Annotated in this window: 44 protein-coding genes, 3 pseudogenes and 1 riboswitch; of the genes and pseudogenes, 25 read left to right on the top strand and 22 right to left on the bottom strand. The window is 70.3% G+C overall.

The features are described from left to right. Nucleotides 1-120: 120 nt before the first annotated feature. Together IE198_RS33775 and hisN are read right to left on the bottom strand one after the other, a co-directional pair. The gene (locus tag IE198_RS33775; RefSeq protein ID WP_189893676.1) at nucleotides 121-516 is read right to left on the bottom strand and encodes a CBS domain-containing protein; all 396 of its coding nucleotides are present in this window, start codon (nucleotides 514-516) and stop codon (nucleotides 121-123) included. A 181-nt stretch (nucleotides 517-697) separates the two neighbouring features. Further along, nucleotides 698-1,498: a histidinol-phosphatase gene (gene hisN / locus IE198_RS33770; RefSeq protein ID WP_189893667.1), complete on the bottom strand. Its 801-nt coding sequence runs from the start codon at nucleotides 1,496-1,498 to the stop codon at nucleotides 698-700. A gap of 153 nt (nucleotides 1,499-1,651) precedes the next feature. Between hisN and IE198_RS33765 the strand changes: the two genes are divergently transcribed. Further along, nucleotides 1,652-2,311, top strand: coding sequence for a TetR/AcrR family transcriptional regulator (locus tag IE198_RS33765; protein ID WP_189893665.1), 660 nt, complete (start codon nucleotides 1,652-1,654; stop codon nucleotides 2,309-2,311). Here IE198_RS33765 and IE198_RS33760 read toward each other — a convergent pair. The 4 genes from IE198_RS33760 to IE198_RS33745 form a co-directional block, all read right to left on the bottom strand. Beyond that, entirely contained in the window at nucleotides 2,277-2,600 is a 324-nt protein-coding gene (locus IE198_RS33760; protein ID WP_189893663.1) for a DMT family transporter, read from the bottom strand. The genes IE198_RS33765 and IE198_RS33760 overlap by 35 nt on opposite strands. A 107-nt stretch (nucleotides 2,601-2,707) precedes the next feature. Then, complete coding sequence (gene rsgA, locus IE198_RS33755) at nucleotides 2,708-3,721, bottom strand: ribosome small subunit-dependent GTPase A (RefSeq protein ID WP_189893661.1); 1,014 nt, start codon at nucleotides 3,719-3,721, stop codon at nucleotides 2,708-2,710. Between the two features lie 4 nt (nucleotides 3,722-3,725). Then, a complete protein-coding gene (gene aroA / locus IE198_RS33750; RefSeq protein ID WP_189893659.1) occupies nucleotides 3,726-5,087 on the bottom strand; it encodes a 3-phosphoshikimate 1-carboxyvinyltransferase in 1,362 nt (453 codons plus the stop codon). Between the two features lie 93 nt (nucleotides 5,088-5,180). Continuing rightward, complete coding sequence (locus IE198_RS33745) at nucleotides 5,181-5,915, bottom strand: M50 family metallopeptidase (RefSeq protein WP_189893657.1); 735 nt, start codon at nucleotides 5,913-5,915, stop codon at nucleotides 5,181-5,183. A gap of 50 nt (nucleotides 5,916-5,965) precedes the next feature. On the opposite strand from IE198_RS33745, the gene IE198_RS33740 reads away from it, so the two are divergent. The 9 genes and pseudogenes from IE198_RS33740 (at nucleotide 5,966) to IE198_RS33700 (ending at nucleotide 14,428) form a co-directional block, all read left to right on the top strand. Next, nucleotides 5,966-6,781 (top strand): SOS response-associated peptidase, encoded by an 816-nt coding sequence (locus IE198_RS33740; RefSeq protein WP_189893655.1) that lies wholly within the window; start codon nucleotides 5,966-5,968, stop codon nucleotides 6,779-6,781. 210 nt (nucleotides 6,782-6,991) lie between these two features. Further along, on the top strand, nucleotides 6,992-7,630 hold the full coding sequence (locus IE198_RS33735) for an alpha/beta hydrolase family protein (protein WP_189893653.1): 639 nt from the start codon (nucleotides 6,992-6,994) through the stop codon (nucleotides 7,628-7,630). Nucleotides 7,631-7,878: 248 nt separating this feature from the next. Then, nucleotides 7,879-8,532 (top strand): sigma-70 family RNA polymerase sigma factor, encoded by a 654-nt coding sequence (locus IE198_RS33730; protein WP_189893711.1) that lies wholly within the window; start codon nucleotides 7,879-7,881, stop codon nucleotides 8,530-8,532. After that, nucleotides 8,529-8,825, top strand: a complete 297-nt coding sequence (rsrA, locus tag IE198_RS33725) for a mycothiol system anti-sigma-R factor (protein ID WP_189893651.1) — start codon at nucleotides 8,529-8,531, stop codon at nucleotides 8,823-8,825. The genes IE198_RS33730 and rsrA overlap by 4 nt, the downstream gene beginning before the upstream one ends. Nucleotides 8,826-9,015: 190 nt before the next feature. Then, nucleotides 9,016-10,401 (top strand): HD-GYP domain-containing protein, encoded by a 1,386-nt coding sequence (locus tag IE198_RS33720; protein ID WP_189893649.1) that lies wholly within the window; start codon nucleotides 9,016-9,018, stop codon nucleotides 10,399-10,401. A 70-nt stretch (nucleotides 10,402-10,471) separates the two neighbouring features. Continuing rightward, nucleotides 10,472-11,674, top strand: a complete 1,203-nt coding sequence (locus IE198_RS33715) for an HD domain-containing protein (protein WP_189893709.1) — start codon at nucleotides 10,472-10,474, stop codon at nucleotides 11,672-11,674. A 144-nt stretch (nucleotides 11,675-11,818) separates the two neighbouring features. After that, the gene (locus IE198_RS33710) at nucleotides 11,819-12,799 is read left to right on the top strand and encodes a tetratricopeptide repeat protein (RefSeq protein ID WP_189893647.1); all 981 of its coding nucleotides are present in this window, start codon (nucleotides 11,819-11,821) and stop codon (nucleotides 12,797-12,799) included. A gap of 84 nt (nucleotides 12,800-12,883) precedes the next feature. Continuing rightward, a complete protein-coding gene (gene def, locus IE198_RS33705) occupies nucleotides 12,884-13,525 on the top strand; it encodes a peptide deformylase (RefSeq protein ID WP_189893645.1) in 642 nt (213 codons plus the stop codon). A 164-nt stretch (nucleotides 13,526-13,689) separates the two neighbouring features. Next, nucleotides 13,690-14,428 (top strand): annotated as a pseudogene (locus tag IE198_RS33700) (D-Ala-D-Ala carboxypeptidase family metallohydrolase). 59 nt (nucleotides 14,429-14,487) lie between these two features. On the opposite strand, the gene IE198_RS33695 reads toward IE198_RS33700, so the two are convergent. The 6 genes from IE198_RS33695 to IE198_RS33670 form a co-directional block, all read right to left on the bottom strand. Then, nucleotides 14,488-15,516, bottom strand: a complete 1,029-nt coding sequence (locus tag IE198_RS33695; RefSeq protein ID WP_189893643.1) for a ribonucleotide-diphosphate reductase subunit beta — start codon at nucleotides 15,514-15,516, stop codon at nucleotides 14,488-14,490. Next, nucleotides 15,516-17,864 carry a ribonucleoside-diphosphate reductase subunit alpha gene (locus IE198_RS33690; protein WP_189893641.1) on the bottom strand — a complete coding sequence of 783 codons (2,349 nt, stop codon included), beginning with the start codon at nucleotides 17,862-17,864 and terminating at the stop codon, nucleotides 15,516-15,518. The genes IE198_RS33695 and IE198_RS33690 overlap by 1 nt, the downstream gene beginning before the upstream one ends. A gap of 134 nt (nucleotides 17,865-17,998) precedes the next feature. Further along, nucleotides 17,999-18,126, bottom strand: a riboswitch (cobalamin riboswitch). Between the two features lie 50 nt (nucleotides 18,127-18,176). Beyond that, nucleotides 18,177-18,680 (bottom strand): GNAT family N-acetyltransferase, encoded by a 504-nt coding sequence (locus IE198_RS33685; protein WP_189893639.1) that lies wholly within the window; start codon nucleotides 18,678-18,680, stop codon nucleotides 18,177-18,179. Between the two features lie 100 nt (nucleotides 18,681-18,780). After that, the gene (gene mctP / locus IE198_RS33680; protein ID WP_189893637.1) at nucleotides 18,781-20,415 is read right to left on the bottom strand and encodes a monocarboxylate uptake permease MctP; all 1,635 of its coding nucleotides are present in this window, start codon (nucleotides 20,413-20,415) and stop codon (nucleotides 18,781-18,783) included. Beyond that, the gene (locus tag IE198_RS33675) at nucleotides 20,412-20,693 is read right to left on the bottom strand and encodes a DUF3311 domain-containing protein (protein WP_189893635.1); all 282 of its coding nucleotides are present in this window, start codon (nucleotides 20,691-20,693) and stop codon (nucleotides 20,412-20,414) included. Before IE198_RS33675 ends, mctP begins: the two co-directional genes overlap by 4 nt. A gap of 176 nt (nucleotides 20,694-20,869) precedes the next feature. After that, nucleotides 20,870-21,634 (bottom strand): GntR family transcriptional regulator, encoded by a 765-nt coding sequence (locus IE198_RS33670; protein ID WP_189893633.1) that lies wholly within the window; start codon nucleotides 21,632-21,634, stop codon nucleotides 20,870-20,872. Between the two features lie 354 nt (nucleotides 21,635-21,988). On the opposite strand from IE198_RS33670, the gene IE198_RS33665 reads away from it, so the two are divergent. The 6 genes and pseudogenes from IE198_RS33665 to IE198_RS33640 all read left to right on the top strand — a co-directional run bounded on the left by IE198_RS33665 (nucleotide 21,989) and on the right by IE198_RS33640 (nucleotide 29,688). Further along, complete coding sequence (locus IE198_RS33665; protein ID WP_189893630.1) at nucleotides 21,989-23,293, top strand: sugar ABC transporter substrate-binding protein; 1,305 nt, start codon at nucleotides 21,989-21,991, stop codon at nucleotides 23,291-23,293. Nucleotides 23,294-23,423: 130 nt separating this feature from the next. Next, nucleotides 23,424-24,434 carry a carbohydrate ABC transporter permease gene (locus tag IE198_RS33660; RefSeq protein WP_189893628.1) on the top strand — a complete coding sequence of 337 codons (1,011 nt, stop codon included), beginning with the start codon at nucleotides 23,424-23,426 and terminating at the stop codon, nucleotides 24,432-24,434. Beyond that, the gene (locus IE198_RS33655) at nucleotides 24,431-25,333 is read left to right on the top strand and encodes a carbohydrate ABC transporter permease (protein WP_189893626.1); all 903 of its coding nucleotides are present in this window, start codon (nucleotides 24,431-24,433) and stop codon (nucleotides 25,331-25,333) included. Before IE198_RS33660 ends, IE198_RS33655 begins: the two co-directional genes overlap by 4 nt. A 9-nt stretch (nucleotides 25,334-25,342) precedes the next feature. Continuing rightward, nucleotides 25,343-26,878 carry a glycoside hydrolase family 3 protein gene (locus IE198_RS33650; protein ID WP_189893624.1) on the top strand — a complete coding sequence of 512 codons (1,536 nt, stop codon included), beginning with the start codon at nucleotides 25,343-25,345 and terminating at the stop codon, nucleotides 26,876-26,878. Nucleotides 26,879-27,081: 203 nt separating this feature from the next. Next, nucleotides 27,082-27,841: pseudogene (locus tag IE198_RS33645) on the top strand (SIS domain-containing protein); the annotation flags it as partial. Nucleotides 27,842-28,212: 371 nt separating this feature from the next. After that, complete coding sequence (locus IE198_RS33640) at nucleotides 28,213-29,688, top strand: PAS domain-containing sensor histidine kinase (protein WP_189893683.1); 1,476 nt, start codon at nucleotides 28,213-28,215, stop codon at nucleotides 29,686-29,688. Between the two features lie 178 nt (nucleotides 29,689-29,866). On the opposite strand, the gene IE198_RS33635 is transcribed toward IE198_RS33640, so the two are convergent. Then, complete coding sequence (locus IE198_RS33635; protein ID WP_003953983.1) at nucleotides 29,867-30,124, bottom strand: WhiB family transcriptional regulator; 258 nt, start codon at nucleotides 30,122-30,124, stop codon at nucleotides 29,867-29,869. A gap of 319 nt (nucleotides 30,125-30,443) precedes the next feature. Continuing rightward, nucleotides 30,444-31,412, bottom strand: a complete 969-nt coding sequence (locus IE198_RS33630) for a diacylglycerol/lipid kinase family protein (RefSeq protein ID WP_189893622.1) — start codon at nucleotides 31,410-31,412, stop codon at nucleotides 30,444-30,446. Between the two features lie 81 nt (nucleotides 31,413-31,493). On the opposite strand from IE198_RS33630, the gene IE198_RS33625 reads away from it, so the two are divergent. Then, nucleotides 31,494-31,910, top strand: coding sequence for a hypothetical protein (locus IE198_RS33625; protein ID WP_189893620.1), 417 nt, complete (start codon nucleotides 31,494-31,496; stop codon nucleotides 31,908-31,910). A gap of 263 nt (nucleotides 31,911-32,173) precedes the next feature. On the opposite strand, the gene IE198_RS33620 is transcribed toward IE198_RS33625, so the two are convergent. The 3 genes from IE198_RS33620 to IE198_RS33610 all read right to left on the bottom strand — a co-directional run bounded on the left by IE198_RS33620 (nucleotide 32,174) and on the right by IE198_RS33610 (nucleotide 34,034). Continuing rightward, nucleotides 32,174-33,229, bottom strand: a complete 1,056-nt coding sequence (locus IE198_RS33620) for an RNA polymerase sigma factor SigF (RefSeq protein WP_373300055.1) — start codon at nucleotides 33,227-33,229, stop codon at nucleotides 32,174-32,176. After that, a complete protein-coding gene (locus IE198_RS33615; RefSeq protein WP_100111349.1) occupies nucleotides 33,118-33,531 on the bottom strand; it encodes an ATP-binding protein in 414 nt (137 codons plus the stop codon). Before IE198_RS33615 ends, IE198_RS33620 begins: the two co-directional genes overlap by 112 nt. Before the next feature lie 242 nt (nucleotides 33,532-33,773). Next, nucleotides 33,774-34,034 (bottom strand): UBP-type zinc finger domain-containing protein, encoded by a 261-nt coding sequence (locus IE198_RS33610; protein ID WP_189893618.1) that lies wholly within the window; start codon nucleotides 34,032-34,034, stop codon nucleotides 33,774-33,776. 39 nt (nucleotides 34,035-34,073) lie between these two features. Here IE198_RS33610 and IE198_RS33605 point away from each other — a divergent pair, with 39 nt between their 5' ends. Then, nucleotides 34,074-35,672: a Na+/H+ antiporter gene (locus tag IE198_RS33605; RefSeq protein WP_189893616.1), complete on the top strand. Its 1,599-nt coding sequence runs from the start codon at nucleotides 34,074-34,076 to the stop codon at nucleotides 35,670-35,672. A 4-nt stretch (nucleotides 35,673-35,676) separates the two neighbouring features. Here IE198_RS33605 and IE198_RS33600 read toward each other — a convergent pair whose 3' ends face one another. Continuing rightward, nucleotides 35,677-36,606 carry a 1-aminocyclopropane-1-carboxylate deaminase/D-cysteine desulfhydrase gene (locus tag IE198_RS33600; RefSeq protein ID WP_189893614.1) on the bottom strand — a complete coding sequence of 310 codons (930 nt, stop codon included), beginning with the start codon at nucleotides 36,604-36,606 and terminating at the stop codon, nucleotides 35,677-35,679. A 148-nt stretch (nucleotides 36,607-36,754) separates the two neighbouring features. Between IE198_RS33600 and IE198_RS33595 the strand changes: the two genes are divergently transcribed. The 5 genes from IE198_RS33595 (at nucleotide 36,755) to IE198_RS33575 (ending at nucleotide 40,832) form a co-directional block, all read left to right on the top strand. Further along, nucleotides 36,755-38,173 carry a family 2B encapsulin nanocompartment shell protein gene (locus IE198_RS33595; protein WP_189893611.1) on the top strand — a complete coding sequence of 473 codons (1,419 nt, stop codon included), beginning with the start codon at nucleotides 36,755-36,757 and terminating at the stop codon, nucleotides 38,171-38,173. Nucleotides 38,174-38,272: 99 nt separating this feature from the next. Continuing rightward, nucleotides 38,273-39,304, top strand: a complete 1,032-nt coding sequence (locus tag IE198_RS33590; protein WP_189893679.1) for a family 2 encapsulin nanocompartment cargo protein polyprenyl transferase — start codon at nucleotides 38,273-38,275, stop codon at nucleotides 39,302-39,304. A gap of 119 nt (nucleotides 39,305-39,423) precedes the next feature. Next, nucleotides 39,424-39,999 carry a dihydrofolate reductase family protein gene (locus tag IE198_RS33585; protein WP_189893609.1) on the top strand — a complete coding sequence of 192 codons (576 nt, stop codon included), beginning with the start codon at nucleotides 39,424-39,426 and terminating at the stop codon, nucleotides 39,997-39,999. Between the two features lie 55 nt (nucleotides 40,000-40,054). Further along, nucleotides 40,055-40,318, top strand: a complete 264-nt coding sequence (locus IE198_RS33580) for a hypothetical protein (protein ID WP_189893713.1) — start codon at nucleotides 40,055-40,057, stop codon at nucleotides 40,316-40,318. A gap of 70 nt (nucleotides 40,319-40,388) precedes the next feature. Beyond that, nucleotides 40,389-40,832, top strand: coding sequence for a DUF6304 family protein (locus IE198_RS33575; protein WP_189893607.1), 444 nt, complete (start codon nucleotides 40,389-40,391; stop codon nucleotides 40,830-40,832). 80 nt (nucleotides 40,833-40,912) lie between these two features. On the opposite strand, the gene IE198_RS33570 is transcribed toward IE198_RS33575, so the two are convergent. The 3 genes from IE198_RS33570 to sodN form a co-directional block, all read right to left on the bottom strand. Then, complete coding sequence (locus IE198_RS33570; RefSeq protein ID WP_189893604.1) at nucleotides 40,913-41,074, bottom strand: hypothetical protein; 162 nt, start codon at nucleotides 41,072-41,074, stop codon at nucleotides 40,913-40,915. A gap of 51 nt (nucleotides 41,075-41,125) precedes the next feature. Further along, on the bottom strand, nucleotides 41,126-42,601 hold the full coding sequence (locus tag IE198_RS33565) for a glycosyltransferase family 39 protein (RefSeq protein WP_229834792.1): 1,476 nt from the start codon (nucleotides 42,599-42,601) through the stop codon (nucleotides 41,126-41,128). A gap of 189 nt (nucleotides 42,602-42,790) precedes the next feature. Further along, a complete protein-coding gene (sodN, locus tag IE198_RS33560; RefSeq protein WP_189893600.1) occupies nucleotides 42,791-43,186 on the bottom strand; it encodes a superoxide dismutase, Ni in 396 nt (131 codons plus the stop codon). 130 nt (nucleotides 43,187-43,316) lie between these two features. On the opposite strand from sodN, the gene sodX reads away from it, so the two are divergent. Continuing rightward, nucleotides 43,317-43,757 carry a nickel-type superoxide dismutase maturation protease gene (gene sodX / locus IE198_RS33555; RefSeq protein ID WP_373300054.1) on the top strand — a complete coding sequence of 147 codons (441 nt, stop codon included), beginning with the start codon at nucleotides 43,317-43,319 and terminating at the stop codon, nucleotides 43,755-43,757. Here the strand turns inward: sodX and IE198_RS33550 are convergent. Then, nucleotides 43,661-44,290, bottom strand: coding sequence for a CGNR zinc finger domain-containing protein (locus IE198_RS33550; RefSeq protein ID WP_189893596.1), 630 nt, complete (start codon nucleotides 44,288-44,290; stop codon nucleotides 43,661-43,663). The two genes, sodX and IE198_RS33550, sit on opposite strands and share 97 nt — an antisense overlap. 46 nt (nucleotides 44,291-44,336) lie before the next feature. Between IE198_RS33550 and IE198_RS33545 the strand changes: the two are divergent. Then, a pseudogene (locus IE198_RS33545) lies at nucleotides 44,337-45,096 on the top strand (class I SAM-dependent methyltransferase). Nucleotides 45,097-45,219: the final 123 nt, after the last annotated feature.

Below are 45,219 nucleotides of genomic sequence, written 5' to 3'. Positions count from 1 at the left end.
CGCCTGCATAAACTACTCGCGGCCTGATCAACACGACCACGTGTTGCGACGATCCCTAGAAACCGCCTCCAGGAGGCCGGCCCCTTCCGTGTGCCCGAAGGGCTCGGGCGGTAGTGCCGCTCAGGCGGCCGTTGCCGCCTGACGCCTGGCCGGGGCCCAGCAGCGGATGATGTCACGTACGGAGACGACGCCGACCGGTCCGCCGTCGTCCATCACGATCAGGTGGCGGAAACCGCCGTGCGCCATTGCAGCGGCCGCCTCCTCCAGGGTCCAGGAAGGCGCGGCGAAGACGACGTCGGTGGTGGTGTGGGTGCCGGCGGTCTCCAGGTCGGGGTCCTGTCCCAGGCCGACCGAGTTCAGGATGTCCCGTTCGGTGAGGATGCCGAGGCTCGCGTCGGAGTCGAGGACCACTGCCGCGCCTACGCGGCGCGCGGCCATCAGCCGGGCCGCCTGGCGGAGTGTGTGTGCGGGTCCGATGGTGAGGACCACCGTGCTCATGGCGTCACGGACGAGCATAAATGGAGCCACCTCCTTGGTGATCGGCCTCTCGAGAACCGATTCACAAGTTCACAAGTGTGGGGACTCTCAGAGTTGCAGTCCTGCGGTGCGTCAGCAAGAGGGCGTGCGCGGACAACTGCATCAGCACGCACACCGTCGCACGCTCCGGCGCCGCCCCGGATGGATCCGCTCGGCCCGGTCAGTACCGCTGGTTGAGATACCCCAGCAGCTCGCGGTGGAGAAGCCCGTTCGAGGCTGCGGCGTTGCCGCTGTGCGGACCGTCCTGCCCGTCGAGGCCGGTGAACGAGCCGCCCGCCTCCTGGACCACGATCGCCGGAGCCGCCATGTCCCACAACGACAGCTCGGGCTCGGCGCAGATGTCCACGGACCCTTCGGCGACCATCATGTACGGCCAGAAGTCGCCGTACCCCCGGGTGCGCCAGACCGCCCGCGTCAGGTCCATGAACCCGTCGAGCCGGCCCTGGGCCTCCCAGCCGGTCAGTGACGAGTAGGCGAACGAGGCGTCCTGGATGCGCTCGACCCTCGAGACGTGCAGCCGGGTCGCCGAGGTGAGGCTGCGGCCCGTGTACGCGCCCGCCCCCTTCGCCGCCCACCAGCGCCGGCCCAGCGCCGGGGCGGAGACCACGCCCACCACCGGCTGGTAGCCGCCCTCGCCCGCCTCCATCAGCGAGATCAGCGTCGCCCACACCGGCACGCCGCGCACGTAGTTCTTGGTGCCGTCGATCGGGTCGACGACCCAGCGGCGCGGGCCCGTGCCCTCGATGCCGTACTCCTCGCCGATGATCGCGTCGCGCGGCCGTGCCCGTTGCAACTGCCCACGGATCAGCTCCTCCGCAGCCTTGTCCGCCTCGCTCACCGGAGTCATGTCGGGCTTCGTCTCGACCTTCAGGTCAAGAGCCTTGAACCTCTCCATGGTGGTGGCGTCGGCGGCGTCCGCGAGGACGTGGGCGAGGCGCAGATCATCGTGGTAGTCGGGCATGGCCGCCACTCTATCGGTGCAGGCCCGCTCCTTCCCGTGCGGCCGCCGCGGGCCCGGTGCGGGCCGGCCGGGCGCGCCTGCCGGGTCTCTTGACAGTGGAACGCGGCCCGTCAACTCTGTGACGGGAGTTGACCGGCCGGGGAGGCGACCGCCATGCCTGCAGCGCGCGAGTCACTGCTGAACGCCGCGCTCGCGGCACTTGGCGACCTGCCCTGGTCCGCAGTGCGGATGGTCGACGTCGCCGCTGCCGCGGGCGTCTCCCGGCAGACCCTCTACAACGAGTTCGGCAGCAAGGACGGCTTGGCCCGGGCCCTGGTGCGCCGCGAGGCCGACGCGTATCTGCGCGGGGTGGAACGGCTGATGGGGCAGAACGAGGGAACGGCCGACCGGCTCGTGTCCGTCGCCGAGTGGACGGTCGGTGAGGCGCGGACGAGGCCCGTGCTGCGTGCCCTGCTCACCGGCTGCTGGGGAGAGCGGATGCCGGTGCCGAGACAGCCCCGGAGCGGGGCCGTCCACTCCAAGGCGCCGGCGCAGCGCCGTGCCGACGCGAGGCTGCCCGTTCCTGCCGACCTCGTCGCCGCCGTGCGGGACCGCTCGCTGGTGGCTCTGCGCGGGCGGCGGCCGAGAGGCGGGCGCCCGGCGGACGGTGCGAGGGCCGACGAGACGGCCGACCTTTCGCAGCGCTGCGAGCTCGCGGTGCGGCTCGCGCTCTCCTGTGTCGTCGCGCCGGCCGGCGGAAGCGTCGCCCAGCTGGTACGGGCGGCGGTGGGCGACGACGTCACTGCGACGAGCCCGAGAGCTGCAGGCCGATGATTCCGACGATCACCAGCGTGATCGAGACGATCTTCAGGGCGGATACCAGGTCGTCGAGGAAGACCATGCCGTAGATGGCGGTGCCGGCGGCGCCGATCCCCGTCCAGACCGCATACGCAGGGCCCACGTCGAGCTTCTTCAGCGAGAGGGTCAGCAGCCCGAAGCTGCCCAGCGCGAACGCGGCGAAGGCGAGCGTCGGCCACAGCCGGGTGAAGCCGTGCGACAACTTGAGGCAGACGGCGAAGCCCGTTTCGAGAAGTCCCGCAACCACCACCAGCAGCCACGCCATTGGTCCTGGGCCTCCCGCGTAGTGACGACGACTGCCTGGTCCGGAACTGGTTCGACTTGGTGCGATTATGCACTTACCAGGCGTCGCGGGCGGCAAACACGGATGACTCAGTCGCCTTCGCGTCGCTCGCGGGTGGCCAACAGCCGCCGCAGCGAGTAGAGCCGTGCAGGATCGGCGTGGCCCTCGGCCACCCAGGTGTCCAGGGCGCAGTCCGGCTCGTCGTGACTGCAGGCCCTCGGACAGCCTTCCGTGCCGGGTTCCAGATCCTGGAAGGCGTGGATGACCCGGGACGGGTCCACGTGGTGCAGCCCGAAGGAGCGCACCCCCGGAGTGTCGATCACCCAGCCGCCCTGCTTGTCCGCGAGCGGCAGGGCGAGGGCCGAGGTCGTGGTGTGCCGACCGCGGCCGGTGACCGCGTTGACATGGCCGGTGATGCGCCGCTTCTCCTCCGGGACCAGGGCGTTCACCAGCGTCGTCTTGCCGACGCCGGAGTGCCCGACGAACGCGGTGGTCCGGCCGACCAGATACTCCCGGACCCGGTCCGCGGCCAGACCGTCGACGAACTCCTCGCGCGTGGTGACCACGTACGGGACGCCGAGTGACCCGTACATCTCCAGCAGTTCGTCCGGCGCCGCCAGATCCGACTTGGTCAGCACCAGAAGCGGCTCGAGACCGCCGTCGTAGGCGGCGACCAGACAGCGGTCGATCAGTCGCGGGCGCGGCTCGGGGTCGGCGAGGGCGGTGACGATGGCGAGCTGGTCGGCGTTGGCGACGACGACCCGCTCGAACGGATCGTCGTCGTCGGCCGTACGGCGCAGCACCGACGACCGGCCCTCGATGCGGACGATCCTCGCCAGGGTGTCCTTGGCCCCGGAGAGATCGCCCACGATGCCGACGCGGTCACCGACGACTGCCGCCTTGCGGCCCAGCTCACGGGCCTTCATCGCCATGATCACCCGGTCCTGGACCAGACACGTCAGCCGGCCGCGGTCGACGGTGAGGACCATCCCCTCTGAGGCGTCCTCGTGCTTGGGGCGGATGTTGGTCCTCGGCCGGTTGCCCTTGCGGTTCGGCCGGGACCGGATGTCGTCCTCGTCGGTGTGCTTGCCGTAGCGGCGCATGGTGTCAGGCCCCGAGCATTTCGGCCCACATCCGCGGGAAGTCGGGCAGCGTCTTGGCCGTCGTGGCCACGTTCTCGATCTGCACGTCCTTCACCGCGAGGCCGATCACCGAGCCCGCCGTCGCCATCCGGTGGTCGTCGTACGTGCGGAAGACGCCGCCGTGCAGCGGGCGGGGGCGGATGTGGAGGCCGTCCTCCGTCTCGGTTACGTCACCGCCGAGCTCGTTGATCTCCTTGGTGAGGGCCGCCAGCCGGTCCGTCTCGTGCAGCCGCAGATGTGCCACACCGCGCAGCGTCGAGGGGGAGTCGGCGAGCGCCGCGACCGCCGCGATGCCCGGGGTCAGCTCACCGACCTCGCCGAGGTCCACGTCGATGCCGTGGATGCGTCCGCTGCCGGTGAAGACCAGCGCCGTACCGTTCGTCGTCGTCGTCAGCTCGCAGGAACCGCCCATCTCGGTGAAGATCTCACGCAGCGCGTCACCGGGTTGGGTGGTGCGCTCGGGCCAGTCGGGGATCGTCACCCGGCCGCCGGTCACCAGTGCCGCGGCCAGGAACGGCTGGGCGTTCGACAGGTCGGGCTCGATGGTGAGGTCGCGGCCCAGCAGCGCACTGTGCGACACCCGCCAGACATCGGGCTCGCCGCCGGTCTCCGGCTCGTCGACCTGTGCGCCGACGGCACGCAGCATGTCCACCGTCATCCGGATGTGCGGCATGGACGGCAGCCGGCCCCCGACGTGCCGGACCTCGACGCCCTGGTTGAAACGCGGGGCGGACAGCAGCAGCGCGGAGACGAACTGGGACGACGAGGAGGCGTCGATCCGCACCGGGCCGCCTTCCAGGGCGCCACCGCCGTGCACGGTCATCGGCAGGGAGCCGCGGCCGTCGTCGTCGATCCGGGCACCGAGGGCGCGCAGCGCGTCGATGACGCCGTTCAGGGGGCGCTCGTACGACCGCGGATCGCCGTCGAAGCGGATCGGGCCGTCGGCGAGCGTGGCGACCGGCGGCAGGAAGCGCATCACCGTGCCGGCGTTTCCGACGTCGACGGTCGCCGGGCCGTGCAGGCCGGAGGGAATGACGCGCCAGGCCTCGCCCGCGCCCGCGGCGGCCTTGTCGGCCGAGCCGCCGGCGGTGCTGGAGGAGACGGTCTCCTCGATGCCCACGCCCATGGCCTGCAGTGCGGCGGACATCAGCAGGGTGTCGCGCGAGCGCAGCGGGCGGCGCAGCCAGCCGGGCTCGGAGGCGAGCGCCGCCAGGACCAGCGCGCGGTTCGTGACGGATTTCGAACCGGGCACGGTGACCGTCGCTTCGACGGCTCCGGTCGCGAGCGGGGCGGGCCAAAGGGCGGGATGCACGGAGCTTTCGGTCATGGCCAACACTTTAGTGGCTCCGCCCGGGACCAGATCTTGATCGAGCCGCGCGACCCGGGCGGGAAACGGAGTCGGGGCCGGCGGCGCCCGGTCTCAGAGACCCAGCAGCCAGCGGCCGCCGCCGATCAGCGAGCAGAGCGACACCGCGTGGAAGAAGAACAGCCAGATCGCCGGGGGCACATGGGTGAGTCTGGCCAGTTGGTCGGCGTCCGAGTCCGGAGCTCCGCCGTAGCGCCGCTTGGACTGCAGCTCGAAGACCGGCCGTACTCCGCCCAGCAGCATGAACCAGACGGCCGTGTACGCGAAGACGGCCTGCACACCGGGTTCCGTCAGCCACGAGACCAGGAGGAAGGCCGCGCCGGTGACCGTCACCGTGAGTACCCCGTACGCGTTGCGCACCATGACCAGCAGCGCCAGCAGCAGCGCCGTCGCCAGCCACAGCAGCAGCGTGATGTGGTGCGCCGCGAGCAGCCAGGCACCGCCCAGACCGAGCAGTGGGGCGGCGGTGTAGCCCGCGGCGGCCGTGAGGATCATCCCGAGGCCGGTCGGCTTGCCGCGGCTGACGGTCAGCCCGCTGGTGTCCGAGTGGAGCCGGATGCTGTGCAGTTGGCGGCCCGTGAGCAGGGCGACGAGACCGTGGCCGCCCTCGTGGGCGATCGTGACGGCGTTACGGGTCAGCTGCCAGAGGAAGTTCGGCATGACGGCGGCGAGCGACACCAGACCGGTGACGGCGACGAGCCACGGCTCGGGAGCGGTCTGGGTGCCGAAGACGCGGTCCCACAGGTCGGTGAGCGATGCGCTCGCTGCGCTGGCGTGTGTGATGACCATTTCGCGGGCGGCTCCCTCGGACGGCGTACGGAAGTGGCAGTGTGGCACTTATGTGCGGACGGTATGCAGCGAGTCGGAGGCCCGAGGACCTCGTGAGGCTCTTCGAGGTCGAGAAGTGGGAGCCGGAGGAGAGCTTGGCGCCCGACTGGAACGTGGCGCCCACCAAGGAGGTCTACGCGGTTCTCGAGCGTCCTGTGAAGGACGCCCGCGACGGCGCTCCGGTTCGCCAGATGCGCAAGCTGAAGTGGGGGCTCGTGCCGTCCTGGGCGAAGACGCCGGAGGGCGGCGCCCGGATGATCAACGCACGGGCGGAGACGGTGCACGAGAAGCCCTCCTTCCGCCGGCCCTTCCTCGCCCGCCGCTGCATCCTTCCCGCCGACGGCTATTACGAGTGGGTGACCGGCCCCGGCGAGCGCGAACTCGAGGTGGAGGGGAAGAAGAAGCGGCCGCGGAAGCAGCCGTACTTCGTGACGCCCGCGGACGGGTCGGTGTTCGCGATGGCCGGCCTGTACGAGTTCTGGCGCGACCGCACGCTGCCGGACGACCATCCGCAGGCGTGGTGGGTCACCTGCTCCGTGATCACGACGGAGGCGGAGACGGGGCCGCTGGGCGTGGCACCGGCACAAGGGCCGCGGACCCTGTCGGACATCCACCCCCGGATGCCGCTGATGCTGACCCCGGACCGGTGGGACACGTGGCTGGACCCGTCCCGCACCGCCCCCGACGACCTGCGGCCGTTGCTGGAGCCGCCGCCGGGAGGGCTCATGCGGGCGTACGCGGTGACGACTGCGGTGAGCAATGTGCGGAACAACGGGGCGGAGCTTCTGGAGGAACTGGCGGGGCCGGAGGAGGCGACGCTGTTCTGACGGGGGTGCGTCCGGCGCCTGCGGCGGGCCGGTTCCCCTCCCCTCGTCCCTTCCCGGAACCGGGGCACCGGCCCGGGCCCCCTTCCGGGGTCCCTGGGAACCCACCACCCGTACCCCCGCCTCGAACGCCGACAAGGCTGCGTATCCGGCTTGCGCGGCGTATCGGGGAGGCTTCGCGCAGCGGGGCGGTGGGCGGAGGAGGATGGGGGGATGGATTCGAAAGAGATCGTTCCGGTCGGAGCCGGCGGCGACGCCCGCGTCACCTGGTTCGACGCCGGGCGTCCGCACCACACGCTCGTCCTCGGCCACGGCGCCGGGGGCGGCATCGAGGCGCGGGATCTGCAGGCGATCGCCCGCGCCCTGCCCGCGCACGGCGTCACGGTCGCCCTCGTCGAGCAGCCCTGGCGCGTCGCGGGCAAGAAGGTCGCCCCCGCACCCCGGACCCTGGACGCCGCCTGGCGTGACCTCTGGCCGGCGCTCACGAAGAGGGGGCTCCCGGTCGTCGCGGGCGGCCGTAGCGCCGGCGCGCGCGTGGCCTGCCGGACCGCTGCCGAGCTCGGCGCGGCCGGCGTGCTCGCGCTGAGCTTCCCGCTGCACCCGCCGGGCCGGCCGGAGAGGTCACGGGCCAACGAGCTCCTCGGATCCGGCGTGCCGACTCTCGTCGTGCAGGGCGGCAGCGACCCGTTCGGCAGGCCGGAGGAGTTCCCCGAGGGGTCGTACGAGCTGGTGCAAGTGGCGCACGGCGACCACGGCTTCGCCGTGCCGAAGCGTGCCGGGATCGCGGAGGAGGAGACCCTCCTCACCATCACGGACGCCGTGACGAAGTGGATGGCCTCGCTGCGGGAATGAGACCGCGGGCCGGGCTGTTGTGGCGGGTGTCAGTACAGAGCATGGAGTAGGGAGTCCGCCGCATGGGTACGACCTTCTGCCCGACAGCCGACCGCACCGACGGGCTGGACTGGACGGTGCTGTCGCAGGGCAAGAGCGGCCCGGTTCCCGCGGCGGGTGACGGGAATCGGCAGGGCCCGGCGCATCATGGTCGACTATTCTCCGATTCGAGCGGGTCGGCATTCGGCCCCGCCACAGCGTTGGAGGAGGTGGGTCCGGTCACTGGGACCGACGACGGTCAGGCGCAGAAGTCCGAGGAGACGGCTGCCGAGCGCAATGCCCGCTTCGAGCGGGACGCCCTCGGCTACCTGGACCAGATGTACTCGGCCGCGCTGCGCATGACGCGCAATCCCGCCGATGCCGAGGATCTTGTGCAGGAGACGTACGCGAAGGCGTACGGGTCCTTCCACCAGTTCCGTGAGGGCACCAACCTCAAGGCGTGGATGTACCGGATCCTCACGAACACCTTCATCAACTCCTACCGCAAGAAGCAGCGCGAGCCCCAGCGCAGCGCGGCGGAGGAGATCGAGGACTGGCAGCTCGCGCGCGCCGAGTCGCACATGTCGACCGGACTGCGCTCCGCGGAGTCGCAGGCCCTCGACCATCTGCCTGACTCGGACGTCAAGGAGGCCCTGCAGGCGATCCCCGAGGAGTTCCGGATCGCGGTCTATCTCGCGGACGTAGAGGGCTTTGCGTACAAGGAGATCGCGGACATCATGGGAACACCCATCGGTACGGTGATGTCCCGCCTGCACCGCGGCCGCCGCCAGCTGCGCGGCATGCTCGAGGACTATGCCCGCGAGCGCGGGCTCGTCCCGGCCGGTGCGGGGGAGTCGAACGACGCGAAAGGCTCGGGCTCATGAGCTGCGGAGAGCCGCACGAGACGGACTGCTCAGAGGTCCTGGACCATCTCTACGAGTTCCTCGATCACGAGATGCCCGACAGTGACTGCACCAAGTTCGAGGTGCACTTCGAGGAGTGCTCCCCGTGCCTGGAGAAGTACGGCCTGGAGCAAGCGGTGAAGAAGCTGGTCAAGCGGTGCTGCGGGCAGGACGACGTGCCCAGCGACCTGCGGGCCAAGGTCATGGGGCGGATCGATCTGATCCGCTCCGGGCAGGCCATTCCCGACAAGGACGTGGCGACCGCCCAGGAGTAGGGTCGCCGGCCGTCCCTGCGGGTGACCACCGGTCCGCGCATCAAAGGTGCGCCGCGACATCGCGGCGCACCTTCCGCGTTCGGTCGGGGTGTCACCCGTACGTGCGAATAGTCGGCGTACTCCTTCCTCGCCCTTCATGACTCGCTAGCGTGGCGCTGCTTCAGGCGGGTTACGAGGAGGGTGCGGGGAAGTGACGGCCATACCGACGGCGGCGCGCGTCTACATCCTCGCCGTGGTCCTGTGCGCCGCCGCAGCAGCCGGCCCTGTCGTCGCCGTCACGCCTCTCGCTGCGATCACCGGCGCCGTGCCCTGGCCGAGCATGCTGCTGCTCGCGGTCCTGTACGCCGGGTGCGAGCTTCCCGCGCGGTACCGCCGTGCCGGTGAGCCGGTCCGGGTCGGGGCGGGAACGTTCCTCCCGGTGCTGCTGGCCGCCGCCTTTCTGCTGCCGCCCACCGCTGCCGCGCTGGTGGCGGTGCCCGGGGCGCTGCTCGGGCGGGTGGACGGTCCGCCGGCCGGGGTCCGGCGGATCTGGCGAGCGGCCCGGCTGGCCCTCGCCACCTGGGCGGCCGCCCACACGTATCTGCTGCTGGACGGTGAACGGACGCCCGTCGCACCGGACTTCCCGTACGCGCTGGTGCCGGCGCTGGCCGGGGCGCTCGCCTTCTTTCTGGTGCTGACCGTCCTCGACGCCGGTGTCCGCGCCACCGCGGAGGGGGTGCTCCCCCTGGCCGGGCCGGGGGCGTCGACACCCACGCCGGGCTCCGCCTCACCGGCTCCCCACTGTGTGCACGGGCTGGCCGGGCTGATGACGGCGGTGCTGTGGGGCAGCCCGTACGGGCCGCTGTCCGCGCTGTTCGTGCTGCTGCCGATGTACCTCTCCTGCTGGGTCTTCGCCCAGTACCACCGCGAGCGGGCAGCGCACCAGGCGACGATCCGGGCACTGGTGCAGGCCGTCGACATCAAGGACCGGTACACACGCGGGCACAGCGAACGCGTCGGCCGGGCCTCGGTGCTGATCGCCCGGGAGCTGAGCATGGCGGAGGAGCGCCTGGAGATCGTCCGGTTCGCCGGGATCCTGCACGACGTGGGCAAGCTCGGGGTGCCGACGAGGGTGCTGCGCAAGGAGGGGCCGCTGACACCCGAGGAGCGGCGGGTGATCGAGCTGCATCCCGAGTACGGCCACGAGATGGTGCGCGGCATCGGGTTCCTGGGGGAGGCCCGGGCCGCGATCCTGCACCACCACGAACGCATGGACGGCAGCGGATACCCGTACGGGCTGGCGGGCACCCAGATCCCCGAGTTCGCCCGGGTCGTGGCGGTGGCGGACGCGTTCGACGCGATGACGTCCACCCGCTCCTACCGGCGTGCCCGGCCGGTGCGGGTCGCCCTCGAGGAGCTGGAGCGGTGCGCGGGCACACAGTTCGATCCGCGGATGGTGCGGGCCCTGGTGCGCGCGCTGGAACGGCACGGCTGGCAGACAGCGGTGACCTCGGACGAGACGGCGGTGCCGCTGGGCCCGCCACGGCCGACCGAGGCACCGGGGAGTGGGGCTTCCCATCAGTTACGGACAGGGTGACCGCTCCGCGCCGGTGGAGTCGCACGGCGCCCGGGCGCGCCGGCCCTCGGGCGTCGTCCGTGCCGTCCACGTGGCCGCAGTCGCCGTGACCGTGGCCGCCCTGACGTGGGTGGTGGCCCACGGTGTGGCACAGCCCGGGAACGCCCTCGCCTTCGGTGTGTTCATCGCGGTCGGGGAGCTCGCCCGGTGGTGGGCAGTGCCGGGGGAGAGGGAGCCCGCGCCGCTGGGGGCCGCGGGCGCGCTGGCGTACGCCCTGCTCGGCGAGTGTGCCGGGGAGCCGACCGGGCACGGCGCGTTCCAGGTCGTGGCCGTGGTCGTCGCCGGCGCCCTCGTCGGAGCCGTGCCGCACGTCGCGCGGGGCCAGGGTCCCGCGCTCGACCATGTGGCGCGGCGGGTGCTGACCGTCGGATTCGCCGCGGTGTGCTTCCAACCGCTCCACGTCTCCGGTGAGTTGGACCTGCGCCTCGGCCAGGGCCCCGGCTACGCCCTCTTCCTGCTGGTGCTGCTGGTGCTGACCGCCCTCTGCGACGCCGTGCTGGCCGCCGCCCTGCTGCGCGCCCGCACCGGCCACCCCTTCCGGCCGCTGCTGCGCGACGAGCTGCGGGCACTGCTGGGCATCGGCTCCGCCGTCTGCGCCACGGGTGCGGTCATGGCCCTCGCCGTGGCCGTCGCCGGGCTGTGGGCGCTGCCGGTGTTCTGCATACCGCTGCTGCTGACCCAGTTGTCGTTCCGGCGGTACGCGGCCGTGCGGGCCACCTACCGCCAGACGATCGCCTCCCTGGCGCGCGCCACCGAGGTCGCCGGCTACACCCGGCCCGGCCACGCCCACCGGGTGGCGGCGCTCAGCATGGCCGTCGGGCGCGAGATGGGACTGTGCGGCCCCGATCTGACCTTGCTGGAGCACGCGGCGCTGATGCACGACATCGGGCAGCTGTCCCTCGTCGACCCGGTACCGGAGGGCGCCACCTCCTCGCTCCCGGCCGCCGAGCAGCGCCGGATCGCGCTGCTCGGCGGGGCGGTGGTCCGGCAGACCGGGGTGCCCGCGGCCGTCGCCGTCGTCGTGGAGCAGCAGGCCGACCCGTACCGGGACCAGCCGCTCGCGGCCAGGATCGTCCGCGTCGCCAACGCATACGACGACCTGGCCGGGGGAAGCGGAGCAGGAGCGGGCGGAGCTCTGACCGCGCTGGAGAGGCTACGGCTGGGCACGGGGTGCGACTACCAGCCCGAGGTGGTCGAAGCCTTGGCCAGAGTCCTCAAAAGAGTGCTTGTCTGAGGCGGTCTGACCCTTGTCCTAGCGGGGTAACCCATGGGTAATGAGCGAGCCTGCGACCGGGCATGGTTGGATGCGAAAGAAGGCAGAAGCAGTAACACAGTCATGCGTCCGGGCAGTGACCCGAGCGACCGGCAGGCGGGAATCGTGAGGATCTTCGGGAAGGTACGGCATCGGCCCTCCGCCTCGTGGCGGCAGGCCACGGACCGCGCGTTCACGCTGATCGGCGACGGCCGGTACGAGGACGCGGGCGCACTGCTGACCAGAGCGGCCGACATGGAGCCGTGGCTCTCGGAGTCGTGGTTCAACCTGGCGCTGCTGCACAAGTTCCGGCACGACTGGGAGCAGGCGCGCGCCGCCGGGCTGCGGGCGGTCGCCCTGCTGGACAAGGAGAGCGGCGCGCCCGACTGGTGGAACGTCGGCATCGCCGCCACCGCCCTCCAGGACTGGCCGCTGGCCCGCCGCGCCTGGCAGGCGTACGGCCTGAAGGTCCCGGGGGCGGCCGTGTCGAACGGCGAGCCGGTCGGCATGGATCTGGGCAGCGCCGCCGTGCGGCTCTCGCCGGAGGGTGAGGCCGAGGTGGTGTGGGGCCGCAGGCTCGACCCGGCGCGGATGGAGGTGCTGTCCATTCCACTGCCGTCGTCCGGGCGCCGCTGGGGCGAGGTCGTGCTGCACGACGGCGTCCCGAACGGCGAGCGCACCACCACGGCGGGTCCGGCCTTCCCGGTCTTCGACGAGATCGAGCTCTGGGCCCCCTCTCCCGTCCCGACCTGGGTGGTCCTGCTGGAGGCGGCGACGGAGGCCGACCGGGACGCCCTGGAGCGGCTGGCGGCGGACGCCGGGTTCGCCGCGGAGGACTGGTCGTCCTCCGTGCGGCTGCTGTGCCGGTCCTGTTCTGAGGGGAGCATGCCCAGCGCGGAGGGCGAGGGCGAGCACCTCGATCCGCACGACCACAGTGAGCCGGGTCACCCCGGACCGCTGGGGCACCGGACGGGCGGGGACCTCTGGTCGCCGGAGCGCGAGTGCGGCATAGCTGCGCCCGCCGGTCTGGTTCGGGGCCTGCTGGACGGTTGGGTGGCGGACAGCCCGGACTCCCGTGAGTGGCGGGATCTCGAGGAAGTCTGCTGACGTCTGCCGCGTAGGCTGTACGGACACTCAAGTGACCAGGCATCGGGCCGGGGATCGGGTACTGAGAAGGGCGCAGAGGCTGACATGGCGTCGCAGCAGTCGCAGCACGAGACGGACGAGCAGGTGAACGACGGTTTCGTCGTGGACACGGCGAACTGCGAGGAGCGCGAGCGGGCATACCGCGAGCGCGGCACCTCGCGTCCGATCACGGTCGTCGGGAACCCGGTGCTCCACAAGGAGTGCAAGGACGTCACGGAGTTCGACGACAAGCTCGCGGCGCTGATCGACGACATGTTCGCGAGCCAGCGGACGGCCGAGGGCGTGGGCCTGGCCGCCAACCAGATCGGTGTGGACCTGAAGGTCTTCGTCTACGACTGCCCGGACGACGACGGTGTGCGTCATGTCGGCGTCGTCTGCAACCCCGTCCTCGAGGAGCTGGCGCCCGAGCAGCGCGTCCTCGACGACTCCAACGAGGGCTGCCTGTCGGTCCCGACGGCGTATGCGTCGCTTGCCCGCCCGGACTACGCGGTGGTGCGCGGCCAGGACGCGCAGGGCAACCCGATCAAGGTGCGCGGCACCGGCTACTTCGCCCGCTGCCTGCAGCACGAGACGGACCACCTGTACGGGTACCTGTACATCGACCGGCTCTCCAAGCGCGAACGCAAGGACGCGCTGAAGCAGATGGCAGAGGGCACTCCGCGCTATCCGGTCGTCGCCAACGACTGACGTCCGCGATCCATGCGCACGGCCCCGCTCGCCGCGAGCGGGGCCGCTGTTGTTCGCCGTGGCGTCATTGGGCCGACAAATGGTGCCCGCCCGGGCGTGGTTGACGCGCGTTGACCGGCCCGCCAGTCTCGTGGTTGCACCGTCCCCATGGGTATGGAGGCCCGATGTTCGGACGCACCGCACGACTACTGCTCTCTCTTGTCATGCTCATGGTTGCCAGGGCTGGTCGGGGTCGTGGCGACCGCCGGAACCGCCCAGGCCGACGACTGCTACACCTGGTCCCGCACGCTGTCCCAGGGCTCCTCGGGATCCGATGTCACCCAGCTCCAGATCCGCGTCGGCGGATATCCCGGCTACGGCGGCGTCCTCGCCGTCGACGGACAGTACGGCCCCGCCACCGCGGCCGCGGTCAAGCGCTTCCAGGCCGCCTACGGTCTGACCGCGGACGGTGTGGCCGGCTCCGCCACGTTCAGCAGGATCTACGCCCTCCAGGACAGCGACTGCACGCCCGCTCACTTCAGCTACGCCGAACTCAACGACTGCAACTCCACATGGTCGGGCGGCGCGGTGAGCGCGGAGACCGCCAGGGCAAACGCCCTGCGCACCATGTGGAAGCTGGAGGCGATGCGCCACGCGCTCGGCGACCAGCCCATCACCGTCACCAGCGGCTTCCGTTCCTACTCCTGCAACAGCGCGGTGGGGGGCGCCTCCAACAGCCGCCATCTGTACGGCGACGCCGCCGACCTCGGCGCCGGACCCCACTCGCTGTGCAAGCTGGCCCAGCAGGCGCGCAACCACGGGTTCAACGGCATCCTCGGCCCCGGCTACCCGGGCCACAACGACCACACCCACGTCGACCACCGCAGCAGCCGTTACTGGTCGGCACCGAGCTGCGGCATCTGAACCGACGCGGCCCGCACCTCCCCGGAGAGGTGCGGGCCGCATCGTGCCGGGGCCACGGCTCAGAAGTCGTCGTCGAAGGCCACCGATCCCTCCACGGCCACCTGGTAGGCGGACGGACGGCGCTCGAAGAAGTTCGTCAGCTCCTGGACGCCCTGGAGTTCCAGATACGAGAAGGGGTTCTGCGAGCCGTACACCGGGGCGAAGCCGAGTCGGGTGAGCCGCTGGTCGGCGACGCACTGGAGGTACTCGCGCATCGACTCGGTGTTCATGCCGGGCAGGCCGGCACCGCACAGGTCCCGGCCGAACTGCAGCTCGGCCTCGACGGCCTCCTCCAGCATGTCGGTGACCTGTCGGCGCAGTTCGTCGTCGAAGAGGTCCGGCTCCTCCTTGCGGACGGTGTCCACGACCTCGAAGGCGAAGTTCATGTGCATCGTCTCGTCCCGGAAGACCCAGTTGGTTCCGGTGGCCAGGCCGTGCAGCAGGCCGCGGGAGCGGAACCAGTAGACGTAGGCGAAGGCCCCGTAGAAGAACAGGCCCTCGATGCAGGCCGCGAAGCAGACCAGATTGAGCAGGAAGCGGCGGCGGTCGGCCTTGGTCTCCAGCCGGTCGATCTTCTCCACCGAATCCATCCAGCGGAAGCAGAACTGCGCCTTCTCGCGGATCGACGGGATGTTCTCGACGGCCGCGAACGCCGCCGCGCGGTCGTCCGGGTCGGGCAGATAGGTGTCCAGCAGCGTCAGATAGAACTGGACGTGCACGGCTTCCTCGAACAGCTGACGCGACAGATACAGCCGCGCCTCGGGGGAGTTGATGTGCTTGTAGAGGGTGAGCACCAGGTTGTTCGCCACGATCGAGTCGCCCGTCGCGAAGAACGCGACCAGCCGGCCGATCAGATGCTGCTCGCCGGGCGAGAGCTTGGCCAGGTCGGCGACGTCGGAGTGGAGGTCGACCTCCTCGACGTGCCAGGTGTTCTTGATGGCGTCCCGGTAGCGCTCGTAGAAGGCCGGGTAGCGCATGGGCCGGAGGGTCAGTTCGAAGCCCGCATCGAGCAGGTTCTTCTCGGATGCGGTGGGGTCGGTGGAGCTCATTACTGGCAGGCCTCGCAGGACTCGGGGTTCTCCAGGGAGCAGGCGACGGCCTCTTCGGTGCTCGCCTGTACGGGGACGGGAACGGTCGCGGACGCGGCGCGCGCGATGCGGGTCGCCGGGCGCGAGCGCAGGTAGTACGTCGTCTTCAGACCCCGCTTCCAGGCGTAGGCGTACATCGAGCTGAGCTTGCCGATGGTGGGCGTCTCGAGGAAGAGGTTCAGTGACTGGCTCTGGTCCAGGAACGGCGTACGGGCCGCCGCCATGTCGATCAGACCGCGCTGCGGGATCTCCCAGGCCGTGCGGTACAGCGCCCGCACCTCGGCCGGGACCCAGCCGAAGCCCTGCACGGAGCCGTTCGCCTCGCGCAGTGCCTCGCGGGTCTGCGCGTCCCACACGCCGAGCCGCTTCAGCTCGTCCACCAGGTAGGAGTTGACCTGGAGGAACTCACCGCTGAGGGTCTCGCGCTTGAAGAGGTTGGAGACCTGCGGCTCGATGCACTCGTACACGCCGGCGATCGAGGCGATCGTCGCGGTCGGTGCGATGGCGAGCAGCAGGGAGTTGCGCATGCCGACGGAGGCGATCCGGGCGCGCAGCGCCTCCCAGCGCTCGGGCCAGGTGAGTGCGACGCCGTAGTGGTCCGGGTGCAGCACACCGCGGGCAGCGCGGGTCTCGGACCAGGCCGGCAGGGGGCCGCTGCGCTCGGCGAGGTCGCAGGAAGCCTCGTAGGCCGCCAGCATGATCCGCTCGGCGATCCGGGTCGACAGGGCCTTCGCCTCCGTCGAGTCGAAGGGGAGCCGAAGTTTGAAGAACACGTCCTGCAGGCCCATCGCGCCCAGGCCCACGGGGCGCCACCTGGCGTTGGACCGGCCGGCCTGCTCGGTCGGGTAGAAGTTGATGTCGACGACCCGGTCGAGGAACGTCACCGCCGTGCGGACGGTCTCGTCCAGACGGTCCCAGTCGACGTCACCGCCGGTGACGAAGGCACCCAGATTGACCGAGCCGAGGTTGCACACGGCGGTCTCGCCGTCGTTGGTGACCTCCAGGATCTCGGTGCACAGATTCGACGAGTGCACGACCCGGCCCGGCTCCGCGGTCTGGTTGGCGGTGCGGTTGGCGGCGTCCTTGAACGTCATCCAGCCGTTGCCGGTCTGCGCGAGGGTGCGCATCATCCGGCCGTACAGCTCGCGAGCCGGGACGGTCTTGCGGGCGAGACCCGCCGCCTCGGCCCGGCGGTAGGCGGCGTCGAACTCCTCGCCCCACAGGTCGACCAGTTCGGGCACGTCGACCGGGGAGAACAGCGACCACTCGCTGTCCGCCTCGACGCGGCGCATGAACTCGTCGGGGATCCAGTGCGCCAGGTTCAGGTTGTGCGTCCGGCGGGCGTCCTCGCCGGTGTTGTCGCGCAGCTCCAGGAACTCCTCGATGTCCGCGTGCCAGGTCTCCAGGTAGATCGCGGCGGCGCCCTTGCGCCGGCCGCCCTGGTTCACCGCGGCGACCGAGGCATCGAGGGTCTTCAGGAACGGGACGATTCCGTTGGAGTGCCCGTTGGTGCCGCGGATCAGTGAACCGCGGGCGCGGATGCGGGAGTACGAGAGGCCGATGCCGCCGGCGTGCTTGGACAGGCGCGCGACCTGGTGGTAGCGGTCGTAGATCGAGTCGAGTTCGTCCAGTGGCGAGTCCAGCAGATAGCAGGACGACATCTGCGGGTGGCGGGTGCCGGAGTTGAACAGGGTGGGGGAGGAGGGCAGGTAGTCGAGCCGGCTCATCAGCGCGTACAGTGCCGCGACCTCGTCGACCGACCGGGTGGTGTCGTCGTGGGCGAGACCGGACGCGACGCGCAGCATGAAGTGCTGGGGCGTCTCGGTCACCTGGCGGGTGATCGGGTGGCGCAGCAGATAGCGGCTGTAGAGGGTGCGCAGACCGAAGTAGCCGAAGCGGTCGTCCGCCCCGAGGTCGATCAGCCCGTCGAGCCGCTGCCTGTGCAGCGCGACGAACGAGGCCGTGCGGTCGGCGATCAGGCCCTCGCGGTGGCCGACGGCGACCGAGGCGGAGAAGGACACCGCGCCCTGCCCCGCGGCCTCTTCCGCGATCGTGCGGGTCAGCAGACGTGCCGCGAGCCTGGAGTAGGCGGGGTCCTCGGAGATGAGTCCCGCGGCGGCGTCGGTGGCGAGGGAGCGCAGTTCGGCCTCGTCGGACCCGGCGTGCCGGCCGCGCAGGGCGGCGGCGGCGACCCGGCCCGGGTCGGTGTCGGCCAGATCGGCCGTGAGGTCAGTCAGGAGCCGCAGCAACGCGGTCCCGGGGCCGTCGTTCTCCGTTGCTGAAACGGGATCGGCTGGCGCGATGGTCATGTGGTGCTCTCCCTCGCTCGGCGCGGGTCCGGCGGGAGGAGGGGAGGGCCGTGCGACGCGTACCTGAGCAGCACGGTGCACGGCGTCCACCGGCCCAACCGCGAGGCCCGGACGTCTGGGCACCCGGATCGGTCGAACCGGATGCACCGTCGGCAGGTCCTCGGACTTGAAACGGGTACGGCGAAGCGCACCGAATCACACCGTTGCGGGACAGTTCCGGATTCGCACCGGATTCCCCTGCGTCGACAGCGAGATGAGCATACATGTGGGGGCGGTTGGGTGCGCCACCCACCACATGTTGTGTCGGGAGGTCTACTGCAGCTCCAGCGCGTACGTCAGCAGCGGGACGGCCGGGATCGGTGACCAGTCCCGGTCCGGGGTGCGTACGAAGCCCAGCCGGCCGTAGATGCGGTGCGCCGCGTACATCATGGTCTGCGTCGACAGCACCAGCCGTACGCACCCCTCGGTGGCCCGCGCCCGTTCCACGCAGGTGCGCACCAGCGCCTCGCCGGCGCCGCGGCCGCGCGCCTCGGCGTCCACGGCGAGCATCCGGAACTCGGCCTCGCCGGGTTCCGCGATGTCGGCGAACGGCCCGCCGTCCGGGACGAACGCCACCCCGCCGAGCAGCGTGCCCTGTTCGTCGACGGCGACGTACACCTCGGCCCGCGCGTCCCGGCTCGCGACGTCGCGGAGCACCTCGAGGTACGGGTCCTCCTCGCCGAAGTCCAGCACCCCGCCGTCGAGATACGCGCGCGCGGTCAGCTCGCCGAGTGCCGTGTGCTCCTCGGGTTCGATTCTCCGGATCGTGACGTCCATGCCCCGCAGTCTGCATCAGCCCACGGCGAAGGGCCGCCGCATTTTCCTCGACGGGAGGTGCCCCGTACGGGAGATGCGACGGCCCTTGCGAGGCGATCGGTCAGTGACCGCCGGGCGCGCCCGCCGTGACGGGCGGGAGTTCGACCTTGACGCCGGGGTCGCCCGCGTCCGCGGTGTAGTCGGACGGGCTGGTCTCGTCGATGCCGTCGGGGGCCTTGGCCGCCCGCAGGACGAAGGTGAGGACGACGGTCACCACGACGTTCAGCACGAACGCGGTGAGACCGATGTAGCCGATCTCGCCGATCCCCGGGATCTCCGCGGACGAGCCGCCGAAGTGCTTCTGGGTCGGGCTGGCGACGCCGTACGCGGCGGCGGTGCCGTAGATCATGCCGACCGCCCAGCCGGCGATGAGCGCCCATCGGTGGAACCAGCGGGTGAACAGGCCTCCTACCAGCGCCGGGAAGGTCTGCAGAATCCAGATGCCGCCGAGCAGCTGGAAGTTGATCGCGACGGTCTTGTCCATGGTGAGGACGAAGACCAGCGCGCCGACCTTCACCAGCAGCGAGACCAGCTTGGAGACCTTGGTCTCCTGCGCCGGCGTCGCGTCGGGCTTGAGGAAGTCCTTGTAGATGTTGCGGGTGAACAGGTTCGCCGCGGCGATCGACATGATGGCCGCCGGGACCAGTGCGCCGATGCCGATGGCGGCGAAGGCGACGCCCGCGAACCAGTCCGGGAACATGTTCTCGAACAGCTGTGGGATGGCCAGCTGACCGTTGCTCACCTTGACGCCGGCCGCGATCGCCATGAAGCCGAGCAGTGCCAGCAGGCCCAGCATCAGCGAGTAGAGCGGCAGGATCGTGGTGTTGCGGCGGATCACCTCACGGCTGCGTGAGGAGAGCGTGGCCGTGATGGAGTGCGGGTACATGAAGAGCGCCAGGGCCGAGCCCAGTGCCAGCGTGGCATAGCCCCACTGGCCCATCTCGCCGGGCACCAGGGCGCCGACGGGCTTGTCCGTGGCCGGGTTGATCTGCGAGAACTTCTCGCCGGCGGCGGCGAAGATCTCGTCGAAGCCACCGAGCTTGATCGGGATGTAGACGATCGCCACCGCGATGACGATGTAGATCAGGGTGTCCTTGACGAAGGCGATCAGCGCCGGCGCGCGCAGTCCGGAGGAGTACGTGTAGGCCGCGAGCACACCGAAGGCGATCAGCAGCGGCAGGTCCTTGATGAACCAGTTGGTGTTCTCGCCGCCGCCGACGCCCATGACGTCGAGCACGGCCTGGATGCCGACCAGCTGGAGCGCGATGTACGGCATCGTGGCGAGGAGGCCGGTGAAGGCGACCGCCAGGGACAGCCCCTTGGAACCGAAACGCCCGCGGACGAAGTCGGCGGTCGTCACGTACCCGTGCTTGTGCGACACCGACCACAGCCGCGGCAGGAAGGTGAAGATCAGCGGGTAGACGAGGATCGTGTACGGGACGGCGAAGAAGCCCGCCGCACCCGCAGCGTAGATGGCCGCCGGAACCGCGACGAACGTGTAAGCGGTGTACAGGTCGCCGCCGAGCAGGAACCATGTGACCCAGGTGCCGAACGATCTGCCGCCGAGGCCCCATTCGTCCAGGCTGTTCTCGTTCTCGGCCTTGCGCCAGCGCGCGGCGAGGAAGCCCATGGCCGTGACGGCCACGAAGAAGAAGATGAAGACGCCGAGTGCGACGCCGTTCACGCCGTCGTTCACTTGGACGCACCCCCCTTGCGGGCGCGCTGGTCACGCTGCCACAACTTGTAGGCGATCACCGTCAGGGCCGTCGAGATCAGCACCCAGGCCATCTGGTACCAGTAGAAGAACGGCATCCCGATGAAGGTCGGGTCGACCTTCGCATAGGAACCGACCCAGAGCATCGCCACAAAAGGCGCGAAGAGGCAGAGGGCGATGATCAGGCGCATCGGTGTGACGACCGGCTGTTCGGCCTCGGGCGCTTGTGGCGCGTCGGGCGCATCGGGCACTGCTGACATGCGGCTCCGTCCCCTCACTGTCACGTGTAATGCGCACGAAATCTAGGCGAGCCGTTCGAGCGGAGTCACCCCCCGTCCGTATATCGGTACGGCAACGACTTCCTGCCGGGCAGTGCAAAACGTGACATGGCGCCGCAACAGGTAGCGGCGCCATGCGCGTTCGGGGCGGTGTGAGGTCAGTCGTTCGGGCGCTGGAGCCTCGCCACGAACTTGTACCGGTCGCCCCGGTAGACCGAGCGGACCCACTCGACCGGCTCGCCCTGGGCGTCCAGCGAGTGGCGCGAGAGCATCAGCATCGGCAGGCCCACGTCCGTGCCGAGCAGTCCGGCCTCACGCGGCGTGGCGAGTGAGGTCTCGATCGTCTCCTCGGCCTCCGCGAGGCGGACGTCGTACACCTCGGCCAAGGCCGTGTAGAGGGAGGTGTACTTGACCAGGCTGCGGCGCAGCGCCGGGAAGCGCTTGGCGGACAGGTGCGTGGTCTCGATGGCCATGGGCTCGCCGCTGGCCAGCCGCAGACGCTCGATGCGCAGCACCCGGCCGCCCGCCGCGATGTCCAGCAGCCCGGCCAGGGTGTCGTCGGCCGTGACGTACCCGATGTCCAGCAGCTGGGACGTGGGCTCGAGGCCCTGTGCGCGCATGTCCTCGGTGTACGAGGTGAGCTGCAGCGCCTGCGAGACCTTGGGCTTGGCGACGAACGTGCCCTTGCCCTGGATGCGTTCGAGTCGGCCCTCCACGACCAGTTCCTGGAGCGCCTGGCGGACCGTGGTGCGCGAAGTGTCGAACTCGGTGGCCAGCGTCCGCTCCGGCGGCACAGGGGTGCCCGGCGGCATTGTCTCCGTCATGTCCAGCAAGTGGCGCTTGAGCCGGTAGTACTTGGGCACGCGTGCGGTACGGGTCTGTGCCCCGCCCTCGGCCTCGGTGCCGCCCCCGTCCGTGGTCATGGCCCGCCTTCCCGACTGCTGTGCTCCTGCCGTCACCGGCTCCTCCGTCTCTGGTCCTGTCGCCGACGGGACACCCCGGGCGTCCTGTCGGCGACAGGACCTGGCGGCTCACATGGTGGCACGGACCGGTCACGGGTCGTCGCCCTCCCTCAGGTGTCGGTCCGATAACGGACACGACAGCCCTTCTTATACACCCTTGACACCCCTAAAGGTCTAGGCCAAGCTCCGGGTACTGGTCTAAACCATTAAAGACCAGGTCCCGGCCCCAGGGCAGAAACCGGCGCGTGTCCGTCAAGTGCAGCGCGACTCCCGGGTGGTGGGGGGGAACTCTTGCATCCCTTTGAGGAGGGTGGCGTGAAGCGCAAGCTCGTAGCAGCGGTTGGTGCGGCGGCCATGATGGCTTCGCTGGCGGCGTGTGGTTCCGACGGGGGTGACAACGCCTCCAAGGACCCCGAGGACCGCAAGGAGACGCTCACCGTCTGGCTGATGGTGGACGCCCAGAGCACCTGGCCCGAGCTGGTCAAGGACGTCAACGCCCAGTTCAACAAGAAGTACCCGGGCGTCAAGGTCGACGTGCAGTACCAGCAGTGGGCGGACAAGGCCAAGAAGCTGGACACGGCCCTCGGCGGCGACAAGTTCCCGGACGTCGTCGAACTCGGCAACACCGAGACGATGCAGTACATCCTCAACGGGGCGCTCGCCGAGATCGACCCGAAGAAGTACGACAACTCCGACACCTGGATCCAGGGCCTGAAGGACACCTGCACCTTCGAGGGCAAGCAGTTCTGCGTGCCTTACTACGCCGGCGCCCGAGTCGCCATCTACAACACGGAGATGCTGGGGAAGGGCGCGGGCACCGACAAGCTGCCCGCGACCGAGGACGAGCTCTTCGCGGCGATGGAGAAGGTCTCCGCCGAGTACGGCAAGAAGGACAAGCGCTTCTCCTCCCTCTACCTGCCGGGCCGTTACTGGTACGCGGCCATGTCGTACGTCGCCGCCTACGACGGCAGGATCGCCGAGTACGACGAGGGCTCGAAGGAATGGAAGGCCTCGCTGTCCTCGCCCGAGGCGCAGAAGGGCATCACGCACTTCATCGACCTGGTCAAGAAGTACAACAAGGCCGACCGGACCAAGGACGAGCAGGACCACGCCAATGTGATGGCCAACGAGAAGGCGGCCCTGATCTACGGCAACGGCTGGGAGTCCGGCTCCGTCGTCGACGGCAAGAACAACGGCAACCCCAAGCTCGAGGGCAAGATCGCGACCGCCGGTATGCCGGGCCCGAACGGCAAGGCGCTCCCGTCCTTCATCGGCGGCTCCGACCTCGGCGTGGTCAGCAAGTCCAAGGTGACGGACCTCGCGCAGGAGTGGATCTCCCTCTTCACCAGCGAGAAGTCCATGGAGGTGCTCGCCTCCAAGAACATCCTTCCGAACAACAACAAGCAGCTGGAGCCGCTGAAGGCGAAGCCGGAGACCGCTCCGATCGCCAACGCGGTGCCGGACGCGTGGTTCACCCCGATCGCCCCGGGCTGGACCTCGATCGAGAAGGAGGAGGTCCTGGAGAACATGCTCCTCGCCATCCTCAAGGGTGACTCCGTCGAGAAGGCCGCCAAGGCGGCCGACGACAAGATCAACGAGCTGATCAACAAGGAGTCCTGAGCCGCGGGGCCTCGGGGGTGCCGTGCTGCCCCCGAGGCCCGTCAGGCGTTCCCGGCGGTGGCGGGGCCCCGCACCACGCGGCCCGCCCCCGCCCTTTTCGGTGCAGAAGAACAAACGGAAGGTCAGCCACGTGACTGCCGCCGACACCCGGGCCGCCGGCCCGCCGGTACCCGTACCACGTGCCCCGGAAGGGACGGGTGCAGCGCCCGTTCCCGCCACGGGGATCCCCGACTCCCGTCCCAAGAAGCGGAAGAAGGGCGAGCTCCTTCCGTATCTGCTGATACTCCCCGCGCTGGTCGCGATCGCCGCCGTCTACGCCTTCCCGCTGGCCAAGACCGTGATCATGTCCTTCCAGGACATGGGACGCAAAGAGCTGTGGACCGGTGAGTCGCCGCCCTGGGTCGGCTTCGAACAGTTCACCAACATCCTCGGCGACGGCGAGTTCTGGTCGGTCACCGGCCGCACGGTCGTCTTCATGGCCGCCTGCGTGACTCTGACCATGGCCGTCGGTCTGCTGCTCGCCCTGCTGATGACCCGGCTGACCACCTGGGTGCGGCTGGTCCTGACGGCCGCTCTGGTCGCCGCCTGGTCGATGCCGTTGATGGTCGCCGCGTCGATCTTCCGCTGGCTCTCCGACTCCGACTACGGCCTCATCAACACACTGATCGCCAAGGTCGCCGGCGAGGACTTCCTGGGCCACAACTGGTTCCTGGACCCCAAGCAGGGCTTCGCCATCATCTCCCTGCTGGTCATCTGGGGTGCCGTCCCGTTCGTCGTGATCACGCTGTACGCGGCCCTCACCCAGGTGCCCAGGGAACTGGAGGAGGCCGCGTCCCTCGACGGGGCCAACGCGCCCGCCGTGTTCCGCTTCGTCACCTGGCCCGTCATACGCCCGGTCTTCACCATGGTCGCCACCCTCTCCGTGATCTGGGACTTCAACGTCTTCGGCCAGATCTGGCTGCTGCGCGGCAACAAGCCTGAGCCGGAGTACGAGACCCTCGGGCTCTACTCCTTCTCCAAGGCCTTCGAGTCGACGTCGTTCAGCCAAGGCACCGCGATCGCCCTGATCACCGTTCTGCTGCTGTCCGGTGTGGCCGTGTACTACCTGCGTCAGCTGATGAAGACAGGAGAGGTCGAATGAGCACCTCCACCGCCCCCTCCCCGGCAGGCGGCCGACAGGATCTGAGGCAGGCTCCGAAGCAGGAGCTGCGGCCGGACCGCAGGAGGACCCGCCGGCACTACGACGTCATCGGCCTGGTCACCGCCGTGGTGATGGCCTTTCCGGTTTACTGGCTGGTCGTCAGTTCCCTGCGCCCCAACCACGAGATCCGCTCGTACGACCAGACGCTGTGGCCCTCGTCGCTCACCTTCGACAACTTCGCCCGCGCGGTGAAGCAGGAGAACTTCGCCACCGCGGTGCAGTCGAGCCTCATCGTCTCGGTCACCGCCGTCGTCGGCGGCATGGTCATCGCGACGCTGGCGGCCCTCGCCATCGGCCGGTTCCGCTTCTTCGGCCGCAAGGCGCTGCTGATGGTGCTGATCCTGGTGCAGATGCTGCCGCCCACCGCGATGCTCATCCCCATCTACGCCCAGCTCAACGCCATCGGCGGCCTCGACGAGTACTGGGGCCTGATCGTCGTCTATCTGGTGTCCACCCTGCCCTTCGCGATCGTCATGATCCGAGGCTTCGTCGTCAACATCCCGGTGGAGCTCGAGGAGTCGGCGATGGTCGACGGCTGCACACGGATGGGGGCCTTCCGCCGGGTGATCTTCCCGCTGCTCGCCCCCGGCCTGGCCGCGGCGTCGATCTTCGCGCTGGTCAACGCGTGGAACGAGTACCTCTTCGCGTACATCCTGATCAACGACAACTCCAAGTACACGCTCAACGTGTGGCTGATGACCTTCACCACCGAGCGCGGTACGGACTACGGCGCGCTGATGGCCGCCTCCACCCTCATCGCCCTGCCCGTCGTCGTCTTCTTCATGTTCATCCAGAAGAAGATGGCCGCGGGCCTCACCTCCGGCGCCGTGAAGGGATAACACCACCTCATGACGACTCTGGTACGCGGCGCGTCGGGCACCCTGACCCGCGACGCGCTCACCGTCCTCCAGCCCGGTTTCGTCGGCACCACCGCCCCCGACTGGCTGCTTCGGCGGATCGGTGAAGGGCTCTCGTCCGTCGGCCTGTTCGGCCGCAACATCACCTCACCCCGGCAGCTGGCCGCTCTGACCGCGCAGTTGCGCGCGGAGCGGGACGACGTCCTCGTCGCCATCGACGAGGAGGGCGGTGACGTCACCCGGCTCGAGGTGACGCGCGGCTCCTCGTTCCCCGGCAACTACGCGCTCGGCCGGGTGGACGACGTTGAGCTGACCCGCGCCGTGGCGAACGAACTGGGGCGCCGGCTCGCCGAGTGCGGGGTCGACCTCAACTGGGCGCCGTCCGCCGACGTCAACTCCAACCCGGACAATCCGGTCATCGGCGTGCGGTCCTTCGGGGCCGACACCGCACTCGCCGCCCGGCACACCGTCGCCTATGTCGAGGGGCTGCAGGCCGCCGGCGTCGCCGCCTGCACCAAGCACTTCCCCGGACACGGCGACACCAATGTGGACTCGCACCACGCGCTGCCCCGCATCGATGTGGACCTGGACACACTGCACGCCCGTGAACTGGTGCCTTTCCGCGCGGCCATCACGGCGGGTTCCAAAGCGGTGATGAGTGCGCATATCCTTCTGCCCGCGCTCGATCCCGACCGTCCCGCGACGCTGAGCCCGCAGATCCTCACCGGTCTGCTGCGCGAAGAGCTGGGCCACCAGGGTCTGATCGTCACGGACGGCATGGAGATGCAGGCCATCTCGTCCGCGTACGGCATCGAGCGCGGCTCGGTCCTCGCGATCGCCGCCGGAGCCGACGCGATCTGCGTGGGTGGCGGCCTGGCCGACGAGGAGACCGTACTGCGGCTGCGCGACGCGCTGGTCGATGCGGTGCGCAGTGGCGACCTGCCCGAGGAGCGGCTGGCCGACGCGGCGGCGCGGGTGCGCGCCCTCGCGGACTGGACGCGCCGGGCGAGGGGGGCTGCAGCAGAGCCGGGCGCGGCTTCACAGGAGGGGACCGCGCCCGGCTCCGGGACGGAGATCGGACTGGTCGCGGCGCGCCGCGCGGTCCGGGTGACCCCGGGTGAACTGCCTTACGAGCCGGTGACTAAGGCCCCGTACGTCGCCGCCTTCACCCCGGTCGCCAACATCGCCGTCGGCGACGAGACACCGTGGGGCGTGGCCGCGGAACTGGCCGCCCTGCTGCCCGGCACGAGGACCGACACCTACGCCGAAGGCGGCGATACGCCCGAGATGGTGGCAAATGTGCTGGAGGCGGCGGCGGACCACAGGATCGTCGCGGTAGTACGCGACGTCCACCGCCATCCGTGGATGGCGAACGTCTTGGAGGCGCTCATCGCGGCCCGTCCCGACACGGTCGTCGTCGAGATGGGCCTGAACCGGGCGGCGCCCAGCGGGGCCCTGCACATCGCGACCCATGGCGCGGCCCGCGTCTGCGGGCGTGCCGCCGCGGAGGTCGTCACCGGCAGGTGAGCCGGACCCGGCCGACGCGGACCGTGCCGTGCCGGGCGTGGCCGCAAGGCCCCGGGCGCCCGGCACCCTGGAGCCCACCTGGGAGGCAGCGGGCATGTCCGCGACGAGTTCGGCCACCCGCGACGAGCACGAGGGGTGCCCGGGCCGGATCATGTCCGGTGAGATGGCGCAGCGGCCGGCGGTCCTGCGGCGCATCGACGGGAACCGTCAGCCAGTCCGGCGGTTCACGCGACCTGGTGGCCTCCACCGAGGCGGCGCGCGAGGCCGGGGCGGTCCGCCTGGCGGCGACCAACGACCCGGACTGGCTGCCGGCCGCGGTCTTCGAGTACCACATCGACGTCATGGCCCGCTCGGAGAAGGCCCTGCCGGTCACCAAGACGTACACCGCCTCCCTGATGGCCCTCCACCTGCTGGTGGAGGGCCTGCGCGGGGGCGAAGAGGCGGCGGCCGGGATGCTGCCGGAGCTCGCCGCGCAGATGCTCGGGCGACAGGACGAGGTGCGCGCCCGGGCCGCGCGCCACCGCTTCGCGGAGCGCGTGGTCATCACCTCGCGCGGCTACGGGTGCCCGACGGCAGGGGAAGCGACGCTCGAGCTCATGGAGACCAGCCGCCTCCCCGTCCTCGCGTACTCCGGCGCCGATCTGCCGCACGGGCCGCCGGCCATGGTGGACAACGTCTCCCCGGTGATCGCGGTGTCCCGGACGGCAAGGGCGGCGAGGCGCTCCAGCCGGTGCTCGACCGGCTGCGGGGCCGCGGCGCGGACCTGTTCGTGGTCGGCCCGGCCGCTCAGCCCGAGGGGGCGTCCGCGGGCTTCGTGCTGCCCACGGACGGTGCGCCCGAGGATCTCCAGCCGATCCTGGAGATCCTTCCGCTCCGGCTGCCGGCGTACGAGGTGACTCTCGCCAGGGGCCAGGACCCGGACGCCCCGAGGGCGCGCCGGCGGAGGTGACGGAGACGTGCTGAGGTGCCCCGGGGCCGTGATCGCGACGGGCGGGTGTGATGAGGGGCCCGCCCGTCGTTCACGGACCGTTGCAGGGGGTGGCTTTCATACTTCACGGATTCATAAGTATGGTGGCGGAACTAAACTCTGCCGAAGCATGGACACAACTGAATGGTCTAGTCCACAATTCGGCTTGTACAAGCCTCCGCCCTCCCCGCACAGGAGGGTGGAACGAGGTCACCGGCGCTCTCTGCCCTGACTGCGCCGAGACCTCCACACGGCCGACGGGGACCGCACACCCTTCGGCCGGGAAACTCCGGGCTGCGGTGCCGGACGGGTTGAGGGTCCCGTCACGGCGCCGCGGCCCGCGGGTACCCTCGCAGACGTGCCCTCCATGAACGACCTCGTCCGCCAGCACACCGCTCTGAGCGAATCCGACCTCGAGTGGCTCCATCTGCTGGTCTCGGAGTGGCAGCTGCTCTCCGACCTCTCCTTCGCCGACCTCGTGCTGTGGGTCCCCACCCGCGACGGCACCCGGTACGTCTCCGTCGCCCAGATGCGGCCCAACACCGGCCCCACCTCGTACCAGGACGACATGGTCGGCCACCTCGTCCCCCGCGGCCGGCGTCCTCTCCTGGACGCCGCGCTCGACGAGGGCCGGATCGTGCGCGAGGGCGACCCCGAGTGGCGCGAGGAGGTGCCGGTACGGGTCGAGTCCATCCCCGTACGCCGTGAGGGCCGCGTCCTCGGCGTCATCGCGCGCAACACCAATCTGCTCACCGTGCGCACCCCGTCGCGGCTCGAGCTGACCTACCTCCAGTCCGCCTCCGACCTGGCGCAGATGATCGCTGCCGGAACGTTCCCCTTCCCCGAGGAACAGGTCGAGATGGACTCCTCACCGCGTGCCGGTGACGGGCTCATCCGGCTCGACGCGGACGGCATCGTCCAGTACGCCAGCCCCAACGGCCTCTCCGCGTACCACCGCCTCGGGCTCGCCTCCGACCTCGTCGGCCAGCATCTCGGCCAGCTCACCGCCGAACTCGCCCCCTCCCGCGGCCCTGTCGACGAGGCCCTGGTCAAGATCGCCAGCGGCTACGCGCCACGCGAGACCGAGGTGGAGGGCAACGGCGGCGTCATCCAGCTGCGGGCGATCCCGCTCAAGCCGAAGGGCGTACGGATCGGATCGCTGGTGCTGCTGCGGGACGTGACCGAACTGCGCCGCCGCGAGCGCGAGTTGATCACCAAGGACGCGACCATCCGGGAGATCCACCACCGGGTGAAGAACAACCTCCAGACGGTTGCCGCGCTGTTGCGCCTCCAGTCGCGCCGGATGGACTCCGCACGCGGCCGTGAGGCCCTCAACGAGGCGGTGCGACGGGTGGGTTCCATCGCGATCGTGCACGAGACGCTGTCCCAGAACCTCGACGAGCGGGTGGAGTTCGACGACATCGCGGACCGGGTGATCGCGATGGTCGCGGAGATCTCACCGGGTAAAGTCGCCTGCCGGCGCACGGGCCGCTTCGGCATCCTGGACGCCGAAGTCGCCACGCCGCTGTCCATGGTGCTCACCGAGGTGCTGCAGAACGCCCTCGAGCACGCCTTCGCGCCGGGCGAGCACGGTTCGGTGGAGGTCGCCGCGGTGCGCGGCGAGGCTCACGCCCAGAGCTCCCGGCTGCTGATCACCGTCCAGGACGACGGCCGCGGTCTGCCGGAGGGCTTCGACCCGCAGCGGACCGGGAATCTGGGGCTGCAGATCGTGCGGACGCTCGTCGAAGGAGAACTGGGCGGGACCTTCGACATGCTTCCGGTCCCCGAGCCGGGGCGCGGCACCCGGGTTGTTCTGGACATCCCCGTGCCCGACAAGCGCTGAGCGCCCCGGTTCCACGCCGGGACAGCGAAGAGCCCCGGACCGTGTGAAACGGTCCGGGGCTCGAAGCTCACGTGCTCGCATGTGCGATGCGCATCGGGGGTACTGCGCGCTGCGGCTCGAAGGCGGTGAGTGCGTACTCGCTGTACGCGCCGCCGGCGGAGGCCGGTAGCAGGGGGCGTCAGGCGCTGGCGTTACGCGCCCGGTTGCGGGCGGCACGGCGCTTCATCGCGCGGCGCTCGTCCTCGCTGAGGCCACCCCAGACGCCGGAGTCCTGGCCGGACTCGAGCGCCCACTGCAGACACTGCTCCATGACGGGGCAGCGACGGCAGACGGCCTTGGCTTCCTCGATCTGCAGCAGCGCAGGACCGGTGTTGCCGATGGGGAAGAACAGCTCGGGGTCTTCCTCGCGGCAAACGGCGTTGTGACGCCAGTCCATGGCTGCTACCTCTCCTTGGTATTACGTTCGGGTTGCTTGTGAATGTGAACGCTTTCACGAGTCCCCCCGTGAGGGAAGGGCCGACCGCCAGTTGCCCGGCGTTGGGTCCTGGATTCGTGTAAGGGGTTCCGGCGGTCTGTGGGGCCGATGTTGCGGGCCGTCCCGATCGCCATGTAGAGATTCGCAAACCTCGGCGGCGGATACAACCCCTTCCGGAAAGTTTTTTTTGATTCCTCGGTGTCGACTAGGTCACAGCCGTACTTCTATGGGGTGGACCGCAGCCCATACGTTCGAGATAAAGGACTTTCGGTCCTTCTGGTCACACAATCACACGCAGTGCACGGCGTACGCCTGTGAACGCCACGCTGGTACGCAGCCCGAGGTGGTCACCGTCCATCTGGAAGGGCAGCGGCACCTTTGAATGCAAGGTGAAGTCGGTCTGGTCGTGGAGTGTGAGCGCGTGCTTTCCGTGGGGGCCGCGCTCCGGGCTCGAAGCGAGCAACTGGGTCGCGTAACGGGCCACGGCAGGGGTCGACAGTTTCGACAGCCCGAGCACGTCGAGGGCGGTGTCGAAGGAGGCCTTGGGGGACGCGTACACCGGGCGATTGCCCAGGTAGGTCCAGGGGGAGGTGTTACAGACTATGGACAGCACCAGACCCGCCACGGGCTCCGCGCCCGGCCGCTCCAGCGTGATCGTGCCTTGGCGGCGATGCGGGTCGTCGAGGAACTGCCGCAACGCCTGCCGGACATAGAGCGAGTGCGTCGACCGCTTGCCCTGTTCGCGGTGCTGTTCGACCCGGCCGACTACGCCGGCGTCGAAGCCCAGCCCTGCGCAGAAGGTGAACCAGCGCGGCGGGACACCCTCGTCGTCGGTGCCGGGAGCGCCGGCCGCGAGGCCGAGGCCCACCGTCTGCTCGGTCCGGTCGCGCAGCGCGTCCAGGATCGCGCCGGTCGCCTCGACGGCGTCGTTCGGCAGGCCGAGGGCGCGGGCGAACACGTTCGTCGAGCCGCCGGGGACGACGGCGAGGCGGGGGAGACGGTCCGGATCGGGGCCGTTGTGGAGGAGTCCGTTGACGACCTCGTTGACGGTGCCGTCACCGCCGAGGGCGACGACGAGGTCGATGTCGTCCGACTCCGCGGCCCGGCGCCCGAGGTCGCGGGCGTGGCCGCGGTACTCGGTGGTGACCGCCTCGAGCTTCATCTCGCTCGCGAGTGCGTGGATCAGTACGTCGCGGGTGCGGGCACTGGTGGTGGTTGCTGCCGGATTGACCACGAGAAGTGCGCGCATGCGATGCAGCGTACCTACTGGGGGGTATCTGGCCCAGCCCGGGTTTCCCGGGCGGACCGGCGTGACGGCTACCCTGCATGGGTGAGCAGCGACGACCGGACCTCCAGCCCCGCCCGCCCCTCCCGTTTGTCCGCGGCGGCCGCGGTGTGCGCCGCCGAGGGTCTGGCCCTGGTCATGGGTGGCGTGTACATGCTCGTGATGGGGCTGCTGGGCCGGCCCGACAGTCCCTCCCAGGCAGAAATGGGCGGTCTGACGCTGATGGCGCTCGGCGTCATCCCGCTGGCGGCGGCGCGCGGGCTGCTGCGGCAGCGCAGCTGGAGCCGCGGGCCGGCGATCATCACTCAGCTGATCGCACTGATCCCGGCGTGGACCCTGCTGCGCGCCTCGGGCGCGCTGATCCCGCTGGGCGTGGTGCTGGCGGCGGTCGCGGTGACGGGCCTGGTGCTGCTGGTGAACCCGACAACGGCCGAGGCCCTCGGCATCCGCCCGCGGGCGTAGCCCTCGAGCGGGCGGCTGCGCGGCCCGTTTCCCCCGCCCCGCCCTCCTCCTACTCCTGGCGGCGTGCGCGGTGCCCTCATTGCGAACCCAGGGGCTCCGGCCCCGCGCCCCCGCGCCTCGAACGCCGGCGGGCTCCAAAAGAGCCGTCCGGGGCGGAGCGCGGTAGCGGTCCGGGAGTGGGGTTTCGGGAAGGGGCGGGGTGACGGACTTCTCCGCACCCCGCGCCGGCCCACCGGCTTCATCCAGGTGGGCCGCCCCGAGGGCTACTCCTCGACCAGCAGGCGTTCGCGGAGTTGTGCCAGTGTCCGCGCCAGGAGCCGGGAGACGTGCATCTGCGAGATGCCGACCTCCTGTGCGATCTGGGACTGGGTCATGTTCCCGAAGAACCGCAGCAGCAGAATCCGCTTCTCGCGCGGTGGCAGATCCTCCAGCAGCGGCTTCAGGGACTCTCGGTACTCGACGCCCTCCAGTGCCTCGTCCTCCGCGCCCAGCGTGTCCGCCACCGCGGGGGACTCGTCGTCCGTGTCGGGGACGTCGAGGGAGAGCGTGGAGTACGCGTTCGCGGACTCCAGGCCTTCCAGGACCTCCTCCTCCGAGATGCCGAGCCGCTCCGCCAGCTCGTGCACGGTCGGTGACCGGCCGTGCTGCTGGGAGAGCTCCGCGGTCGCGGTCGTGAGCGCGAGTCGCAGCTCCTGCAGACGGCGCGGCACCCGCACCGCCCACCCCTTGTCACGGAAGTGGCGTTTGATCTCGCCGACCACCGTCGGTGTGGCGTACGTCGAGAACTCGACGCCGCGGTCCGGATCGAACCGGTCCACCGATTTGATCAGCCCGATCGTGGCGACCTGCGTCAGGTCGTCCAGCGGTTCGCCGCGGTTGCGGAAGCGCCGCGCCAGGTGCTCGACCAGCGGCAGATGCATCCGGACGAGCTGGTTGCGCAGCTCCGCCCGCTCGGGCGACCCGTCGGGCAGCTCGCGCAGTGCGATGAACATCGCCCGTGCGCCGCTGCGGTCATGGGGGTCCGGGTGCCGGTTCTGCCGGTGTTCGCTCATACGGTCCGCCCGCTCTGCCGAGGCCGTACGGCCCTCAGGTTCGTCCACCACCGGGTGCGGCCGCGCCTGCTGCTCAGGGATGCCGGCCGACGTGCTCAGCGGCCTCGGGCTCCGCTCCTCGTCCTCCCGCATCGAACCGTCCCCGTTTCCGCTGCTCACGCCGGCCCGGGTCCCGCGCCGCGCTGTTTGTACAGGCTGATGGCCACAGTACGGTCGTCGGCGACCGACGAGTCGACCTTGCCGGCCAGTGCGGAGAGCACCGTCCAGGCGAACGTGTCGCGCTCCGGCGCCCGGCCGTCGGTGGTGGGTGCGGAGACCGTCACCTCCAGTGAGTCGTCGACGAGCCGGAACACGCAGCTCAGAACGGATCCTGGGACGGCCTGCTGCAGCAGGATCGCGCACGCCTCGTCCACCGCGATCCGCAGGTCCTCGATCTCGTCGAGGGTGAAGTCCAAACGCGCTGCGAGGCCGGCGGTGGCCGTTCGCAGCACGGACAGGTAGGCACCCGCAGCGGGCAGCCGGACTTCCACGAAGTCCTGGGTCCCGGGCTCGCCTGCGATCTGGGACACCCTCACCTCCAAGGTGGCACAAGCTCATTCCGGGCCGCGGCGTTGGCCCGCGGCCGTGCGTTACGTGGTCGGTCACGCAGCCATGTCTGGCCTGGCGACGCTATCGCGATCCATGGTGCCGTGTCGCCAGCGCCCCCATGGTGATGGCTGTCACTCAATGTAAAACGATGAACACGCACAGTGGCTAGGGGTCTGCGCCTGCCAATTGAGCGGATCCGGGGGATGGTTGACGTACCCAGGCGTCAGACGATCGAACCGTCCACGAAACACCATCGCCACACCTGTCCCGGCTCGAAACTGCGCATCACCGAATGCGCGGTCTCTTGGAAGTGGGCGCTCGCGTGTCGCATCGGCGACGAGTCGCAGCAGCCGACGTGCCCGCACGACAGGCACAGCCGCAGCTGGACGGGGTGGCTGCCGGCCGCCGCGCACTCCGCGCAGGTGTCGGTCAGCGGCAGTGGCTCGGGGCGCGGCAGTTCGGCTACGTGCGGACACTCGCTCATGATTGCCAGATTACGACGCAGTCGAGTGAGGTCGGTGTGATGGAAGTATTGTCGCTGGTCGGGCTGATCGCCGTGAGCGCCGCAGTGGCCGGGGCGGCCCGCAGGACGCCGGTGCCGGCGCCGCTGCTGCTGGTGACGGCCGGGCTGATCGCCTCGTACGTCCCGGGCGTCCCCGACTACCACCTCGACCCGCACATCGTGCTGCCGCTGGTCCTGCCACCGCTGCTGCACATCGCCGCCCTGGACAGTTCCTACCTCGACCTGCGGGCCAACCTCCGTCCCATCGCGCTGCTCTCGGTCGGCTATGTCCTGTTCGCGACGGTCGTCGTCGGCTACCTGGCCTATCTGCTGGTGCCGGATCTGCCGTTGCCGGCCGCCCTGGTGCTCGGTGCCGTGATCGCACCGCCCGACGCCGTCGCCGCCACGGCCATCGCGCGCCGGCTGGGACTGCCGTCCCGTATCACCACGATCCTCCAAGGTGAATCCTTGGTGAACGACGCCACCGCGATCACCGCCTTCAAGGTGGCGCTGGCCGCGGCCCTCGGCGTCGGCGCGAGCTGGGGCGGCGGCCTCGGGGAGTTCGCCGTGGCCTCGCTCGGCGGTGTGGGGGTCGGCCTGGCGCTGATGCTTCCCATCCACTGGCTGCGCAGACATCTGAAGGAAGCGCTGCTGCAGAACACGCTGTCGCTGCTCATCCCGTTCATCGCCTACGCCGCCGCGGAGCAGGTCCATGCGTCGGGTGTGCTCGCGGTCGTCGTCGTCGCGCTGTACCTGGGCCACCACTCCTGGCAGGTCGACTTCGCGACCCGGCTGCAGGAGGACGCCGTCTGGAGGATGGTCGCCTTCGTCCTGGAGTCGGCCGTCTTCGCGCTCATCGGCCTGCAGCTGGCGATCGTGGTCGAGGAGCTGGGCGAGTACGGCGTGGGCGAAGCGCTCTGGTACGCGGCCGGGGTCTTCGTCGCCGTGGTCGTGGTGCGGTTCGTCTGGGTGTACCCGGCGACGTTCCTGCCGCGTGTGCTGTCCCGGCGGATCAGGGAACGCGAGCCGGACACCAACTGGAGGGCTCCGCTGATCGTCGGCTGGGCCGGTATGCGCGGGGTGGTATCGCTCGCCATCGCCTTCTCGATCCCGCTGACGACGTCGGGCGGCGACGACTTCCCCGCCCGCAACCTGGTCCTGTTCCTCACCTTCACGACGGTGATCGGGACGCTGGTGGTGCAGGGACTGACCCTGCCGTCGCTGATCCGTGTGCTCAAGGTCCCGGGACGCGACGTCCAGGCGGAGACGCTGGCCGAGGCGCAGGCCCAGAGCAAGGCCTCCGCGGCGGCCGAACAGCGGCTGCGGGAGCTGCTTGAGGACGAACGCAACAGGCTGCCGGAGCCGCTGGCGGACCGGCTGCGGGCGGTACTGGAACGCCGAAGGAACGCGGTCTGGGAACGGCTCGGCGCGGTCAACGCCGTGACGGGGGAGTCGGCGGACGACACGTACCGGCGGCTCGCCACGGAAATGATCTCCACGGAGCGCGCGGTCTTCGTCGAGCTGCGCAACCGGCGGGAGATCGACGACGAGATGATGCGTACGCTGCTGCGCCGGCTCGACCTGGAGGAGGCGGCCGCATACCGCGAGGAGACGGCCTGAGCCGTCAGTCGGCGCCGGCAGGGTGCGATCCGTCCTCGTGACCGGTGACGACCGCGGCGACGGTCGTGCCGGGGGCGAAGGACCCCTCGGCCGTGAGCTCCACAAGTCCGTAGAGCAACTTGGCGACATAGACGCCCTCCACGGGCAGCCCATGGCGAGCCCGGAAGTCGGCGGCGAACCGGTCGAGCTCCGGGGTCGTACGGGCGTACCCGCCGAAGTGGAACCGCCCGTCCAGGGACCAGTCGCCGACGGGGCCCCCGAAGGCCTCGTCCTGGAGGGTGCGCACGGCACCGGCGAGGAATCCGCCCCTCAGGACCGGGAAGCCGACGGCACACTGCCCGTCGTCGAGTCCGGCGGCCAGTCCGGCGAGCGTGCCGCCGGTCCCGCAGGCGACGGCCGCCACGTCGGTGAGGCCGCGCAGCTCGCGGCCGAGTTCGGCGCAGCCCGTGGCGGCGAGCGCGTTGCTGCCGCCTTCGGGAACCACGTAGACGTCGTCCGTCGCCGCCTGTTCGAGTATCCGGGACAGCACCTCGGGGTCGTTCTTGGCGCGGTACGTCGTGCGGTCGACGAACAGCAGGCGCATGCCGTCCGCCGCACACCGGGCCAGGGAGGGGTTCAGGGGGCGCGTGGCGAGCTCGTCGCCCCGTACGACGCCGATCGTGCGGAAGCCGAGCAGCCGGCCCGCTGCGGCCGTCGCGCGCAGATGGTTGGAGTACGCGCCGCCGAACGTCAGCACCGGCCGGCCTGCCGCGGCCCGCAGGTTCGGGGCCAGCTTGCGCCATTTGTTGCCCGGCAGATCCGGGTGGATCAGGTCGTCGCGCTTGAGGAGCAGCCGCACCCCGTACCGGGAGAAACGATCGTCCTCGAGTGGCTGCAGCGGTGACGGCAGCAGGGGCCGCAGTGCGGCAGCGGGCTCGGACGGTCTCGGCGGCATGCACTCATTCTGGTCGCATGTGCGAGCGGATCCGGCTACTGCCCTGCTCCGTGGGGATCCAGTCACACTCATTTGTGTAATGGACCGCTTACAGGATGCGATGGAAGGCTTTTCCTTGCAGGTCAGCACATGATCGAGAGGGAGTCTCATGACGGTTGGTTCGGTCGGTTCCGTGGGCGAGGACGTTCGCGACCCGTCGCCCCAGCAGAGTCTCGGCACCGCCGCCGCACGGAATCTCGCAACCACCACCAAGTCCGTCCCGCAGATGCAGGAGATCACCTCACGGTGGCTGCTGCGGATGCTGCCGTGGGTGCAGGTACAGGGCGGCACCTACCGGGTGAACCGCCGCCTCAGCTATTCGGTCGGCGACGGGCGGGTCACGTTCGTGCAGACCGCGGACCGTGTCGCGGTGATCCCGGCCGAGCTCGGGGAGCTGCCGGCGCTGCGGAACTTCGGCGACGAGGCGGCGCTCGCGGAGCTGGCGCAGCGGTGCGAGCAGCAGGAGTTCGCGCCGGGGCAGGTGCTGGCGGCCGGCGGGGAGGCGGCCGACCGGATCTTCCTACTGGCGCACGGCAGGGTGGAGAAGATCGGCGAGGGCCCGTACGGGGACGAGGCGGTGGTCGAAGTCCTCGCCGACGGTGCCTACTTCGGCGACCAGTCACTGGTGGACGGCGACGCCGTCTGGCAGTACACGGCACGTGCCGCGACCGCCTGCACGGTCCTGGTCCTGACCAGGGCCGACGTGCTCAACCTGGCGGAGCGGGCGGAGCCGCTGCGCACCCATCTGGCGAACCTGGCCTCGCTGCCCCGCCAACGGACGAACAAGTACGGCGAAGCGGCGATCGACCTGTCGGCCGGGCACGTCGGCGAGGCCGTCGTGCCGCACACCTTTGTGGACTACGAGGCGGCGCCGAGGGAGTACGAACTGAGCGTCGCCCAAACGGTGCTGAAGGTGCACAGCCGGGTGGCGGATCTCTACAACCAGCCGATGAACCAGACGGAGCAGCAGCTGCGGCTGACCGTCGAGGCGCTGCGCGAGCGGCAGGAGCACGAGCTCGTCAACAACCGCGAGTTCGGCCTGCTCAACAACTGTGACTACGGGCAGCGGCTGCAGCCGCACGACGGTGTGCCGAGCCCCGACGACATGGACGAACTGCTCTCGCGGCGGCGCGGCTCGAAGCTCTTCCTCGCCCACCCGCGCGCCATCGCCGCCTTCGGACGCGAGTGCAACCGCCGGGGCCTGGTGCCCGACAGCGTGGACGTCGCGGGACACCATGTGCCCGCCTGGCGCGGTGTGCCGATCTTCCCGTGCAACAAGATCCCGATCTCCGAGGCCCGGACGACATCGATCATCTGTATGCGTACGGGCGAGGAGGAGCAGGGCGTCATCGGGCTGCAGCAGAGCGGCATCCCGGACGAGATCGAGCCCAGTCTTTCGGTGCGCTTCATGGGCATCGACGAGCAGGCGATCATCTCGTACCTGGTCACGGCCTACTACTCGGCAGCGGTGCTGGTCCCCGACGCGCTCGGCGTCCTGGAGAACGTGGAAGTGAGCCGTTGGCGGTGACGCTCCTCGACGACGTGACCTCAAGGGGGCGCGGCGACCCCGCCGCGTCCCCGTCCGCGGGGAGCGAAGCCATCACAGGAAAGGACCGCCCAGTTGACCATGCCGGACACCGTCGAAGGCCGTGACGCCTCCGACCTCCTCGAGCGCACCCGCAGTGCCGTCGACCCCGAACTCCGTTCCGCTGTCGCGTCGCTGCCCGGCTCCCTGCGCCGGGTCGCCATGTACCACTTCGGCTGGGAGCGGGCCGACGGCATCCCGGCCCCCAGGTCCGCAGGCAAGGCCGTCCGGCCGGCGCTGGTGCTCGCCGCCTGCCGAGCGCTCGGCGGTGACCCCTTTCAGGCGGTGCGGGCGGCCGCCGCGGTGGAACTCGTGCACAACTTCACCCTGCTGCACGACGACGTGATCGACGAGGACCCCACCCGCAGGCACCGCCCCACGGCGTGGAACGTGTTCGGTGTCCCCGACGCCATCATCGCCGGGGACGCGATGTCGGCGCTCGCGCTCGGACTGCTCGCCAAGGACCGGCATGCGGCTGCGGCGGCGGCGTCGGTGCGGCTGACGGCGTGCGTCATCGAACTGTGCGCCGGGCAGCAGGCCGACTGCGCCTTCGAGGAACGACCACCGGGCGAGGTCACCCTGGACGAGTGCATCGCCATGGCGACGGCCAAGACCGGGGCCCTGCTGGGCTGCGCCTGCGCGCTCGGCGCGCTGTACGCGGGCGCGGGAGAGGAGGAGGTCGCGGCCATGGACGCCTTCGGGCGGGAGGCCGGGCTGGCCTTCCAGCTCGTCGACGATCTCATCGGGATCTGGGGGGACCCGGAGCAGACCGGCAAGCCGGCAGGCGCGGATCTCGCCGCGCACAAGAAGTCCCTCCCGGTGGTGGCCGCCCTGTCCTCGGGCACTCCGGCCGGTGCCGAGCTGGCCGAGCTGTACCGCGGGCCGATGAGCGCCTCCGCGGTCCGCCGCGCCACGGACGCGGTGGAACGGGCAGGCGGGCGGGACTGGGCCCAGCTGCACGCCGCCGACCGGATGTCACGCGCCGTCGGCGAACTGGCACGTGCGGTCCCGGACCTGACGCCGGCCGGGGATCTGCTGGCGCTGGCCGAGTTCGTCACCCGCCGCATCCGCTGATCCGTACGAGCGGCGCACGGAAAGTGCTTGCGGTGAGAACTGCAATCGAAGCACTATGGATGAAGTGGTCAGCGCCCTTTTCGCCGACCCCTTCGGCTTCCAACGATCAGGGGATCAGCGTGCGAAAGCTCAGCTACTTCATCGCAGCCTCCATCGACGGCTTCATCGGAGCCCCGGACGGTGAGGCGGACTTCTTCAGCAAGCTGGTGACAGGAGACTTTCTGGAGTACCTCAGGGACGAGTGCCCGGACACCCTGCCGACTGCGGCCCGTCGCGCCTTCGGTGTCGAGGACGTGCAGAACAGCCGGTACGACACGGTCATACAGGGACGCGCCAGCTATGACCTGGCGCTGAAGGCGGGCATCACCAGCCCCTACGCCCACCTGCGCGAGTATGTGGTGTCGACCAGCCTCAAGGAGTCGCCCGATGCCAATGTGCGCATCGTCTCCGGTGATGTGGTCGCCGCGGTCCAGGAGCTCAAGAAGCAGGACGGTCTGGACATCTATCTCTGCGGCGGCGCGAATCTCGCGGGGCAGCTGATCGGTGAGGTCGACGAGCTCGTCATCAAGACCTACCCGGCCGTGCTCGGGTCAGGCATGCCCATGTTCGCGGCGCCGTTCCAGGTCTCCGACTTCTCGCTGGAGTCGGTGCGGTCCTTCGACAACGGCGTGGTCGTGCAGCAGTACAGCCGGTAGGACTGACGGGCGGGCCGTACTGCCACGGTCGAGGGGACCGGCATATTCTTTCCTTATGGCCAGCAACGGACCTGAATCGTCCCGGACCAGTCATGACCCGCAGCACCCGTACAAGTGCCCCGGATGCGGGCACCCGGTGGCTGCCATCGTGAAGCGGCACAAGACGCTGGGCGCGTACGTCCCGCTGTGGGCACCGGGACCCTGCCGCAACCCGGACTGCCCTCTCCATGTCTCCGCGGATCATGTCCCCGCGGAGGCCGCCGCCGAGTCCCCGGAGGACCCGGACGACACGTCCGGCCGGGAGGTCGGCACATCCTGAGGTTCGTCCGCGAAAGAACCGAGTGGCACCTGGGGCGCGGCCCGAACGGCCCTACCGCTACAGTCCGCGCATGTCATCGGAGTCAACGGAAGCCTGGGCGGGCTGGTACCGCGACCGGCAGGGCGCGGAATCGGTCACCATATCGGCGAGCGGCGGCCAACTGCGCACATGTATAAGGGGGGTCGAGTACGAAGGGGAGACCTTCGCCGCTCTCAGGGCAGCGGGCGGGTCCCCTGTCCTGGCCTCGTGCGTCCTGGAGTGGGACATGCCGCTGCCCGTCCACGCGGACGGCGCGGTCCAGCAGGCCACGCTCAGCTGTCTGCTGACGCTCGGCGAACCTTCCCGGAGCGGTCCGCTCCTCGACCGGGCGGACCTCAACCTGACACTGCACTACGGCGGTACCGCGTACGAGGCGGGGGTCGCGGACGGCGACTTCGACAACGCGCTCGGCCGTATCAGCCGCCAACTGCCGCCGGGCGCCGGACTCGGGCAGCGGGAGCCGGCACAGGCCTGAGCGGGACCCAGGAGGCACCGGGGGCGAAGGGGCGCCCCACCTGCACTGCGGCGCGCCCCTGCCTGGCGGACCGGGTCCCGTCAGGAGACCTTGGCGACCGCGGCCGCGAGCTCGTCGGCCCGCAACCGGTTCACCCGGGCGCGCTCTCTGCGCATTCGGATGGCCGCATACCGTGAGGCGGCGCTGCGGGCGACCGGGTACCGGCAGTGGCTGCTGCCCCACACCGGCCAGATACGCGGCATCCGCCCTCTGCCGGCGGCGTGACCCGCGCAAGCCGCGCGCTCGGGGCCTCCCTACTCCGCCGTGCAGCGCTTCGAGCGGGCGTAGACGGTGACCTGAGCCCCTTTCAGCTGCGTCCGCGAGCACTCGTGGAAGCGGGTGCGCAGCACCTCGCGTTTGACCGCCTCCTGCTCCACGGCGTCCTGCGGCTGGTCAGGCGGGTCGCTCAGCACCACGATCCGGTCCAGGGCCAGCATGCGGCTGCGGATCTCGGCAGCCGGGAGCTCCTCGCCCTGAAGCGACGCCGACGCCTTCGGACTCCTCTCGAGAGCGAGATCGAGGAGTCCGCCGAACTCGGCGGGGTACGACAGCCTCCACTCGCGCCGGCGTGAGGGAGTGAAGAGGACCCCGTCGCCCGGGGCGGAGACCCGCTGCACCTCTTGGGCGATGGCCGTCACGTCGTCCTTCCGGCTGTCCGGCGTCCGCATCTGCAGCGTCACCGGAGTCAGCGCGAGGACAACCGCGGTCGCCGACGCCCCGACCGCCGCGAAGCGCGCGGACCGGGGGCGCAGCGGCGCCAGGGTGGACGCCCAGGTGTACAGCCGGCTCAGCGAGGTGCCGACCAGGAGTGCGAAACCGACGTTGGTGAAGAGGACGTACCGGTCCACGTACATCGGCTCATGGACCGCGGCCAGCAGGAGCACCGCCGTGGGCAGGAGCGCCAGCGGCAGGGCCAGCCGGACGACGAGCACCGGTCCCGCACCGGTGGCGGCCGGGTACCTGGCACACACGACGGCGACGAGCGCGACGCCCGTGATCTCCAGCCACTCCCTCGGCTTGGGCCCGCCGATCCAGGACACCTGGCCGGCCTGCCCGACGCTGAACAGGACCAGCGGGGCCAGCCCGATCACCGCGACCCCGGCCGCCACCGCCCAACAGCGCCGCACCCGCAGGGTCGTACGGGCAAGCAGCACGGTCACTCCGTGCGCCATCAGGGTGAGGACGGCGAACTCGTGGAGCCAGCTCGCGGCAAGGACGGCGAGCGAGTAGAGGGCCCAGCTGCGCGGTGCGGACGGTCCGGTCAGCGCGCGGGCCAGCAGCCAGGTGGCGAGCGCGACCAGGGTGCAGACCATCGCGTAGGAGCGCCCTTCCTGCGCGTACATCTGCACTTCCGGCGTGAGCGCGAACACCAGACCGCTCAACACTCCCGCGCGGTGTCCGGCGATCCGGGACGCCGTGAGGCCGACCAGCCCGGCGGCAGCGGCCACGGCCAGTACGGACGGCAGCCGGAGGGTGACGAGCCCGCCCTCCCAAAGGGAGTAGAGGGCGTGCATGAGGAAGTAGTAGAGGCCGTGCACGGCATCGGCGTTGTCCAGCAGCGCCCATATCTCGGAGGGGGTGCGGTGCGCGACCTGGTAGGTGACGGACTCGTCGCGCCACATCGTGCTCTGCCGGGTGATGCCCCACAGCCCGAGGGCCAGGGCGAGGGAGGCCGGGGCGACGAAGGAGAGCGGACGGCCGGCCGCACCGTTCGACAGCCGCTCGGCCACCGGAAGGGGCGCCCGGGCGTCGGGCGGGCGGTCCGCGACCGGGGCCTGTTCCCGAAGCTCGATGGCTCCTCCTCCAACACCACCAGGCCACAACCGGAGCATGTGCGTCCAGTTGCTGCCTCATACGGCCGCACCCGGCCTGCGGACTCGAGGAGTCCTGCGGGCCGGGTGCGGGAAGCCGACGCGAGGTCAGGCCTTCTTGGTCTCCCAGAAGATCTTGTCGATCTGGGCGATGTAGTCCAGGGCCTTCTGGCCGGTCGCCGGGTCCGTCGAGGCCTTGGCGGCCGAGAGTGCCTTGAGCGTGTCGTTGATGAGCTGGTGCAGCTCCGGGTACTTCTCGAAGTGCGGGGGCTTGAAGTAGTCGCTCCACAGCACCGAGACGTGGTGCTTGGCGAGCTCCGCGCGCTGCTCCTTGATGACCGTGGCGCGGGCGCGGAAGTGCGGGTCCTCGTTGGCCTGGTACTTCTCCTGGACGGCCTTGACCGACTCCGCCTCGATGCGGGCCTGGGCCGGGTCGTACACACCGCAAGGCAGGTCGCAGTGGGCGCTGACCTTCACCTTGGGGGCAAACAGGCGGGAGAGCATTGAGCTGTCCTTCCTCGTGATCGTCTTCTCAGGTGGGACATTACTCCGTGAGGGACCCGTTTCGGCGGGTGCCCCCTTGGGCTTAGGTCAAAAGTCCGGCGTGCGGGTCGGGCCGGTGGCCGAACATACAGTGGGGAGCCGGAGGTGGCTGATGACTGAGTGGTGGCACGAGCCGAGGGCGCGATTCGGGTTCGCCGAAGTGACAGGGCCCTCGATGGTGCCGACGCTGGTGCACGGGGACCAGTTGCTGGTCGACTACCGGGCCACGTTCCGCACCGGCGACGTGGCGGTGCTGCGCCACCCGCTGCAGCAGGATCTCCTCATCGTCAAACGGCTGGCCGAGCGGCGCGGTGAGGGCTGGTGGGTGCTCGGAGACAATCCCGGCGCGGACGGCGACAGCCGGGTGTTCGGTGTGGTGCCGCCCGAACTGCTGCTCGGGCGGGTACGCAGCCGGTTCCGTCCGCTCGGCGAGGATCAGCGGTCCGTGCTCGGCGTCGTCTCCTGGCTGGCTTCGGCCGTGCGGCCCGTGCTCGCCGACCGCTCGGTCTCCAGGCGTTTGCGCGCCCGGTAGGCGGCCACATTGGCGCGGGTGGCGCAGCGGTCGGAGCAGTAGCGGCGTGAGCGGTTGGTGGACGTGTCGAGGTAGGCGTTGCGGCAGGGGGTGGCCTCGCACAGGCCGAGGCGGTCGACGCCGTACTGCGTGAGGTGGAAGGCGAGTCCCATCGCGGCGATCGCGGCGTATCCCGCCGTCGCGTTGGACGGGTGGTCCGCCAGGTGCATGTGCCACTTGGGGCGGCCGTCCTCGTCCCGGTAGTCGTGCCCGGAGATCTGCGGGTTGACGGGGAACTCCAGCAGGAGCGAGTTGAGCAGGTCGACGGCCTGCGTCTCCTCGCCCGCGTCCGCCGCGGCGAAAACCGCGCGCAGCCGGCCCCGTACGGACCGGAAACGGGTGACGTCGGAGTCGCTCACGCGGCGTGCGGCCTGGGCCGACTCGCCGAAGAGCTCGCGGACCGCCTCGACCGAGGTGAGGGAGTCCTTGTTGCGAGCCGGCTCCTCGGTGTTGACCAGGCGCACGGCGTAGTCCGAGTAATAGGCCAGTTCCACTTGTAGTCCTTACCGCGGCGTTCTAGGGTGAAGGTAACGGCTGCTTATGCTTCGAGGGTATTACGGGCAAGAGGATTCCGTGAGCCGCACAGACACGGGTACCGGTGCTGTTACGGGTGCGGGTGCCGACTGGACGGCCTGGCAGCAGAGCTGGGACCGGCAGCAGGAGTGGTACATGCCCGACCGCGAGGAGCGGTTCAGGGTGATGCTGGACATGCTCGAGGCCACGGTCGGCCCCGAGCCGAGGGTGCTGGATCTCGCGTGCGGTACGGGAAGTATCACGGCACGGCTCCTCCAGCGGTTCCCGAAGGCGACGAGCACCGGGGTGGACCTCGACCCCGCGCTGTTGACCATTGCCCGGGGCTGCTTCGCCGGCAACGAGCGTGTCACCTTCGTCACCGCCGACCTCAAGGCCCCGGCCTGGACGGCGGCTCTGCCGCACACCTCGTACGACGCGGTGCATCGCCGCACTGGTGCGCGACGGCGGCGTCTTCATGAACGCCGACCACATGAAGGACGAGTCCACACCCCGCATCAACGCGGCGGAACGCGCGCACCGCCACGACGGCATGGAGCGTGCCAGGACGGCCGGCGCTCTCGACTGGACCGACTGGTGGGCGCTCGCCGCCAAGGACCCGGTCCTCGCGGAACCGACCGCCGAGCGGTTCCGCATCTACGGCGAGCACGCCGACGGCGACACCCCCTCCGCCCACCGGCACGCCGAGACCCTGCGCACGGCCGGCTTCGCCGAGGCCCGCCCGGTGTGGGCGTCGCCGTCGGACGCACTGGTGCTCGCGTTGAAGTAGGCATGCACGAGGGGGCGGTACGGACCTGGTCCGTACCGCCCCCTCACTCGTGTCGTGCTACAGCACCTTGGACAGGAAGGATTTGGTGCGGTCGTGCTGTGGGTTGGTCAGGACGTCGCGGGG

The organism is Streptomyces xantholiticus (genome assembly GCF_014651015.1).
Classification (GTDB): domain Bacteria; phylum Actinomycetota; class Actinomycetes; order Streptomycetales; family Streptomycetaceae; genus Streptomyces; species Streptomyces xantholiticus.
The sequence above is the reverse complement of the archived record's forward strand: the minus strand, read 5'-3'. Positions and strand labels throughout refer to the sequence as shown.

Excerpts from the sequence above, each read along its gene's own strand:
- IE198_RS33570 (WP_189893604.1), bottom strand. The coding sequence starts at position 41,074 with ATGCCGCGTATCTGGCCGGTGTGGGGCAGCAGCCACTGCCGGTACCCG.
- rsgA (WP_189893661.1), bottom strand. The coding sequence starts at position 3,721 with ATGCGCCGCTACGGCAAGCACACCGACGAGGACGACATCCGGTCCCGG.
- IE198_RS33650 (WP_189893624.1), top strand. The coding sequence starts at position 25,343 with ATGACGACTCTGGTACGCGGCGCGTCGGGCACCCTGACCCGCGACGCG.
- aroA (WP_189893659.1), bottom strand. The coding sequence starts at position 5,087 with ATGACCGAAAGCTCCGTGCATCCCGCCCTTTGGCCCGCCCCGCTCGCG.
- IE198_RS33600 (WP_189893614.1), bottom strand. The coding sequence starts at position 36,606 with ATGCCGCCGAGACCGTCCGAGCCCGCTGCCGCACTGCGGCCCCTGCTG.
- IE198_RS33640 (WP_189893683.1), top strand. The coding sequence starts at position 28,213 with ATGAACGACCTCGTCCGCCAGCACACCGCTCTGAGCGAATCCGACCTC.
- IE198_RS33575 (WP_189893607.1), top strand. The coding sequence starts at position 40,389 with ATGTCATCGGAGTCAACGGAAGCCTGGGCGGGCTGGTACCGCGACCGG.
- hisN (WP_189893667.1), bottom strand. The coding sequence starts at position 1,498 with ATGCCCGACTACCACGATGATCTGCGCCTCGCCCACGTCCTCGCGGAC.
- def (WP_189893645.1), top strand. The coding sequence starts at position 12,884 with ATGGCGTCGCAGCAGTCGCAGCACGAGACGGACGAGCAGGTGAACGAC.
- IE198_RS33745 (WP_189893657.1), bottom strand. The coding sequence starts at position 5,915 with ATGGTCATCACACACGCCAGCGCAGCGAGCGCATCGCTCACCGACCTG.
- IE198_RS33670 (WP_189893633.1), bottom strand. The coding sequence starts at position 21,634 with ATGACCACGGACGGGGGCGGCACCGAGGCCGAGGGCGGGGCACAGACC.
- sodN (WP_189893600.1), bottom strand. The coding sequence starts at position 43,186 with ATGCTCTCCCGCCTGTTTGCCCCCAAGGTGAAGGTCAGCGCCCACTGC.
- IE198_RS33685 (WP_189893639.1), bottom strand. The coding sequence starts at position 18,680 with ATGGACGTCACGATCCGGAGAATCGAACCCGAGGAGCACACGGCACTC.
- IE198_RS33655 (WP_189893626.1), top strand. The coding sequence starts at position 24,431 with ATGAGCACCTCCACCGCCCCCTCCCCGGCAGGCGGCCGACAGGATCTG.
- IE198_RS33775 (WP_189893676.1), bottom strand. The coding sequence starts at position 516 with ATGCTCGTCCGTGACGCCATGAGCACGGTGGTCCTCACCATCGGACCC.
- IE198_RS33595 (WP_189893611.1), top strand. The coding sequence starts at position 36,755 with ATGACGGTTGGTTCGGTCGGTTCCGTGGGCGAGGACGTTCGCGACCCG.
- IE198_RS33735 (WP_189893653.1), top strand. The coding sequence starts at position 6,992 with ATGGATTCGAAAGAGATCGTTCCGGTCGGAGCCGGCGGCGACGCCCGC.
- IE198_RS33695 (WP_189893643.1), bottom strand. The coding sequence starts at position 15,516 with ATGAGCTCCACCGACCCCACCGCATCCGAGAAGAACCTGCTCGATGCG.
- IE198_RS33605 (WP_189893616.1), top strand. The coding sequence starts at position 34,074 with ATGGAAGTATTGTCGCTGGTCGGGCTGATCGCCGTGAGCGCCGCAGTG.
- IE198_RS33675 (WP_189893635.1), bottom strand. The coding sequence starts at position 20,693 with ATGTCAGCAGTGCCCGATGCGCCCGACGCGCCACAAGCGCCCGAGGCC.
- rsrA (WP_189893651.1), top strand. The coding sequence starts at position 8,529 with ATGAGCTGCGGAGAGCCGCACGAGACGGACTGCTCAGAGGTCCTGGAC.
- IE198_RS33590 (WP_189893679.1), top strand. The coding sequence starts at position 38,273 with ATGCCGGACACCGTCGAAGGCCGTGACGCCTCCGACCTCCTCGAGCGC.
- IE198_RS33610 (WP_189893618.1), bottom strand. The coding sequence starts at position 34,034 with ATGAGCGAGTGTCCGCACGTAGCCGAACTGCCGCGCCCCGAGCCACTG.
- IE198_RS33630 (WP_189893622.1), bottom strand. The coding sequence starts at position 31,412 with ATGCGCGCACTTCTCGTGGTCAATCCGGCAGCAACCACCACCAGTGCC.
- IE198_RS33580 (WP_189893713.1), top strand. The coding sequence starts at position 40,055 with ATGGCCAGCAACGGACCTGAATCGTCCCGGACCAGTCATGACCCGCAG.
- IE198_RS33635 (WP_003953983.1), bottom strand. The coding sequence starts at position 30,124 with ATGGACTGGCGTCACAACGCCGTTTGCCGCGAGGAAGACCCCGAGCTG.
- IE198_RS33740 (WP_189893655.1), top strand. The coding sequence starts at position 5,966 with ATGTGCGGACGGTATGCAGCGAGTCGGAGGCCCGAGGACCTCGTGAGG.
- IE198_RS33690 (WP_189893641.1), bottom strand. The coding sequence starts at position 17,864 with ATGACCATCGCGCCAGCCGATCCCGTTTCAGCAACGGAGAACGACGGC.
- IE198_RS33765 (WP_189893665.1), top strand. The coding sequence starts at position 1,652 with ATGCCTGCAGCGCGCGAGTCACTGCTGAACGCCGCGCTCGCGGCACTT.
- IE198_RS33760 (WP_189893663.1), bottom strand. The coding sequence starts at position 2,600 with ATGGCGTGGCTGCTGGTGGTGGTTGCGGGACTTCTCGAAACGGGCTTC.